The organism is Achromobacter arsenitoxydans SY8 (assembly GCF_000236785.1).
In the GTDB taxonomy this organism is placed as follows: Bacteria; Pseudomonadota; Gammaproteobacteria; order Burkholderiales; family Burkholderiaceae_B; genus Achromobacter; species Achromobacter arsenitoxydans.
Window position 1 is genome coordinate 57,372 of the sequence record NZ_AGUF01000010.1, and the last position, 56,338, is coordinate 113,709.

Annotated in this window: 53 protein-coding genes and 1 pseudogene (1 of these 54 running past the window's edge); 27 read left to right on the forward strand and 27 right to left on the reverse strand. The window is 65.3% G+C overall.

Annotated features, from left to right (window positions below):
* From KYC_RS02115 to KYC_RS02140, 6 genes are all read right to left on the reverse strand, one after another.
* Positions 1-847, reverse strand: the beginning of a protein-coding gene (locus tag KYC_RS02115) for a helicase C-terminal domain-containing protein (RefSeq protein WP_008158367.1). The gene continues 1,424 nt to the left of window position 1, outside the view; only the first 847 of its 2,271 coding nucleotides appear in the window; its start codon is at positions 845-847; the stop codon falls past the left edge of the window.
* Entirely contained in the window at positions 844-2,490 is a 1,647-nt protein-coding gene (locus KYC_RS02120; protein ID WP_008158369.1) for a VRR-NUC domain-containing protein, read from the reverse strand. The genes KYC_RS02115 and KYC_RS02120 overlap by 4 nt, the downstream gene beginning before the upstream one ends.
* Before the next feature lie 35 nt (positions 2,491-2,525).
* Positions 2,526-3,080, reverse strand: a complete 555-nt coding sequence (locus KYC_RS02125; protein WP_008158370.1) for a P-loop nucleotide/nucleoside kinase family protein — start codon at positions 3,078-3,080, stop codon at positions 2,526-2,528.
* 289 nt (positions 3,081-3,369) lie between these two features.
* Positions 3,370-4,689 carry a c-type cytochrome gene (locus tag KYC_RS02130; RefSeq protein ID WP_008158371.1) on the reverse strand — a complete coding sequence of 440 codons (1,320 nt, stop codon included), beginning with the start codon at positions 4,687-4,689 and terminating at the stop codon, positions 3,370-3,372.
* A 12-nt stretch (positions 4,690-4,701) separates the two neighbouring features.
* On the reverse strand, positions 4,702-6,477 hold the full coding sequence (locus KYC_RS02135; protein ID WP_008158372.1) for a GMC family oxidoreductase: 1,776 nt from the start codon (positions 6,475-6,477) through the stop codon (positions 4,702-4,704).
* 3 nt (positions 6,478-6,480) lie between these two features.
* The gene (locus KYC_RS02140) at positions 6,481-7,194 is read right to left on the reverse strand and encodes a gluconate 2-dehydrogenase subunit 3 family protein (RefSeq protein WP_043517322.1); all 714 of its coding nucleotides are present in this window, start codon (positions 7,192-7,194) and stop codon (positions 6,481-6,483) included.
* A 374-nt stretch (positions 7,195-7,568) separates the two neighbouring features.
* Here KYC_RS02140 and KYC_RS02145 point away from each other — a divergent pair, with 374 nt between their 5' ends.
* Positions 7,569-8,153, forward strand: coding sequence for a hypothetical protein (locus tag KYC_RS02145; protein ID WP_008158374.1), 585 nt, complete (start codon positions 7,569-7,571; stop codon positions 8,151-8,153).
* 57 nt (positions 8,154-8,210) lie between these two features.
* Here the strand turns inward: KYC_RS02145 and KYC_RS02150 are convergent, their stop codons facing one another.
* Genes KYC_RS02150 through KYC_RS02180 form a run of 7 tightly spaced genes read right to left on the reverse strand, consistent with a single transcriptional unit; the run spans position 8,211 to position 14,907 of the window.
* Positions 8,211-8,984: an enoyl-CoA hydratase/isomerase family protein gene (locus KYC_RS02150; RefSeq protein ID WP_008158376.1), complete on the reverse strand. Its 774-nt coding sequence runs from the start codon at positions 8,982-8,984 to the stop codon at positions 8,211-8,213.
* The gene (locus tag KYC_RS02155) at positions 8,984-10,213 is read right to left on the reverse strand and encodes a CaiB/BaiF CoA transferase family protein (protein ID WP_008158377.1); all 1,230 of its coding nucleotides are present in this window, start codon (positions 10,211-10,213) and stop codon (positions 8,984-8,986) included. Before KYC_RS02155 ends, KYC_RS02150 begins: the two co-directional genes overlap by 1 nt.
* Positions 10,213-10,971: an ABC transporter ATP-binding protein gene (locus tag KYC_RS02160; protein ID WP_100148242.1), complete on the reverse strand. Its 759-nt coding sequence runs from the start codon at positions 10,969-10,971 to the stop codon at positions 10,213-10,215. The genes KYC_RS02155 and KYC_RS02160 overlap by 1 nt, the downstream gene beginning before the upstream one ends.
* Positions 10,968-11,723: an ABC transporter ATP-binding protein gene (locus KYC_RS02165; protein ID WP_043517324.1), complete on the reverse strand. Its 756-nt coding sequence runs from the start codon at positions 11,721-11,723 to the stop codon at positions 10,968-10,970. Before KYC_RS02165 ends, KYC_RS02160 begins: the two co-directional genes overlap by 4 nt.
* Positions 11,720-12,676 (reverse strand): branched-chain amino acid ABC transporter permease, encoded by a 957-nt coding sequence (locus tag KYC_RS02170; protein ID WP_008158380.1) that lies wholly within the window; start codon positions 12,674-12,676, stop codon positions 11,720-11,722. Before KYC_RS02170 ends, KYC_RS02165 begins: the two co-directional genes overlap by 4 nt.
* Positions 12,676-13,581, reverse strand: coding sequence for a branched-chain amino acid ABC transporter permease (locus KYC_RS02175; RefSeq protein ID WP_008158381.1), 906 nt, complete (start codon positions 13,579-13,581; stop codon positions 12,676-12,678). Before KYC_RS02175 ends, KYC_RS02170 begins: the two co-directional genes overlap by 1 nt.
* Before the next feature lie 24 nt (positions 13,582-13,605).
* Positions 13,606-14,907 (reverse strand): ABC transporter substrate-binding protein, encoded by a 1,302-nt coding sequence (locus KYC_RS02180; RefSeq protein WP_008158382.1) that lies wholly within the window; start codon positions 14,905-14,907, stop codon positions 13,606-13,608.
* 187 nt (positions 14,908-15,094) lie between these two features.
* On the opposite strand from KYC_RS02180, the gene KYC_RS02185 reads away from it, so the two are divergent.
* Positions 15,095-17,101, forward strand: coding sequence for a helix-turn-helix domain-containing protein (locus KYC_RS02185; protein WP_043517327.1), 2,007 nt, complete (start codon positions 15,095-15,097; stop codon positions 17,099-17,101).
* 17 nt (positions 17,102-17,118) lie between these two features.
* On the opposite strand, the gene KYC_RS02190 is transcribed toward KYC_RS02185, so the two are convergent.
* Positions 17,119-17,763: a TetR/AcrR family transcriptional regulator gene (locus KYC_RS02190; RefSeq protein ID WP_008158384.1), complete on the reverse strand. Its 645-nt coding sequence runs from the start codon at positions 17,761-17,763 to the stop codon at positions 17,119-17,121.
* Positions 17,764-17,843: 80 nt separating this feature from the next.
* On the opposite strand from KYC_RS02190, the gene KYC_RS02195 reads away from it, so the two are divergent.
* Positions 17,844-18,926 carry an MBL fold metallo-hydrolase gene (locus KYC_RS02195; protein WP_008158386.1) on the forward strand — a complete coding sequence of 361 codons (1,083 nt, stop codon included), beginning with the start codon at positions 17,844-17,846 and terminating at the stop codon, positions 18,924-18,926.
* A 116-nt stretch (positions 18,927-19,042) separates the two neighbouring features.
* The gene (locus KYC_RS02200; protein WP_008158389.1) at positions 19,043-20,656 is read left to right on the forward strand and encodes an NAD(P)/FAD-dependent oxidoreductase; all 1,614 of its coding nucleotides are present in this window, start codon (positions 19,043-19,045) and stop codon (positions 20,654-20,656) included.
* 31 nt (positions 20,657-20,687) lie between these two features.
* Here KYC_RS02200 and KYC_RS02205 read toward each other — a convergent pair whose 3' ends face one another.
* The 3 genes from KYC_RS02205 to KYC_RS02215 all read right to left on the reverse strand — a co-directional run bounded on the left by KYC_RS02205 (position 20,688) and on the right by KYC_RS02215 (position 23,756).
* A complete protein-coding gene (locus KYC_RS02205) occupies positions 20,688-21,500 on the reverse strand; it encodes an SDR family NAD(P)-dependent oxidoreductase (protein WP_008158390.1) in 813 nt (270 codons plus the stop codon).
* A gap of 9 nt (positions 21,501-21,509) precedes the next feature.
* Positions 21,510-22,646: a hypothetical protein gene (locus KYC_RS02210; protein WP_043517329.1), complete on the reverse strand. Its 1,137-nt coding sequence runs from the start codon at positions 22,644-22,646 to the stop codon at positions 21,510-21,512.
* Between the two features lie 210 nt (positions 22,647-22,856).
* Positions 22,857-23,756, reverse strand: coding sequence for a LysR family transcriptional regulator (locus tag KYC_RS02215; RefSeq protein WP_008158394.1), 900 nt, complete (start codon positions 23,754-23,756; stop codon positions 22,857-22,859).
* 216 nt (positions 23,757-23,972) lie between these two features.
* Here KYC_RS02215 and msuE point away from each other — a divergent pair, with 216 nt between their 5' ends.
* From msuE to KYC_RS02230, 3 genes are all read left to right on the forward strand, one after another.
* A complete protein-coding gene (gene msuE / locus KYC_RS02220) occupies positions 23,973-24,554 on the forward strand; it encodes an FMN reductase (protein WP_008158396.1) in 582 nt (193 codons plus the stop codon).
* A 152-nt stretch (positions 24,555-24,706) separates the two neighbouring features.
* Positions 24,707-25,690: a DUF1852 domain-containing protein gene (locus KYC_RS02225; RefSeq protein WP_008158398.1), complete on the forward strand. Its 984-nt coding sequence runs from the start codon at positions 24,707-24,709 to the stop codon at positions 25,688-25,690.
* A 27-nt stretch (positions 25,691-25,717) separates the two neighbouring features.
* A complete protein-coding gene (locus KYC_RS02230; protein WP_008158400.1) occupies positions 25,718-26,746 on the forward strand; it encodes a methionine synthase in 1,029 nt (342 codons plus the stop codon).
* A 178-nt stretch (positions 26,747-26,924) separates the two neighbouring features.
* On the opposite strand, the gene KYC_RS02235 is transcribed toward KYC_RS02230, so the two are convergent.
* The 5 genes from KYC_RS02235 to KYC_RS02255 form a co-directional block, all read right to left on the reverse strand.
* Positions 26,925-27,908 carry a Bug family tripartite tricarboxylate transporter substrate binding protein gene (locus KYC_RS02235; protein WP_008158402.1) on the reverse strand — a complete coding sequence of 328 codons (984 nt, stop codon included), beginning with the start codon at positions 27,906-27,908 and terminating at the stop codon, positions 26,925-26,927.
* 308 nt (positions 27,909-28,216) lie between these two features.
* The gene (locus tag KYC_RS02240) at positions 28,217-28,558 is read right to left on the reverse strand and encodes a cyclophilin-like fold protein (RefSeq protein WP_008158404.1); all 342 of its coding nucleotides are present in this window, start codon (positions 28,556-28,558) and stop codon (positions 28,217-28,219) included.
* A 237-nt stretch (positions 28,559-28,795) separates the two neighbouring features.
* Complete coding sequence (locus KYC_RS02245) at positions 28,796-30,010, reverse strand: MFS transporter (RefSeq protein WP_008158406.1); 1,215 nt, start codon at positions 30,008-30,010, stop codon at positions 28,796-28,798.
* Positions 30,011-30,214: 204 nt separating this feature from the next.
* Positions 30,215-31,324 (reverse strand): alpha/beta hydrolase, encoded by a 1,110-nt coding sequence (locus KYC_RS02250; protein ID WP_008158408.1) that lies wholly within the window; start codon positions 31,322-31,324, stop codon positions 30,215-30,217.
* 50 nt (positions 31,325-31,374) lie between these two features.
* A complete protein-coding gene (locus tag KYC_RS02255) occupies positions 31,375-31,596 on the reverse strand; it encodes an SDR family NAD(P)-dependent oxidoreductase (protein WP_008158410.1) in 222 nt (73 codons plus the stop codon).
* Between the two features lie 203 nt (positions 31,597-31,799).
* Between KYC_RS02255 and KYC_RS02260 the strand changes: the two genes are divergently transcribed.
* Both KYC_RS02260 and KYC_RS02265 read left to right on the forward strand, forming a co-directional pair.
* Positions 31,800-32,714, forward strand: a complete 915-nt coding sequence (locus tag KYC_RS02260; RefSeq protein ID WP_008158412.1) for a LysR family transcriptional regulator — start codon at positions 31,800-31,802, stop codon at positions 32,712-32,714.
* A 33-nt stretch (positions 32,715-32,747) separates the two neighbouring features.
* Positions 32,748-34,367: a PQQ-dependent sugar dehydrogenase gene (locus KYC_RS02265; protein ID WP_008158414.1), complete on the forward strand. Its 1,620-nt coding sequence runs from the start codon at positions 32,748-32,750 to the stop codon at positions 34,365-34,367.
* A gap of 75 nt (positions 34,368-34,442) precedes the next feature.
* On the opposite strand, the pseudogene KYC_RS29190 reads toward KYC_RS02265, so the two are convergent.
* The 3 genes and pseudogenes from KYC_RS29190 to guaB form a co-directional block, all read right to left on the reverse strand.
* Positions 34,443-34,655 (reverse strand): annotated as a pseudogene (locus KYC_RS29190) (DUF3363 domain-containing protein); the annotation flags it as partial.
* 476 nt (positions 34,656-35,131) lie between these two features.
* Complete coding sequence (guaA, locus tag KYC_RS02275; protein WP_008158418.1) at positions 35,132-36,724, reverse strand: glutamine-hydrolyzing GMP synthase; 1,593 nt, start codon at positions 36,722-36,724, stop codon at positions 35,132-35,134.
* Between the two features lie 100 nt (positions 36,725-36,824).
* Positions 36,825-38,285: an IMP dehydrogenase gene (guaB, locus tag KYC_RS02280; RefSeq protein ID WP_008158424.1), complete on the reverse strand. Its 1,461-nt coding sequence runs from the start codon at positions 38,283-38,285 to the stop codon at positions 36,825-36,827.
* Between the two features lie 203 nt (positions 38,286-38,488).
* Between guaB and KYC_RS02285 the strand changes: the two genes are divergently transcribed.
* The 5 genes from KYC_RS02285 to KYC_RS02305 all read left to right on the forward strand — a co-directional run bounded on the left by KYC_RS02285 (position 38,489) and on the right by KYC_RS02305 (position 41,308).
* Positions 38,489-39,115, forward strand: coding sequence for a DUF2239 family protein (locus tag KYC_RS02285; RefSeq protein ID WP_008158426.1), 627 nt, complete (start codon positions 38,489-38,491; stop codon positions 39,113-39,115).
* Positions 39,116-39,292: 177 nt separating this feature from the next.
* Entirely contained in the window at positions 39,293-39,502 is a 210-nt protein-coding gene (locus KYC_RS02290) for a hypothetical protein (protein WP_050814824.1), read from the forward strand.
* A gap of 169 nt (positions 39,503-39,671) precedes the next feature.
* Positions 39,672-40,049: a DCC1-like thiol-disulfide oxidoreductase family protein gene (locus KYC_RS02295; RefSeq protein ID WP_008158429.1), complete on the forward strand. Its 378-nt coding sequence runs from the start codon at positions 39,672-39,674 to the stop codon at positions 40,047-40,049.
* 12 nt (positions 40,050-40,061) lie between these two features.
* Positions 40,062-40,700: a hypothetical protein gene (locus KYC_RS02300; RefSeq protein WP_139026489.1), complete on the forward strand. Its 639-nt coding sequence runs from the start codon at positions 40,062-40,064 to the stop codon at positions 40,698-40,700.
* A 65-nt stretch (positions 40,701-40,765) separates the two neighbouring features.
* Entirely contained in the window at positions 40,766-41,308 is a 543-nt protein-coding gene (locus KYC_RS02305) for a DUF4189 domain-containing protein (RefSeq protein ID WP_167310230.1), read from the forward strand.
* Positions 41,309-41,320: 12 nt separating this feature from the next.
* Here KYC_RS02305 and KYC_RS02310 read toward each other — a convergent pair whose 3' ends face one another.
* Complete coding sequence (locus KYC_RS02310) at positions 41,321-42,232, reverse strand: LysR family transcriptional regulator (RefSeq protein WP_008158434.1); 912 nt, start codon at positions 42,230-42,232, stop codon at positions 41,321-41,323.
* 175 nt (positions 42,233-42,407) lie between these two features.
* Here KYC_RS02310 and KYC_RS02315 point away from each other — a divergent pair, with 175 nt between their 5' ends.
* Complete coding sequence (locus tag KYC_RS02315) at positions 42,408-43,403, forward strand: Bug family tripartite tricarboxylate transporter substrate binding protein (RefSeq protein ID WP_008158435.1); 996 nt, start codon at positions 42,408-42,410, stop codon at positions 43,401-43,403.
* A 61-nt stretch (positions 43,404-43,464) separates the two neighbouring features.
* Positions 43,465-44,430: a 2-hydroxyacid dehydrogenase gene (locus KYC_RS02320; RefSeq protein ID WP_008158437.1), complete on the forward strand. Its 966-nt coding sequence runs from the start codon at positions 43,465-43,467 to the stop codon at positions 44,428-44,430.
* A gap of 46 nt (positions 44,431-44,476) precedes the next feature.
* Here KYC_RS02320 and KYC_RS02325 read toward each other — a convergent pair whose 3' ends face one another.
* Positions 44,477-44,740 carry a hypothetical protein gene (locus KYC_RS02325; RefSeq protein ID WP_008158438.1) on the reverse strand — a complete coding sequence of 88 codons (264 nt, stop codon included), beginning with the start codon at positions 44,738-44,740 and terminating at the stop codon, positions 44,477-44,479.
* Between the two features lie 187 nt (positions 44,741-44,927).
* On the opposite strand from KYC_RS02325, the gene KYC_RS02330 reads away from it, so the two are divergent.
* The 11 genes from KYC_RS02330 (at position 44,928) to KYC_RS28545 (ending at position 56,275) form a co-directional block, all read left to right on the forward strand.
* Complete coding sequence (locus tag KYC_RS02330) at positions 44,928-45,221, forward strand: hypothetical protein (RefSeq protein ID WP_043517355.1); 294 nt, start codon at positions 44,928-44,930, stop codon at positions 45,219-45,221.
* 68 nt (positions 45,222-45,289) lie between these two features.
* Entirely contained in the window at positions 45,290-45,553 is a 264-nt protein-coding gene (locus KYC_RS02335; RefSeq protein WP_238531876.1) for a hypothetical protein, read from the forward strand.
* A gap of 211 nt (positions 45,554-45,764) precedes the next feature.
* Positions 45,765-46,742 (forward strand): LysR family transcriptional regulator, encoded by a 978-nt coding sequence (locus KYC_RS02340; RefSeq protein ID WP_008158443.1) that lies wholly within the window; start codon positions 45,765-45,767, stop codon positions 46,740-46,742.
* Positions 46,739-48,202, forward strand: coding sequence for a flavin-containing monooxygenase (locus tag KYC_RS02345; protein ID WP_008158445.1), 1,464 nt, complete (start codon positions 46,739-46,741; stop codon positions 48,200-48,202). The genes KYC_RS02340 and KYC_RS02345 overlap by 4 nt, the downstream gene beginning before the upstream one ends.
* Positions 48,199-49,173 (forward strand): ABC transporter permease, encoded by a 975-nt coding sequence (locus KYC_RS02350; protein WP_008158447.1) that lies wholly within the window; start codon positions 48,199-48,201, stop codon positions 49,171-49,173. Before KYC_RS02345 ends, KYC_RS02350 begins: the two co-directional genes overlap by 4 nt.
* Positions 49,170-50,087, forward strand: a complete 918-nt coding sequence (locus tag KYC_RS02355) for an ABC transporter permease (RefSeq protein ID WP_008158449.1) — start codon at positions 49,170-49,172, stop codon at positions 50,085-50,087. Before KYC_RS02350 ends, KYC_RS02355 begins: the two co-directional genes overlap by 4 nt.
* Positions 50,084-51,097 carry an ABC transporter ATP-binding protein gene (locus KYC_RS02360; RefSeq protein ID WP_008158451.1) on the forward strand — a complete coding sequence of 338 codons (1,014 nt, stop codon included), beginning with the start codon at positions 50,084-50,086 and terminating at the stop codon, positions 51,095-51,097. The genes KYC_RS02355 and KYC_RS02360 overlap by 4 nt, the downstream gene beginning before the upstream one ends.
* On the forward strand, positions 51,094-52,113 hold the full coding sequence (locus KYC_RS02365; protein ID WP_008158453.1) for an ABC transporter ATP-binding protein: 1,020 nt from the start codon (positions 51,094-51,096) through the stop codon (positions 52,111-52,113). Before KYC_RS02360 ends, KYC_RS02365 begins: the two co-directional genes overlap by 4 nt.
* Positions 52,114-52,187: 74 nt before the next feature.
* Positions 52,188-53,759, forward strand: coding sequence for an ABC transporter substrate-binding protein (locus KYC_RS02370; RefSeq protein WP_008158455.1), 1,572 nt, complete (start codon positions 52,188-52,190; stop codon positions 53,757-53,759).
* Positions 53,760-53,761: 2 nt separating this feature from the next.
* A complete protein-coding gene (locus KYC_RS02375) occupies positions 53,762-55,075 on the forward strand; it encodes an acyl-CoA thioesterase/bile acid-CoA:amino acid N-acyltransferase family protein (protein WP_008158457.1) in 1,314 nt (437 codons plus the stop codon).
* A gap of 24 nt (positions 55,076-55,099) precedes the next feature.
* A complete protein-coding gene (locus tag KYC_RS28545) occupies positions 55,100-56,275 on the forward strand; it encodes a CMD domain protein (protein ID WP_008158458.1) in 1,176 nt (391 codons plus the stop codon).
* The last annotated feature ends 63 nt before the right edge of the window (positions 56,276-56,338 follow it).

Genomic DNA, 56,338 nt, shown 5'->3' on the forward strand with positions numbered 1-56,338 from the left:
GGCAGGCCAGATCCGGATGCACGCAGGCCTTGTCGCGGGCCTGCAGGTCCAGCACCCGCAAGCCGGGCGCCGCGGGCTGGGCGTTGACCGTCTCCAGCGCCTGCAACGCCAGGCCGCGTCCGGAACCCTTGGCCGCCAGGAAGAACATCTTGTCCAGTCCCGCGCCCGGACTGGCCTTGAGCAGCGGAAAGACCGTGCCCAGCGTCTTGCCGATGCCGGTGGGCGCCTGCGCCATCAGGCAGCCGCCATCGCGCGCCGTGCGATAGGCCGCCACCGCCAGCTCACGCTGGCCGGCGCGGAACTCGCCGTGCGGGAACGCCAGCTTTTCCAGCGCGTCGTCGCGCGCCTGGCGATGGGCCAGCTCGGTCTTGGCCCAGGCCAGGAAACGCCCGCACTGTTCCTGGAAAAAAGCGGCAAGGTCGGCGGCCTGGTGCGTTTCCACCAGCACGGTCTCTTCTTCCGTGGCCACATTGAAGTACACCAGCGCCACCCGCAGGCTGGGCAGCCCGCGGGCCTGGCACAGCAAATGGCCGTATACCCGCGCCTGCGCCCAATGCACCACGCGGTGATTTTCGCGCACGCTGTCGATCTGCCCGCGATATGTCTTGATCTCTTCGAGCTGGTTGGCGGCCGGGTCGTAGCCGTCGGCGCGGCCCCGCACCAGCAGGCCTTCGAAGGCGCCAGACAAGGGGACCTCGGTTTCGTAGTCGGACCCGCGCCGGCCCGTCACGACCGCGTGGCCCGCCATGCCCTCCAGCCCGCTGGGCGCGGGCGTGAAGCGCAGGTCCAGATCGCCCGCCCGGGCCGTGAATTCGCACAGCGCGCGCACCGCCACCGCGTAGCTCATGCCGCGCCCTCCAGCCAGCTGACGTGACAGACGCGCACCGGCATGCCATGCGCGACGCAATACTGCAGCCAGCGGATCTGGTTGTCCTGCAGCTTGTCGCCCGGCCCCTTTACTTCGATCAGTTCATAGCGGCGTTCGGCGGGCCAGAAGCGCACGAGATCCGGCAGCCCGGTCCGATTGGCCTTGACGTCGCGCAGCAGCCGGGCGAAGAACAGCTTCAGGTGCGCGGCCGGCAGGCAATCCAGCGCCTGCGCCAGCAGCGGTTCGGACAAGGCGCCCCAGAACACGAACGGCGACTGCACGCCAAACTTTTCGGCATAGCGGCGCAGGATGACGTCGCGATAGGCGGACGTATCCAGCTGGGCCAGGCAGTCCTCGAAATGCGCCTGGCGCCGCGCGTAGAAGTCCGGCGCGTCCAGGTCGGCCGGGCCGCGCTGGAACGGATGAAAGAACGCGCCCGGCAGCGGCGCAAACACCGCGGGCCAGCACAGCAGCCCGAACAGCGAATTGATCAGCGCGTTTTCGACGTAATGCACCGGCGCATCGTCGTCATGCAGGTGATCCCGCGCGACGTATTCCACGGACAAAGGCTGCCCCGGGCGCGCCAGCGCCAGGTCGGTGCGCGGCACGACCGGCGCAGCGGCTCGCGCCGGCGCGCCCTGCCCCAGCCCGCGCCGCAGCCGCGGCATCATGCGGGCCACGCGCTGGCTTTCTTCTTCGCTTTCGGGCGCGCTTGCCGACTGCAAGGCCAGCGCCATCGCGTCTTCGAACCGCTGCATCCGTTCATACACGCGGATGCGGCGGTGCCGGGCGCCCGGATAATCGCAACAGGCGTACACGCGCTGCGCGGCCTCCCAGTCCTGGGCCCGCTCGCAGGCCTGCCCGATCCGCAACAGCACCTTGGCGCGGCGCTTTTCCAGCCAGGCGTTGCCGCTGGCGCAATCCTGCGCGGCCCGCAGCAAGACGTCGACATCGGCGCCTTGGTCCAGCGCCTGCCGGCACGCGTGCAGCGCCAGATAGCAGTCCACGTCGGCACGCGTCTGAAAGGCGCGCGACGCGCCGTCGAACGGCACGGCTTCGTACTGGAACACGCCCAGGTCCGCCAGCACGAATTCCGACCAGTCCTGGTGCAGGTTGCCGAAGAACATCAGGCGCAGGCGTTCGCAGCGGTCCCCCACCGTCACGCGCCAGACGGCTTCGATCGAATCCGGATTCCAGCCTCGGTAGGGGCGCGCGTCGGCATACACGGGGCGCAGCGTCTCGAGCAGTTCGGCCTTGCGCGCGGCGGGCTTTGCCGCCGCCGGAAGCAAGGCCAGGCGGACGAGTTCGGGCTTGGTCAGCAATCCGAACAATTCGTCCAGCGTCATCGGCGCTGCCGCGTCCAGCCAGCCCAACGCCAGCAGCGGCGCGGCGGCCGCTTCGATGGCCGGAATCTCTTCGTAGACCAGCCGGCTGGACCGGAACCAGGGGCCCCGGCGCATCAGCATGCGCACCATCAGCGCCTGCGACGCCTGCGGCAGCGCCGCGAAATCCGCCAGGAAGCGGCGGTCGGCGTCGTCCAGGAGATCGGCGTAGCGGTCAAAGACCCACGCCAGCGCGCGCTGGAAATTGTGCAGGTAGTAGTAACGGTGCGGGGGGAGCATCGGCGGCGCCGGATAGCTGTTTATTTATCCAGTAATCATAGCAGCCCGCCCGCCGCCGCGTCCTGGCCGTCCTCCTGCCATGCATGCTTGACGATGCGCAGCCCTTCGCTCTCGTCGGGCTCGACGAAATACGCCGTGATCGCGTCATACTCGGCATCGCTGGTCTGGAAAGGATGCTCGCCCGCGGCATTGCGGGCGCGCAGCCGCGCCTTGCAGACCGGGTCCGGCACGTCCAGATAATGCAACTGGTGCGCGCACCCCGCCTCAACCGCCACCGCGCGCAGCCATTCGCGGCTGCGCCGCGTATTGGCGGGAAAATCCAGCACCACCGACAGCCCCGCCGCCGCCAGCGCCGCAACATGGCTGCCCATGGCGTTGCGCAACCGGCTGGCGCAGCGCCCGTAGTCCGTCACGTCCACGATCTCGCCCGGATACAGCGCCGCCAGCCAGCGGTCTTCGCTGAGCAGCAGCGTCCGGGGACGCGCCGCCAGCCGGGCGGCCAGCGTGGACTTGCCCGCGCCGATCTTGCCGCACAGGAAGTGCAGCGTGGGCGTGGCGGCGTCGAAGGTCGAAGATTCGGTGGAAGACATGCGGGGCTCCTGTAAGACGGCGATTCCAGGAGGCGGAAAACAAAAAACCCGCCTCTTGGCGGGTTTGTGTAGCGATGTCCGACTGCGCGCTAGCCCACCATCTGTCCGATGGTGGTAATAATCAAAGCGAACGGGGCGCGGGTCTTGGACATAAGGTGCAGCTTGCGCCCTTGCCCGCCGCCTGTCAAATCGCACCATGAAAAACGGCGCCGGAATGCCTGGGCTTTCCGGCGCCGTCTGCCGCCCCGGCGACGATGCGCCGGGACGGCCGATCAAGTCGCTATCGGCTTTACTGCGCGCGCACCGGCTGCGGCGCCGCGCCGATCTCCTTGCGCACCTTGGCCACATCCGAGGCGCTGACAGCCGCCCCCTTGTTGCCCCAGCTCGACCGCACGAAACTCACCACGTCGGCGACTTCCTTGTCGGTCATGCGCCAATCGAAGCCCGGCATCGCGTACGCCGTCGGCGCCGACGCCGTGCCCGGCATCTGCGCGCCCTTGAGCACGATGTGGATCAGCGAGGCCGGATCGGCCGAGTTCACCGTCGAGCTCAGCGCCAGCTGCGGGAAGGTTTCCGAGTAGCCCTTGCCGGTGCTGCGGTGGCAGGCCGCGCAGTTGTTCAGGAAGGCCATGGCGCCGTCGCCCTTGTCCTTGCCGGTGCGCAGCGCTTGCGCCACGGACTCGTCATAGGCCAGCGGCTTGGTGGCGTCCTTGTTCACCGGAGGCAGGCTCTTCAGGTACACCGCGATGGCGTTCAGGTCGTCGTCGGTCAGGTGCTGCGTGCTTTCCTCGACCACCTGGGCCATGCCGCCAAAGGCCGCGGAATGGCCGTTGCGGCCGGACTTCAGGAAGGTCGTGATGTCTTCCTTGCTCCAGCTGCCCAGGCCGTCGGTGACGTCGCCGCGCAGGTTCTTGGCCAGCCAGCCTTCCACCACGCCGCCCGACAGGAAGGCCGAGCCGTCCGCGTCCGTCAGCGCCTTTTCCTGCAACGCCACGCCGCGCGGCGTGTGGCAGGTGCTGCAATGGCCCAGACCTTCGACCAGGTACTGGCCGCGCAGCAACGCCTGCTTGTCGGCGCCGCTCAGGTCCGCCGTGACGGGAGCCGTCGCGACGTCCGGCGCAAACATCCAGCGCCACACGGTCAGCGGCCAGCGCATCGACATCGGCCAGATGATGTCGGTGTCCTTGTTCTCCTGCTTCACCGGCTCGACGCCGTGCATGAAGTAGGCGTACAGGGCCTTCACATCGTCGGGCGTGACCTTGGCGTAGGCCGTGTACGGCATGGCCGGGTACAGCGAATGTCCGTCCTTGGCCACGCCGTGGCGCACGGCCCGGTCGAAGTCCTCGTACGAATAATTGCCGATGCCCGTTTCCTTGTCCGGCGTGATGTTGGTGGAATAGATCATGCCCAGCGGCGAATCTATCCCCAGGCCGCCGGCAAAGGGCTTGCCGCCCTTGGCCGTGTGGCAGGCAATACAGTCGCCGGCGCGCGACAGGTACTCGCCCTGCTTGATCATCTGCGCATCGGTCGAAGCCGGCGTGCCGTCCGCGGCAAACGCGGCGCTGGCGACCAGGGCCGAGAAGGCCGCAACAATGGTCTGCTTAATCATTGTTCCGTCTCCTTAAGCCTGGACCAGCGGGCCGGGGTTCTTCAGGTACTGATCGCGGATGGCCTGCGCGGCCCAGTACGCCAGCGCGCCCACCAGCCCGGTCGGGTTGTAGCCCATGTTCTGCGGGAACACGCAGGCGCCCATCACGAACACGTTCGGCACGTCCCAGCTCTGCAGGTACTTGTTGACCACGCTTTCCTTGGGAGTGGTGCCCATGATGGCGCCGCCCGTGTTGTGCGTGCTCTGGTAGACGCGCGTGTCGTAGCGCGCGCCCTTCTTGCGCACCGCCACAAAGTGCTTCTCGGGATTCATGGCCTTGGCCACGGTCTCCATCCGCTTGCCCATGTAGCCCAGCATGTCGAACTCGTTGTCGTGCCAGTCGAACGTCATGCGCAGCAGCGGCTGGCCATAGGCGTCCTTATAGGTCGGATCAAGCGACAGGTAGGCGTCGCGGTACGACATCACCGAACCGGAAATGCCGATCGTCATGAAGCGCTGGTAAGCGTCCTGCACGCCGGCCTTCCAGGCCGTGCCCCAGGTCGGGGTACCCGGCGTCGTCGGCGTCTGCTTGATGGGACGGCCGCCGTAGCGCACGTGGCGGATGCTGGCGCCGCCCACGAAGCCCAGCGGGCCGTGGTCGAACTGGTCGCCGTTCAGGTCGTCCATGCCCACGCCGCCCGCGCCGGTGCCGACGAAGGGGTTGAGCTGGGTGCCCTTGGGCAACAGCACGTTGACCGCGCCGTTCATCTGGTACGCGTAGTTCTTGCCGACCACGCCTTCGTTGGTCTTCGGGTCATACGGCTTGCCAATGCCCGACAGCAGCAGCAGGCGCACGTTGTGCATCTGGTAGGCCGACAGGATCACCAGGTCGGCGGGCTGCTCGATCTCGCGGCCCTGCGCGTCGATGTAGGTCACGCCCACGGCCTTCTTGCCGGTCGAATCCAGGTTGACCTTGATCACCTGCGCTTGCGTGCGCAGTTCGAAGTTGGGCTTCTTCAGCAGCACCGGCAGAATGGTGGTCTGCGGCGAGGCCTTCGAATACATGTAGCAGCCGTAGTTCTCGCAGAAGCCGCAGAAATTACAGGGCCCCAGGCGCACGCCGTACGGATTGGTGTAGGGGCCGGAGGCATTGGCGGCCGGCGTGGGATACGGATTGAAGCCCACTTCGCGTGCCGCCTTGTCAAACAGCGACGCGCCGTAGGTCGTGGCCAGCGGGGGCAGCGGGAATTCCTTGCTGCGCTTGCCTTCCAGCGGGTTGCCGCCTTCCACGATCTTGCCGTTCAGGTTGCCGGCCTTGCCCGACGTGCCGCAGACATACTCGAACTTGCTGAAGTACGGCTCCAGTTCGTCATAGGTCACGCCGAAGTCCTGGATGGTCATGCCTTCCGGGATGAAATTCTTGCCGTAGCGGGTCTCGTAGCGGGTGCGCAGTTCCAGCTCTTCGGGCAGCACGCGGTAGTGCATGCCGTTCCAGTGAAAGCCCGCGCCGCCCACGCCCGTACCCAACAGGAACGAGCCATTCTGGCGGTACGGCACGGCCACGTCGTCCACGCCGTGGCGGATCGTCACGGTTTCCTTGGACAGATCCTGGAACAGGTATCCGCGCACCGAGTACTTCAGTTCGTCGATCACCTTGGGGTATTCGGCGTCCTTGGGCGTGTCCTGCATGCCGCCGCGCTCCAGCGCCAGCACCTGCAGGCCCGCTTCGGTCAGCTCCTGGCCCAGGATCGCACCGGTCCAGCCGAACCCGACCAGCACCGCATCAACTTTATCTTTCTTGATCGCCATGATTTAACCCTTCTCCCCAGAGATAGACACGGGGCCATAGGGGTACTTCACATTGGGCTGGTCGACCCAGTCCATAAAGTCGGCGCGCGCGCCGGGAAAGCCCACCATCTTCCAGCCCACCATGTTCTTGTTGCCGCCGTAGATCGGATCGGCAAAGAACCCTTCCTTGGTGTTGGAAAGCAGGAAGCTGAAGAAAGTCTTGGACGGCACGGACTCGAACACGATCTTGCCAGCCTGCAGGTCTTTCAGGATCTGCTCCTGCAGCGACTTGTCGAGTTCGGCGTACACCTTGCCGTGCGTCTTCACGCACCAGGCGTCACAGGCCTCGATGCCGTGGCGGTAGACCTCGCGCGGATTCTGGTTGATCTGGTAGCCCAGTTCCGGCACCTGGTCCGGATGGAACGGACCCTGCATGTACCAGAGCTTGCCGTGGCCGAAAGGCGTTTCCATCTGGCGGTCGATGAACTCGGGCACGCCGGCCGCGATCGCGCCCGGGCCGTACTCGTCGGCGGGAATCAGGTGATCCACCGCGGCAACGATAAAGGCCCATTCGGCCTTGGTGAAATAGGTGGGCTCGTAGGGCTTGGCCGCCTGCGCGGCCTTGCCGTCGGCGGCGTTGGTACAGCCGGCGGTCAGGCCGCCTACCGCCAGCGTCGATGCTGGCACAATGGCCATCGCCTGCAGAAACCGCCGGCGCGGCTTTGCGTCATCTGTCATGGACATCTCCGTGAATACTCCAAGTTGTCCTAGCGCGCTACCGAACATGAAACCTGGAAACACGAACTGCCGAGCTAGAGACAACACGCTCTTTTCTTGCTGAAGATCAAACCTGGTCTTGGAAAAGGGACGTAAGAGCAGGTGCCCGAATTATGCGCTTTTAAACGCGTCTGATCTGCTCAAACGACCATATCAGTTCGATTTTGTTGACATGGAAAAGTCTTTTGCATTAAGGACAACGTAAGAAGCCCGAAAATGCGGGCTTTTCTGACAGCAAGGTGAACGGATTCGGTATATTTGCGCGGCACGGCGCGTCGATTCAGCCGCGCCGGCACTCATGATTGCCCACACGCAAAACACGAACCCATCGCACGATGAACGACAACACCAAGACCTGGCGCAGTTCGACGACCACGCGTAGCTGGAGCTCCACCACGGACCTCACCCCCGAACAACGCAAGAACATCGAAGCGCTGCTGGAAGGCGGGATTGACGGCGCGACGATCAGCGAGCAATGGAGCTATTCGGGCACTGAAAACGGCAAAACCTACACCGTCGAGATCAACGACGGCGCCGTAACGCTCAACGGCCGCCGCTACGACAGCCTGGACGAAGTCCCGCGCGCCGATCGCGAACGCATCGAGGCACTGCGCAACGGCCAGGGCATGGAAGGCTTGTGGGACATGCTCAGGAACGCGGGCGTGGACTCCCATAATCTGGCCAATGCATTGCCCGGCCACCAGGCGAAACCCGCCTTTACGATCGAGACCGAAGGCCCCGATGCCGGCCCGGCGAGCGCCGCGTCGTCGTCGGACGCCCAGCGCGCCGCCAGCCAGCAAACGCAGACAGGCCTCGCGCCGGGCGCAGTCCCTTCCGGCGGCGGCCTGCGCAGGACCCTGCTGATCGGCATCGCCATCGGCCTGGGGCTGTGGGTGGCTCGGGCGCTGAACCTGTTCTAAGCCGCAGGCGGCCAGGGGTTCTGGCCACGCGCCCCGCCCCTTGCCAAACGCATCGACTCAACCCGGCTTGGGCCGGACAGCCCGATCGCGGGACAGGAATCGCCGCAGGCCGTCTTTCGCTTCATCGCTGGTGAACGCGCGCTGCCCCAGAATCGCCTCGCGGCGGAACGCCTCGTCCAGCGAAAGATGCCCCAGCGTCAACGCCGCTTCCTTGATGACTGACACCGCCACCCGCCCCTTGCGGGCAATCGCGCGGGCATACTCCAGCGCAACGGACTCGAGTTCATCGGGCGCGACCACACGGTTCAGCAGGCCCATTTCGGCCAGCCGGGCGGCCGGAAAGCGCTCGGCGGTCAGCATCAGCTCCATGGCCAGCGCGAACGGAATCTGCCGCACCAGCCGCACCAGGGTGCCGCCTGCCGGCACGAAACCCAGTGACGCTTCGGGCAGCGCGAAGACGGCGGTGTCTGCGGCAATGCGGATATCGGCGGCCAGCATGATCTCGAAACCGCCGCCCAGGCACAGGCCATTGACCGCCGCCACCACGGGCTTATGGAAGCCGGCCTGCTTGATATGCGCGCCGTCCCATTCCGATATGTCGAAGCGCCCTTCGGCCAGCGCCGGAATGGACTCGCCCAGGTCCGCGCCCACGCAAAAGGCCCGATCGCCGCTGCCGCCAAGCAGGATGACGCGCACGTCGGGGTCGTCCTGCGCGCGCACGAAGGCCTCGCCCAGCGCGTCATACATGGCAAGCGTCAGCGCGTTCAGTTTTTCAGGGCGGTTGAAGCTGATGTGCGCGATCGCCTCGCTGACCGAATAAGTGATGCCCATCACACGACTCCTTCGGCCACGTAGCGGTCATAGTCGGCGGCGTCCACGCCCAGCCAGCCCTTCAGGACGATCTCGTTGTGCTCGCCGAAACCCGGCGCCGAACCTCGCGCCCGCACGGGCGTGCGGGACAATTTCATGGGGCTGCCGAAGGCCTGGACCTTCGCGCCGTCGATTTCCACCGGCACGAACATGTCTCGGGCCTTCAGGTGGGGATCGTCCACCACCTCGGCGATGGTCTTGATGGGCGTCACCGGAATGATGTCGCCGGCAAGCGCCTCCAGCTCGGCTTTCGTGCGCGCGCCGCACCACCGGGAAACAATGGGCAGCACCCGCCGCGCGTAGATCTCCGGATCGAAACGCTGGGCCATGGTCGCGATCTCCGGATCGGCGACCAGTTCCGGCTCTCCGAACAGCCGGCACGCTTCGCTCCAGAATTTGTCCGTGTACGCGCCGAAAAAAACGAAGCCGTCCTTGCAGGCATATTGGCCATAGGGCTTGACGAAAGGATGGTCGTTGCCCAGGGGTTCGCCGATGATGCCGTCGACGGTGTAGTTGACGATCGCGTGCTCCGTCAGCGTGACGACCGAATCCTGCTGGGCCACGTCCACCAATTGGCCCTTGCCGGAGCTGCGCATGTCGATGACGGCAGCCAGCGCGGCGATGGCCGCATAGAACGAGGCCGACAGGTCGCCAATGATGGTGCCCACGCGCAGCGGCGCCTTGCCCTGCTCGCCGTTGAGCGACCACAGCCCGCCCGTCGCCTGGGCGCTGTTGTCATAGGCCGGCCGCCGGGCATTGGGCCCAGTCTGGCCAAAGCCGCTGATCGAGACGTAAATCAGCCGAGGATTGCTTTCCTTCAGCGACTCGTAGTCCAGCCCCATGCGCGCCATGGTCCCCGGGCGGAAATTCTCCACGAGCAGATCCGCCTTGGCGACAAGCTCGCGCAGCAGCGACCGGCCGTCCTCGGATTTCAGGTCCAGGCTCACGCCCAGCTTGTGGCGGTTGTACTGGCCGAAGAACGCGCTGGCCTGCCCATGCGCTCCCGCGACAAACGGCGGGAACGTCCGCACATAGTCCGGCTCGGCCGGATTCTCGATCTTGATCACCGTGGCCCCCAGATCGGCGAGCATCATCGTGCAGTACGGACCTGCCACGACCCGCGTCACATCGATCACCACCAGCCCCTTCAGCGGACCCTCTCCCAACGGCAGACGCGCCAGATCATCCATCACTTTGTTTCCTCCGATGCTGCGCCCATGGACATTGGCTCCATGGGCTCGAATTCAGGGGCCGGGACGACGTGGCCGCCGCGGCAATCGTCCCCGGGCTGCGCATTCGCGACATGCCCGCGCTCGATGTAGAGCGTCCTGCTCTGCACGTCCTCCAGCAAGGAAGCGTTCGACTCGGTCACCACCACGCAGAGATGCGGATGCGTGGCCCGCAGCGCACGCAGCGAATCGCCGTACTGGCGCGCCAGCGCCGGCGCAAGGCCCTGAAATGGTTCGTCCAGCAGCACGAAGCGCGTACCGACCATCAGCGCGCGGGCAAGCGCCACGATCTTTCCCTGACCGCCCGACAAGGCCGCACCCGAACGCGGCAGCAGCGCCTTCAACTGCGGCACGCCCCCCAGCACGGCGTCCAGACGCTGCCGGATCTCGCGGGCAGGCACCTTCAGCACCTCGCACGGCAGCGTGATGTTCTGTTCGACCGTCAGCGTGGGCAGAATCACGCGGTCCTCGGGCGCATAGCCGAAACCCAGCGACGCCCGGCGCGAGGCCGGCCGTTGCGCGATATCCTCGCCGTCCAGCAGCAGCCGGCCGGACCGGGGCCTCACCAAGCCCATGATGCCGCGCAGCAGCGTCGTCTTGCCGGCGCCGTTCCTGCCCACCACCGCCACCGTCTGCCCCGCCTCGAGGCGGACATCGACGCCCCGCAGCACGGCATGGCCTGCCAGGTCCACATTCATTGCCTGGATATGCAGAGTCATCGCACCCCCAGCACTTCACGGCGGACCACCGGGTCCGCGAAAACCGCTTTCGGCTCGCTATCGGCGGCGATGCGGCCGTCGATCCAGGCCGCCACGCGCGTCGCGTACTTCAGGACGATGTCCACGTCATGCTCGACGAACCAGCTGGTGACCTTGCGCAGCGTCAGCGCCCGCATCAGCGTCTGCATGACGCCATGCTTGTCCTCGGAAGCGACGCCGCTGGTGGGTTCGTCCATGATGACCAGCTTGGGTTCGAGCATCAGGGCGATCGCGACGTCGAGCAGCTTGCGGTGGCCTTCCGGCAGCACCGTCGTCGGATAGGCCGAATACCGCGCCAGTTCCACCAGTTCCAGCATTTCGGCAACCGCCTTCTGGTCGGCCGAGCGGGACAGCGCGGTCCAGCGGGACAGCCGGCCCTGCCGGCTGGCGGAAGCGAGCTCCAGGCATTGCCGCACCGTATGGTCCTGGAACAGCTGGGGCAACTGGAACGAGCGGCCCACGCCCAGCCTTGCTATCTGCCTGGGGCCATGGCGCGTGATGTCGGTCCCTTCCAGGAACACCCTGCCGCTCGACGGCTTCAGATAGCCGGTGCAGATATTGATGAACGTGGTCTTCCCGGCGCCATTGGCGCCGATGACCGCCAGGTGCTCGCCGTGGTTCAGCGCGAAGTCGATCTGGTCGGCCGCATTTACGCCGCCAAAGCGCAGGGTCAACCCTTCGGTGCGCAACAGTTCAGTACGGTCGGCTCTCATCGGGCGCCTCCGGCGGCAATGCGGGTCCGGGCCTGCACCAGCCACCCGACCATGCCCGTCGGGGCGAAGAAAATAACGGCGATCAGCGTCAATCCAAGCAGCATCTGCCAGGCATTCGTGAAGTACACCGCCGCAGCCAGCTTGATGGTCTCGAAAACGGCCGCCCCAAAGAACGCGCCGATAGCGTGACCGGACCCGCCCAGAATTGCGATAAACACATACTCGCCCGATCGTATCCAGTAGCCGCTTTCGGGCGTCACCAATCCCTGCTCCACGCTGAGTAGCGCGCCGGCAAGCCCGACCAGCGCCGCCGACAGGACATAGCCCTGCGCCAGCGTTGCCCGCGCCGACACGCCGATGTATTCCAGCCGGGTTTCGTTGGTCCGGATAGCAAGCATCACCTGGCCGGCCGTCGAATCGAAGTAGCGCTGCACGATCACGCCCAGCGCCACCGCCAGCGTCAGGGCGAGCGCAAGCACCCCGAATTCGAATTCGCCGCGATCCAGCGTCAGGCCCAGCAGCGTTGGACGCTCGAAGCGCAGGCCGTCCGTGCCGCCCGTCCAGGCATACAGCTTGCCGGCCAGCGCGAACAACACCATGGAAATGCCCAGGTTGAGCATCCCGAAGAAGATGCCGCGGTAGCGCGACACGAACGCCGCGGCGATCGCGCCGGCGCATACGCTGGCCAGCACGCCGGCGCCCACAACGACAAGGGTGTCCGCGCCCGGGAAGTTCCGGGCCGTAAATGCGGCCGCATAGCCGCCGATGGCCGCATACATCGCATGGCCGAAAGACACCTGGCCCGCCCGCAACAGCACCGTCAAGCCCAGGGCAGCCAGGCCCGCACACAGGAAGCCGGTGACTGGCACGCGCAACCCCGGCCAAAACCAGCACACCGCAAGCGCCAGCAAGAACGCCGACGCCGCCGCCGCTCGAACAATGAAGTTCAGCATCAGATCCTCCGGGCCGTGGCGGCGGAAAAAAGGCCATGCGGGCGCACAAGCAGCACCGCGACCATCATGAGGTAAGGCATCACAACCTCCAGCTCGGGAAACGTGTAAACGGCCATCGCGCGGGCTAGGCCGATCAGCAGCGCGGCCACCAGCGCGCCGGTGATCTGCCCCAGGCCCGCCGTCGCGATCACTGCAAAGGACGTCACGATCATTTCGGCGCCCAGGCCTGGCACAAACGACGTCAATGGCACCGACAGGGCGCCGCCCAGCGCGCCGAGCGCGCCGGCCAGCCCGAAGGTAAGCATGCCGACGCGTGCCGCATTGATGCCCAGCGCCGTGGCGACCTCACGGTGATGGATGACCGCCACGATCTGCCGGCCCGCGATCGAATGCTTCAGCAGGAACTGCAGCCCCGCGTAGGCGGCGAGCGCTACGGCCGGCACGAACAGCAGCTGATAGTTCATGAAGGTCACGCCGGCCAGTTCTGTCGTCCCCATGCGCGCGGCCAGCTCGCCCGCGTTGACGGGAGTGGCTCCCCAAATCATGCGCTGCACGTCTTCCAGCACCATGAACGCCGCGAAGGTCACCAGCAGTTGCAGCACGGGATCGCGATCCTGGAAATGGCGCAGGAGTCCCCGCTCCAGAAGCATGCCGAGCGATCCGCCGATCAGCGCCGCCGCCACGAAGAGCGAGGCCGCCATCAGCGGCGTAGAGGTGCTGTGCGGAGCCAGCCAGGCCAGCAGCGTGGCGGCGCTGTAGCCGCCAAAGGCATACAGGCTGCCGTGCGCCACGTTGATCACGCCGAACACGCCGCAGATCAGCGTCAATCCCAGCGAGATCAGAAAAAGCAGGCTCGCGTAGGACACGCCGTCCACGCTCGCCAGCAAGAGCAGATTGAAATCCATGACAGATAGGGCCGCTGTGGGATTTCAGTTGCCAACGCGCTGGATCTGGCTGTTCCGCAGCAGATCGGGCTTGAGCGTCTTGACCCAGTCGACCGACTTCTGACCGACCGGCGGCGCCACGATATCCGCCGGATAGAACGCCAGTTCGCCCACGACCGGGAAGCCCTGCGAGGCGTCCTTACGCGTGACGCCATAGAGCTGGCCCTGCAGCGCCTGCCCGTCCTCGCGCATGCGGATGGGACGCGACAGCCCGCGGTATTCCAGCGTACGCAGGCTGGCTGCCAGCTGATCCGCCGTCGGCCAGGCGCCGCCGTTGTCCGCCAGCGCCTTCTTGTACGCGCCCGTCGCGGCCTTCAGGGCCTGGATCATGTGATAGACGGCAAAGTTGGGGTAAGCGCCGGTGCGCTGCTTGAACTTCTGCACGAAGGCGCGCACTTCGGGATCACCCGCGAACTGCGGGTCCGCGAAGTAGCCATCCCCCACGAAGCCCACGATAACGCCGGGCGGCACGGCGTCGCCCAGCCGCTCCAGCGACGAATCGGCCAGCGGCAGCACGAACTGCGAACTCTTCAGCAGCCCGCGCTGGGATGCCTGCCGCAGGAACGTATCCAGGTCGCCGCCCCAGGCCGTCGACAGCACTACGTCCGGACGCAGGGCCTGCAGGCGCGTCACCTCGCTGGAGAAGTCCGGGGCGCCGAACTTCGGAAACAGCTCGGCCACGATCTTGACGTCGGGCTTGAGCGCCTGCAGGGTGTGACGAAACACCTCCCACGAATCGCGGCCCCAGGCGTAGTCCTGGTTCACCACGGCCAGCGTCTTGAAGTCCGGCTTGGTTCTCAGCAGATGCAGCACCGCCGCCACCATTTCCATGGTGCCGTTCGGCCCGGTGCGGAACACATAGCGATAGCGCCGCTCCTCCAGCACCTTTTCGCTGGAGCATTCCCACAGGATATTGACGACCTTCAGGTCCTCAGCCACCGGCGCCAGCGCGTTGCAGTAGCCGCTGGAAATCGCCGAGAGCATCAGCTTTTCGCCCGGCTCCTGCGCCAGGCGCCGGTATTCAGCCAGGAATTTCTCCGCGCCCTGCCCTTCGTCGATCCAGGTCTGCTTGAGCTTGACACCGTCGATGCCGCCAGCGGCGTTGAACTCCTCAATCCACATGTCCGCGGCCACCTTCGCCGGCGCGCCCAGCACCGAGGCCGAGCCCGTCATGAAAGTGCTCATGCCCAGCTTGAGTTCGGCGGGACGGGTTTGCTGCGCGATCGACGTCGCGGACAGCGCAAGCAGGGCGGCGCCCACGCCCAGGATTCTGGCTAGCGATTTCATCGGTTTGTCTCCTCAGCCTTCAGACTGATAATGTGTTTTAGTAAGTGAATAATGAAGTCTGGAGAGGCGAAGAACCATGTACGAAGTACACATGATCTGGACATTCTTATGTCCTATAAACACAAGCGGCCGTCTACGAAGCAGGTTCACCCAGGGTTTTCACTGAACTTTTCCAAGGAAGATCCTCATGCGGGAACTCCCCATGCCGGCAACGCGGGACGCCATGGCGATCCAAGCCGAACTGCTGTCCATGCTGGAACGAAGCGCCAGCGCCCGGGACTACGACCAGATGCTGGAACGCGCCGAAGCCAGCGTCGGCGACCCCGCCCTGCGGACGATGCTGGCGAGCAGCATTCGCGCGGCCGCCGCGATATGCGAGCAGCAGAACCAGCAGCAGCGTCGGGAGAAAAGCCTGCTGGTAGTGCTGGAAAGCGTCAATGACCTGACTGCCATCCGCGACCTGGAGCTGGTGTTGGGCGCCATCGTCAGGCGCGCCCGCCAGATCTTCGCGTCGGACATCGGCTATCTCACCAACTTCGACCGTGTCCGGAACGACTTCTACATCCGGGCGACCGACGGCGCGATCTCCGAACGCTTCAAGAACGTCCGGGTGCCGCCCGACCACGGCATTTGCGGGCACGTCCTCAAGCACAAGACGCCGTACCACTGCAGCAACTACCTCACGGACGCCGGGTTTGCGCATGACAACGGCATCGACCTTGCGATCAAAGACGAAGGCGTGCAATCCCTGCTAGGCGCGCCCCTCATGGTGGGCAACCATTGCATCGGCGTACTGTGCATCTGTGACAGGGAGCCGCGCCATCATGCCCCCTGGGAGATCGCCATGCTGTCCACACTGGCCGCGCAGGCAGCCATCGCCATGGAAAACGCGCGCCTGTTCCAAGAGGCTCAGGTCGCCCTGCAACGCGCCAGCGAAGCCAATGCCTCACTGCATCGCCAAGCCACGGAAATCGAGGCCGCCGCGCAAGCGCAGGAGCAGATGACCAAGCTGGTCGCCAGCGGCTGCTCCGTGCTGGATCTCCTGAACATGGTGGCCGCGCGGCTCGGCGGCCATATCGCCCTGCTGGACGAAGCCGAACGCCCCATCCTGCGCACCGCGGCGTGCGACCGGCTGGACTCGCTGTTGCAGGACACCCGCGTGCAGGATGCTGTCCACCAGGCCCTGTCCGCATGCCGCCGCACAGGCAGATCGCACGAGGTCGATTGCGCCGCCGATATCCACGTCCGCGCCACCGCACTCATGGGCGCGGACCGACTGCTGGGCGCGCTCCTGATCGCTTCCGACGGCCCCATGACGCCCACGCAGGTCCGCACCTTTGAACGCAGCGGGCTGGTTGCCGGCGTCGTCCTGCTGTCGCAAGAGCGCAGCGAACTGGCGGCCAGCTCCGCGTCGGCCGCCACCATCCGCGCACTGGTGAGCTGGCAACAGGAAAGCCTGTCCGTGCTCCAGTCCAGGGCCAGCCCCCTCGGGCTGAACCTGTCCGAGCCGCTGCGCATGGCGGTCATGAGCGTCGAAGAACGGAACATCGAATACGCCCTGCGCCGGGTGCGCGCGCACATTCCGCGCGGCGCCCTTCTTGAGAACGTCGAAGGCTTCCTTGTCGCCATTTGCGCCGACAGCGCCTTCGAATCGCTGGAGCGCACGCTTCACGAGACGCTGCTCGCGGACGAACGCCTGACGGCGCTGGGCGTGGCCTCCGCCACGCTGCCCCGGGCGGATGCGCTGCCGAACTGCTTCAAGTCGCTCAAGCGTGGCATCGACATCCTGAAAGCGCTGGGCCGGACCCGCGAACTGGCGGCCGAAGCGGGACTATCGATGTATTCGCTGCTGTTCGAACAACGCCAGGTGGCGGACGTGTCCGGGTTCATCGACGCCGCCGTCGGCAAACTCGTCGCCCACGACCGCCGCCGCAACACGGGCCTGGCCGAGACGTTGCTGGCCTACCTGGAACACGCCCAGAACGCCAAGTCCACCGCCGACCACCTGCAGATACACGTCAACACCTTGCGGCAACGGCTGGAAACGGTCGACGGCATGCTGAGCGGGTGGCGCGAGGAAGGACGGTTCCTGGAGCTGCACGTGGCGCTGCGCCTGCACCGGCTGCGCCGGGGCCTGCCCGGATCAACGGCTGACGGGAACGCGAAGGAAGCGAACGGCGCGGATGCGGGATAAGCCGCGCCCGATAGAGTTCAGTCGCCTCGGCCGTAAAACCCCAGGAACATCCCCACGGCGGAATCCGCCACCCGTTCACGCTCCGCCTTCGCCAGCGGCGGCTGCGCCAGCGTGACCTGCGGCCAGAACGCAAAGCTCTTCACCAGCCCTTCAAGCTGATGGCCCGCGAAAGCGGGATCCACCTCGACGAGGCGCCCATCGTCGATGGCCGCCCGTATCCAGGCCGTCACCCCACTGCCCTTCTCGTCCATGCGGCAAACGATGTCCTGGGCGCGGTCCGGCGCGTGGATGATCTCGGCCATGGCGACCCGCGCAAGATCAATGAAACTCGCATCGCCCAGCAGCTCCAGCTTCTGCATCAGGAGCTGCCGCAACTGCTGCGCCAGCGGCAGATCCGCCCGATAAGCCACATCGACGCTGGCCGCGCTGCTGGCCCATAGCTGTTCCAGCATCAGCGAGAACAGCGCTTCCTTGCTGGGGAAATGGTTGTAGACCGTGCGTTTGGAAACACCTGCCGCCAGCGCAATGCGATCCATGCTGGTCGCCTCGTAGCCCGCGGTCCGGAACTCCTCCACCGCAGCGCGCACGATGTCCTCGCGCTTGCGGTCGGTCAGGCGCTTGGGGGGACGGGCAACGGCGGTAGTTGGGGCTTTGGACGACATGGAATGAAATTTTACACCGGGGAGTGTACTTTTTTTAAATTGAAAACTACACTGTGTAGTGTAATTTTTGACCGGCCCACATGAAGCGCCTGCTCCTGCCCACCCTGCTTGGAATTCTTGCCGTGACCGCCATCGCCACCTGCCACCGCGCCGCCCTGCCCGACCACCCGGAATCCCCGCACCATCGCGACGGGCGCTTCCACAACCCGCTCCCTCGCCCCGCCCTGGGATTCTGGCAAGGCGTGAAGCTGACCTGGACCTTCTTTTTCGCCAAGCCCAGCGGCACGGTTCCGGACATTCCCATTCCGGTGCGCCCCCTGGACCACGCCCAACTCGAAGCCGCTCCCGACCGCAGCCTCTACCGGCTGGGCCACTCCACCATCCTGATGAAGCTGCGCGGCCGCTACTGGCTGACGGATCCCGTCTTCTCCGAGCGCGCCTCCCCCGTGCAATGGGCCGGCCCCGCGCGGTTTCACGCGCCGCCCATCAGCATCGAAGACCTGCCCCCGATAGCGGGCGTCATCCTTTCCCACAACCACTATGATCACCTGGACCGCGCCGCCGTCGCCAAACTGGACGCCAAAACCGCCCGGTTCATCGCCCCGCTCGGCGTCGGCGACCAGTTGATCGCCTGGGGCATCGCCCCCGACAAGGTCGAACAGCTGGACTGGTGGCAGTCCACCGAAGCCGATGGCCTGCGCCTGACCGCCACGCCCGCCCAGCACTTCTCAGGCCGCGGCCTGACCGACGGCGACCGCAGCCTGTGGGCCTCGTGGGTCATCCAGGACGGCGACCTGCGCGTCTTCTTCAGCGGCGACAGCGGCTACTTCGACGGCTTCAAGGCCATCGGAGACGCCTACGGCCCCTTCGACCTGACCCTCATGGAAACCGGCGCCTACGACAAGCGCTGGGCCTTCGTGCACATGCAGCCCGAAGAGACCCTGCAGGCGCACCTGGACCTGCGCGGGCGCTGGCTGCTGCCGATCCACAACGGCACCTTCGACCTGGCCCTGCATCCCTGGGAACAGCCGTTCGAACGCATCGTCGCGCTGGCGCAGGAACATGAGGTGAATCTGGCCACGCCAGTGATGGGACAGCGCGTGGACATAGCCGCGCCGGAGGCGGGAACGTTGTGGTGGCGGAACGGGGACGCGGGACGCTAGCGGCACGGCCCACTCCGGGCGCCCCTGGCCCTTGATCGGGCGGGGGAATCGCCCCTTCGGTCCAGTACAATTCGCGTTTGGCGACGTTGTGATCGCCCATCTGTCTGGACCAAAGCATGTTGCGACTGTCTGAAATCAAGCTGCCGTTGAACCACACGCCCGAGGAATTGCCCGCCGCAATCCTGAAGAAACTGGGCATCCCGGCCAGCGACCTGAACGGCTACACCATCTTTTTGCGCAGCTACGACGCGCGCAAAAAGCACAGTATCCTGCTCATCTACACGCTGGATATCGACGTCGCAAACGAAGCCGCGCTGCTCAAGCGCTTTCACGACGACCGCAACGTCAAACCGTCCCCCGACACCGAATACAAATTCGTCGCCCAGGCGCCCGCCACGCTTGCCAAGCGCCCCATCGTCATCGGCACCGGCCCCTGTGGCCTGTTCGCCGGGCTGGTCCTGGCGCAGATGGGCTTCAAACCCATCATCCTGGAACGCGGCAAGGCCGTGCGCGAGCGCACCAAAGACACCTGGGGTCTCTGGCGCAAACGCATCCTGAACCCGGACTCCAACGTCCAGTTCGGCGAAGGCGGCGCAGGCACCTTCTCCGACGGCAAGCTCTATAGCCAGATCAAGGATCCCAAGCACTACGGCGAAAAAGTGCTCAAGGAATTCGTCCTGGCTGGCGCGCCGGAAGAAATCCTGTACGTCAGCAAGCCGCACATCGGCACCTTCCGCCTGGTCGGCATGGTCGAAGTCATGCGCGACACCATCACCAAGCTGGGCGGCGAAGTCCGCTTCTCCAGCAGGGTCGAAACGCTGCACCGCGAAAACGGCAAGGTCACCGGCGTCACCCTGTCCAATGGCGAACACATCGAGGCCGATCACGTCGTCCTGGCCATCGGCCACAGCGCGCGCGACACCTTCCAGATGCTGCACGACCAGGGCGTGTTCATGGAAGCCAAGCCCTTCTCAATCGGCTTTCGCATCGAACACCCGCAATCGCTCATCGACCGCGCGCGATTCGGCCCGAACGCCGGCCACCCCATCCTGGGCGCCGCCGACTACAAGCTGGTGCACCACGCCAGCAACGGGCGCTCCGTCTACAGCTTCTGCATGTGCCCCGGCGGCACGGTCGTGGCGGCAACGTCCGAACCCGACCGCGTCGTCACCAACGGCATGAGCCAGTACTCGCGCAACGAACGCAACGCCAACGCCGGCATCGTGGTGGGCATCTCGCCCGAGGTCGACTACCCCGAACGCGTCCTGGCGGGCGTCGACTTCCAGCGCAAATGGGAATCCCAGGCCTTCGAATTGGGCGGCCGCAACTACAGCGCGCCGGGCCAGCTGGTGGGCGACTTCCTGGAAGGCCGGGCCTCGACCGAATTCGGCGCCGTCCAACCCTCATACACCCCGGGCGTGCACCTGACCGACCTGGCCACGGCCCTGCCCGACTTCGCCATCACCGCCATCCGCGAAGCCCTGCCGGCCTTCGACAAGACCATCAAGGGCTTCAACATGCCCGACGCCGTGCTGACCGGCGTGGAAACGCGCACCTCATCGCCAATCCGCATCAAGCGCGACAACGACACGCTGCAGAGCATCAATACGCAGGGCCTGTTCCCCGCGGGCGAAGGCGCGGGCTATGCGGGCGGGATTCTGTCGGCGGGCGTGGATGGGATCAAGATTGCCGAGGCGGTTGCGCTGAGCATCATGGGGCGGCAGGCCTAAGCGCCGCCGCAGCGCCCCCTTTTCGCACCGCCTATTCCGACGGACGCGTCTGCGTCAAGCCCGTAGGCGGCCCGTCGATGGCCGTCCACCCGGCGTCCACCGCCAGGCTGCTGCCCGATATATAACTGGCGGCATCCGACGCCAGAAACGCCACGGCGGCGCCTACCTCGGACGGCTGGCCCCAGCGATTCAGCACGGTATGGCCGGCATAGGTGTTGTAGATCTCGGGGCGTTCCTTCAGCGGCTCGGTCAGGCGTGTTTCGATGATGCTGGGCATGACCGCATTGACGCGCACGCCGTAACCGCCGGCCTCCGCCGCGAACGCCTTGACCATCTGCTCGATGCCAGCCTTGGTGGCCGCATAGATGCCCAGCCCGGGCTCGATCGTCACGGCGCGCATCGACGAGCACAGGATCATGCTGCCCGCGCCCTGCTTCATCATCGGCCGGCCGAAGTGGCGCATGAAGTGAAACGCGCCGCGCAGGTTCAGGCTCACGACCTGATCGAACTCTTCTTCCGTGTAATCGACGATCAATTTGCGGATGTTCAGCGCGGGCGTCGCGACCGCGACGTCTACCCTGCCCTGCTCGTCCAGCACCTTGGCGGCCAACGCCGCGATGGCCTCGCCGCTGGCGGCATCGGTCTGCGCCCAGCCGGCCGAACCGCCGCCGTCGATGATCTGCTGGGCAGTGGCCTGCGCGCCGTCTTCGTCGCGGTCCGCGCACATGACATACGCGCCCATCGCGCCCAGCGCATGGGCCGAAGCCTGGCCGATGCCGGAGGCGGCGCCCAGCACGACCGCAATCCTGCCCTGCAGGCTGAAGAGTTGGGGATAGTTGGTCATGGGAAGCGCTTATTGCGACGAGCCGATCTGCAGAACTGTAAAGTCGCGCTGCATATAACGGTTCATGATCTGGGCCAGAATCGGGTTTCCGGCATTCTCCGCCTTCGGCGCAGTCATGCTGATGACCGCCGCGCACAACTTGCCCGCCTGGACGGTACGCCCTTGCACGTCGGCTTGCACCGCACCGGCCATGGTTTGCTTCCATGCGGCGCCGACGCCATCAACCGCCTGCTTGGCGGCGGCGCAATCCGCGTAAGCCAGGGAAAAAACAACCGCAGGCGCATTCCTGGTCTGCACGTCCGCGATGACGCCCGCGAAGTAAGGCGGAATTCCGCGCCCGCTGGTTTCCGCAAGCGCACGGAGCTTCTGCTTTGCGCTTTCCATATCGTCAGGCGTAGCGGGCAACAGCTTTGCCGGGTCGGCGGCCTGAAGGCCGAGAACAGGCGAAATAATGGCTGCTTGCACGATCTGGCCGCCATCCGATGGCACGGCTTCCTTCAGCCCCGCCACGGCAGCGCTGACAATCTCGCTGTCCGCAACGGAAGGCGTGGGCTGAGCCAGGACTTTCATTCCCGTTGGCGTCGACGCCTGAACCAGCGCCGCATCAAGCGGGAGAACAAAGGTTGGCATGCCCATCGTGCCGCGCCACGGATCTTGTCCGCTGGCTTTGGTCATATCCGGCTTATTGGCCTCGCCATTTGCCATCAGGCCGGCCACATCGCCATTCACGGGCTTGAAATCGGCCTGCTTCAGACGATCCGCCAACTTCGCGGCGGATTCCCGGTCCTTCAGGCCCCAGTAGGCGACATTGCCGGGCGGCTGACCAAACCCGGCGAAATAGGACAGTTCATTGAAAGAGATATGTGCGGCATCGGCCCACTTGTCCAGGCCGTACCCGATGGATTGAAGCGGGCTGATCGCTTGCCCGATGGACAGTCTGCGCATGGCGTCGGCGGATGGACCGGCTTTTTCCAGGCCTCGCCAGGCTTGCACGTCGAGAAAGAAGAATTGCATCGCTTCAGGGGCGCTCAACACCGCCTGGGGCACTTGCTTCAAGGCTTGCTGGAATGCCTGAGTACTGTCCTGGGCGGCGAACGAAGTGCCGCATAGTGCGAACAAGCCGAGTGCAACAGCCGTTAAACGCATCCAATATCTCCCGGTGGGTTTTCCTTCAATTCGACCGGGGAGTATATCAATGGTCGGTCACCATTAAAAAGCCTGCAGATACGCGAACTTGAAAGGAATTCGACATCAATAAGCTGCCGGATCGAGTGCACCAAGCGCAATCAGCCGCTCGCGCCGGCCGCTTCGGCTGCGGCGGCCAAGGCATCGAAGGGTCTCATCCGGCGAAGGGTTTTATCCGGACACAGTGGCGGCCGGCTGACGCGCCAGTTCAATAAACGCCCGCACATAGTCGATGGCCGTGTCGGCCTCCCGCGCGCCCAGGAAGATCTGTTTCGCGATGCCGCGCGCGCCCAGCCGCACGGGCACCACGTCCATCCTGGCCGCGTACTCCTCGACCAGCCAACGCGGCAAAGCGGCCACGCCGCGTCCGCTGGCCACCATCTGCACCATGATGTCGGTGGTTTCGATGGCTTTGTGGCGCTTGGGCGTGACGCCGGCCGGCAACAGGAACTGGTTGTAGATGTCCAGGCGCTCGATATCCACGGGGTAGCTGATCAGCACTTCCTGGGTCAACTGCTGGGGCTTCACGTACGCCGCCGAAGCCAGCGCATGCCCCTTGGGCACGACCAGCACCTGTTCGTAGTCGAACACGGGCTCGAATTTCAGGCCCGGCTTGAACAGCGGATCAGGCGTGACCAGCAGGTCTATCTCGTAGCCGAAGAGCGCGCCGATCCCGCCGAACTGGAACTTCTGCTTGACGTCCACATCGACGTCCGGCCAGGCGGCCAGGTAAGGGGAAACCACCTTGAGCAGCCACTGATAGCAAGGGTGGCATTCCATCCCGATGCGCAGCGCCCCGCGCTCGCCCTGCGCGAACTGGCCCAGGCGCTCTTCGGCCAGGTCCAACTGCGGCAGCACGCGGTTGGCCACCGCCAGCAAGTATTGGCCCGCCTGCGTCAGGCGCAGGCTTCGGCCTTCGCGCAGCCAGACATCGGTGCCCAGCTGCTGTTCCAGCTTCCTGATGCTGTGACTCAGGGCCGATTGGGTCAGGCTCAGCACGCCTGCCGCAGCCGTCAAAGACCCTTGCTTCTCGACCTGCTGGACGATGCTGAGATGGATGCGCTCAAGCATTCAGATGATTTCCGCTCATGGATTCGTGAAATAAAACCATTTTACTTCATCACTCCCCTCCCCTAGTATCCGCTCTCATTGATCATTCGCATGCCTGCAAGCGGCTTTTGCCATTAATCAAGATTTGAATGCGCAAAACCCTGCGCAGCGTCCGGCGGCGCATCCGCATATAGCGATGCCGCAGCGGGGCGTTGATCCATCATCATGAAATCCAGAATGACACACCCACTCCGTCTAGTAGCCGTTTCCGGCGGACTGCAACGCCCCTCCAAATCTGCTGCGCTGGCAAAACACCTGCTGGACCTGATCGCCGGTGAAGTCCCGTGTGAACAACGCCTGGTCGAACTGGGCCAGCTTGCACCGCAACTTGCCGGCGCGGTCTGGCGCTCCCACCTGCCCGACTCGGTGGAGCAAGAACTTGACGCGGTCGAGCAAGCCGACATCCTGGTCGTGACAACCCCGGTCTTTCGCGGTTCGTACACGGGCCTGTTCAAGCACTTCTTCGACTTCATCCATCAGGACGCCTTGATCGACAAGCCCGTCTTGCTTGCGGCCACAGGCGGCAGCGAACGCCATGCCCTGATGATCGACCACCAGTTGCGGCCGCTGTTCAGCTTCTTCCAGGCGCGCACATTGCCGCTGGGCGTCTACGCGACCGACAAGGATTTCGCCGACTACCGCCTGCAGGACGAGGCCCTGATCGAGCGGGCCAGACTGGCCGTCGAACGGGCATTGCCGCTGGTCGAATTGACGCGCCTTCTCAGCACTGCCGCCGCGGAGGACGCGGTCGCAGCCTGAAGCAAGACTTGGCCCGGGTGGCCGGCCAGATGGCCGCTACAGGGTCTTCCAACCCGACATACGCCCTCTGAACGCCTCGCGCGTCGCGCGCGTTCAAGAGCCGGCTTTAACTCCCTGCAATCCTTTTCGCGAAATCAGCGCACCAATCCACCATGAGCAACGCGTTCACCTTCACCATCAAGAGCCTTCGTTTCGACGAGAATTACCAGCCGTCGGACAATACGCGCATCACGACCAACTTCGCCAATCTGGCCCGGGGAGCTAGCCGCCAGGAGAATCTGCGCAACACCTTGAGGATGATCGACAGCCGCTTCAATAGCCTGGCGCATTGGGACAACCCGACGGGGGATCGCTACGAGGTCGAACTCGACATCATTTCCGTTGAGATGAACCTTGGCGCCGAAGGCGGCAGCAGCGTTTTTCCGCTGATCGAAATACTGCAAACCAACATCGTCGACAAGAAAAACAACGAACGCATTGAAGGCATTGCAGGCAACAACTTCTCTTCTTACGTGCGCGACTACGACTTCAGCGTGCTGCTGCCCGAACACAACAACAATCAACCCACGTTCAGCACCCCCGACAATTTCGGCGATCTGCACGGCAAGCTGTTCAAGCACTTCCTGAATTCAAGCGCCTACAAGGAGCGGTTCAGCAAGCCGCCTGTCATCTGCATCAGCGCGTCCAGCAGCAAGACCTACCAGCGGACTGAAAACCAGCATCCCATCCTGGGGGTCGAGTATCGGCAAGATGAATTCTCTTCCACCGATCAGTACTTCGAAAAAATGGGCTTGCAGGTTCGCTATTTCATGCCCCCGGGCAGCGCCGCGCCCTTGGCCTTTTACTTCCAGGGCGACCTGCTTGGCCGCTACTCCAATCTTGAGCTGATCAGCCTGATCAGCACGATGGAAACCTTCCAGAAGATCTACCGCCCCGAGATCTACAACGCCAATTCCGCGGCCGGCAAGCTCTATCGGCCGAGCCTGAAGAATCAGGACTACTCCCTGACGCAGATCGTCTATGACCGGGAAGAGCGCAGCCAACTGGCCGTCAAGCAAGGCAAGTTCACGGAAGAGCACTTCATCAAGCCCTACAAGAAAGTGCTGGACACCTGGGCCGCCAATTCCGCTCTCTAATCACTCGCAACACACGGAACACTGATCATGAAGAAACTACTGCCCACTTCGACGGCTGGCAGTCTGCCGAAACCTTCCTGGCTGGCTCAGCCCGAAAAACTCTGGTCGCCCTGGAAACTGCAGGACGAGGAGCTGGTCGAGGGCAAACAAGACGCCTTGCGCCTGGCGCTGCAGGAACAGCAACACGCCGGCATTGATATCGTCAGCGACGGCGAGCAGACCCGCCAGCATTTCGTCACCACGTTCATCGAGCACCTCAGCGGCGTCGATTTCGAAAAGCGCGAAACCGTCCGGATCCGCGATCGCTACGATGCAAGCGTGCCGACCGTAGTAAGCGCCGTCAGCCGCCAAAAGCCGGTGTTCGTCGAAGACGCCAAGTTCCTGCGCCAGCAAACCAAGCAACCCATCAAATGGGCCCTACCGGGTCCCATGACGATGATCGACACGCTGTACGACGCCCACTACAAGAGCCGCGAAAAGCTGGCCTGGGAGTTCGCCAAGATCCTCAACCAGGAAGCCCGCGAACTGGAAGCCGCCGGCGTCGACATCATCCAGTTCGATGAGCCGGCATTCAACGTCTTCTTCGACGAAGTGAACGACTGGGGCATCGCCACCCTGGAACGGGCGATCGAAGGCCTCAAATGCGAAACCGCCGTGCATATCTGCTATGGCTACGGCATCAAGGCCAACACCGACTGGAAGAAAACGCTGGGGTCCGAGTGGCGCCAGTACGAAGAATCCTTCCCCAAGCTGCAGCAGTCCAATATCGACATCATCTCGCTGGAATGCCACAACTCGCATGTTCCGATCGACCTGATCGAACTGATTCGCGGCAAGAAGGTGATGGTCGGCGCCATTGACGTGGCTAGCGACATCATTGAAACGCCCGAGGAAGTGGCCAATACGCTGCGCAAGGCGCTTAAGTTCGTGGATGCCGACAAGCTCTATCCGTGCACGAACTGCGGCATGGCGCCGTTGTCTCGTCGCGTCGCGAACGGCAAGCTGAGCGCGCTGAGCGCCGGCGCGGAAATCGTCCGCAAGGAAATCTCGGGCTGATTCGGATCTGAAGCCGCAGGCTTGCGGCGAGCTGCCAGCCCATCGTCAATCGACGATGGGCAGCGGCTCTGGATCCTCAAACGCGGACTGCACGGCCTCGACGACACGTAAGGCTCTCGCCTTGTCGTCGAGCATTGGGTAATCCGCCACCCGCGCTCCTTGATCGAGCGGATTCCGTCTACTGCTCCTTCAGCCCCAACGACTTCATCAACGGGGCGAACAGTTTCTTCTCGTCCTGCACGCGCGCGGCATAGTCGGCCACGCGCAGCGGCAGCGCCTCGGCGCCGGCATCCAGAAAGCGCGCCTGAATATCCGGCCGTGCGAGCACCTTGTTGATCTCGGCGTTCATACGATCAACCACATCATCGCGGGTCCCGGCCGCGGCATACACGCCAAACAGGCTGTCCGCGAAAACGCCGTCGATGCCCACTTCAGAAAACGTTCGTATGTCGGGCGCCACGGCAGCCCGTTGCCGGCTAGCCACCGCCAACACCTTCAGCTTGCCCGCTTGCACCATAGGAAAGACCGTAGCCGGTCCAAACGCGAAGTCGATCTGCCCCGCGGCCAGGTCTTGTATCGCCGGCGCCACGCCGCGATATGGCGCATGGGTGGCCTGCATGCCGGTAGCCTGCTTGAGCAGCTCGCCAGCCAGATGCGGCGTCGTGCCATTACCGGCCGAACCGTAATTGAGCGGATCGGGCCGCTTGCGCGCGTATTCGACAAACGCTTCAAGCGTATCGACGCCCAACGAAGACCGCACGAACAGGAACAACTGGCTATTGGCCAACAAGGCGACCGGCCGCAGGTCCTTCTGCGGGTCGAACGGCATGCTGGCGAACATCAGCGGGTTCACCGATTCGGTCGTCGACGGATTGAGCAAGAAGGTATGGTTATCTCCGCCGTTGCGCGCGACCTCGGCGCCCGCCACATTACCGCCAGCGCCGCCCCGATTCTCCACGATAACGGTCTGCTTCAAGGCCTCGGCCAAATGCGGCTGCACAGTGCGCGTCAACACGTCCACCAGCCCGCCAGGGGCCAGCCCCACGACCATACGCACCGGCTTGGCGGGCCAGGCCTGCGACGGCGTTTGCGCATGACTGCCCGTCGCCCCCCCCGTCAGCGCCAGCATCATCATGGCCAGGCAATGTCTACGCAGCGGCATGCGATTCTCCTAATAGGGCCCCACCGCGCGATCCTGCGTACGGTGCGTCAGGTGCCGCACCCCGGTGAACCGCCCCGATGCCTCATCGCGGCGGCAGCCCTGCATAGCCGCTCATTCTTCACAAAAGTTTAAGCATAAAGAATCCCGGATAACCCTAGCTTGTTGGGGACGGCGGGAGGGGCTTGGCCGGTCAGTGGAAGCGTAGTACATCGGCGCCTTGGCGTCCGCCACGAACTCGCCCTCGGGCTCCGGCGCAGCCGATTCATCCACGTCGGACTTGCGGTAGAACGTGTTGTCGTCGTCGGCGGCTAGTTCTTGGACAACACCACCCGCACATCGCCGCGTCCAAGCGCCTGAGCCAGCCCGGCCGGATCATCCACGCGGCCGAGACGAGTGTATGAGTAGGGTGAATCGAAGGTCGTGTAGAAGACGACCACGGTGCGCGAGCCCCACAGCAGGAGGTCGCCGGTGCGGATGGTTTCCGGCTGGAACGTGGCGGCAGGCAGCGCCTGGGGCAGTTCCTTCTTCTTCTCGTTGCCGTTGAGTTCTTCCATGTCCAGCGTCAGCGGCAATCGGGCGGCCAATGCGCGGGCGGCCTCGGTGTCGGCCAGGGTGATGGCGAAGCGGCGCTCGCCGACGGTCATCCACATGCGTGATTCCTCCGAATTGCTAGTGGCCTGTGTGGCGTCCGGCGCAGCAGGACCGGCCGCCTGGGCGGTATGGCCGCCACTCAGTGCAAGGAGAAGCAGCGGCAGCCCGAGCAGCCACGTGGTCCGCGCGCGCCAGGAATGGCGACGGCTTGCCGCTCCCATCGCAACACTCATGCGGCCTGCATCAGCATCAAAGGTTCTGGTAGCCATGGGTTCTCCTTGCAACACGGACAGGGATCAGGCCCCTTGCCGCGCCTGCGCGCGCGAGGTCTGAAAAGTCAGGAAGGCGGCAAGCAGCAACACCACCGCGCTGGCGATGAACGTGCTCTGATAACCGCTGGCATCGAACAGCACGCCGCCGACGGTCGAACCCAGCGCGATGGAAAACTGGATGACCGCCACCATCAGGCCGCCGCCGGCCTCGGCGTCGTGCGGCATGGCCTGCGCAATCCAGCTCCACCAGCCCACTGGCGTGGCCGTCGCCATCAGGCCCCACAGGCCCAGCAGCACAGCCACGGGAAGCACCCAGGCACCCGCCGGGATCAGCGCCACGGCGATCACCGCCATGAGGGTCGGGATGGTGATGAGCGGGCCGTACAGGCCCCGCTTGAGGATCGTGCCGATGACCGCGGTGCCGATGAAGCCCGCCACGCCGATCACCAGCAGCAGCAGCGACAGCGTGGACACGCTGACGTGCGTCACCGTTTCGAGGAAGGGGCGCAGGTAGGTGAACAGCGCGAACTGGCCCATGAAGAAGGCCCCGCACCCGGCCATGCCGTAGGCGACGGTGCGGCTCTTGAGCACCTTGAAGACGTTGCCGGAGCCGGGAGCGCGTGCTTGCGTCTTCATGGCGGGCAAGGCGAACCATTGCCAGGCCAATGTGATCAGCGCCACGGGCACCAGCGCGAAGAACGCACCGCGCCATCCGATGATGGCCCCCAACCAGGCGCCCAGCGGCGCGGCGATCACCGTCGCCAGCGCGTTGCCGCCATTGAAGATCGCCAGGGCCTTGGGTACGTCACGGGAGGGCACCAGGCGGATCGCAATGGCCGCCGACATCGACCAGAAGCCGCCGATCACCACTCCGATGAGCGCGCGCCCGATCATGTAGATCAGGTAGTTCGGCGCCATCGCGACGATGGCGCCGGAAACGCCCATCAGGACGGTCAGAGCCAGCAGCAGCTTCTTGCGGTCCATGGTGCCGGCCAGGGACGAGATCGACAGGCTGGTCAGTACCGCGAAGGCGCCGGAGATGGCGATGCCCTGGCCGGCCATCCCTTCGGTGATGCGCAGGTCGCCGGCGATCGGCGTCAGCAGGCTCACGGGCATGAATTCGGAGGCCACGAGTGCGAACACGCACAGGGACAAGGCGAAGACGCCGCTCCAGTAGGCGGGCTGGTCTTCAGTTTCGGTTTGTGCCCCGACCGGAGCGTCAGATGTGTTGGGCGTCATGAATTCTTTGTTCTGTCCCGAGGCTCATAGGAAATCGCCACGCGCATCCGTTGGACGGGCATGGCGACGTAAATAGCAGTCGCTAGTCAAAGGGCCGGTCGCCCTCCGGTCCTTGCCGTGGGATTGCGGCAGCCGCCTTCCCACGGAGGCCGATGGCGCACCATCCGCCTCGTCCTTGATGATTCAACCGGCCAAGCGGTGCGCTCAGGCCAGGTGCTGCTTGAAGAACGCCGTCAGCTTGTCGAACGGGATCTTGTCCATCTGGTCGTACAGATCGACGTGGCTGGCACCCGGGATGATCATGAGTTCCTTCGGCTCGGCCGCCGCCGCGTAGGCGGTTTCGCTGAAGTAGCGCGAGTGCGCCTTCTCGCCGTGGACGAACAGGACCGGGCGCGGCGAGATTTCCCTGATATAGCTCAGAATCGGCGCGTTCATGAACGACAGCGGATTGGTCTGCGTCCACGCATTGCCGGAATTGACTGCACGAGGGTGATAGCCCCGCGGAGTCATGTAGTAGTCGTGGTAGTCCACCATAAACTGAGGAGCACTGTCGGGAAGATCTTTGTTGTAGGGTGGCTGGTAAGCAGGCTTGCCATTTTCCGCATCCTGCCAACGCTGACGGCTCAGTTGTTCCAGCGTTTTCGTGCGCTGCTCAAGGGTCACACTGTCGTTGTAGCCTCGGGCACTGACGCGCGAGATGTCGTACATGGTGCTGGCCATCACCGCCTTGATGCGCTTGTCTGCGGCAGCGGCATTCAGAACGAACCCGCCCCAGCCGCAGATGCCGATGGCGCCGATGCGTTCGCGGTCAACAATGGGCAACTGGCCTAGATAGTCTACCGCCGCACTGAAGTCCTCGGTGCTGATGTCCGGTGAGGTGACATTGCGTGGCTCGCCACTGCTTTCGCCTGTATAAGACGGATCGAAAGCCAGCGTGAGGAAGCCGCGTTCGGCCATCGTTTGCGCGTACAGGCCAGATGATTGCTCTTTTACTGCCCCGAACGGGCCCCCGACGGCCAGCGCCGCGAGCTTGCCGGTAGAGCCCTTGGGTTGATACAGGTCGCCCGCCAGGGTGATGCCGTAGCGGTTCTTGAAGGTGACCTTCTTGTGATCCACCTTGTCGCTCTTAGGGAAGGTCTTGTCCCACTTTTCGGTGAGGGTCAGGCGCGTCCGCGCGGCGGCCGGGCCTGTGGCGACTGCTCCCACGCCGAGGGCGGCGATCCCGGTGGCCGTCATCTTCAGCACGTTGCGGCGGCCGACGTTGGCGGTGTATTTCTGGGCGATAGTGGCACCAACTTCATTGTTCTTCTCCATGGTGAAAATCCTTTCCTGCGAATTGGGTTGATTGAGCGTGATTGAAGGCGTCACACGGATTGCCCGCCATCGACGACGAGGTTGGAGCCGATCGAGAATGCGCCCCCCTCCGAGCACTGCCAGAGCACCGTCGCGGCCAGTTCCTTGGGGCTGCCCACCACGGCGACGTTGGCGCCGGCCTTGGCAAAGGCAAGTGCGGCGGCGCAGCCGATGCCCGTTCCGCCGCCAATGACGAAGGCGACCTTGCGCGAGAAATCGAATTGAATCGCCATGCGAACTCCTTCAGTCTTGGTCGAAAGACGTGGAAGGAGAGCGCTTCAACTCGTGCAGGTGCCAGTGAGCGCGGATGCCCTCGGCACAGACCGTCCATCGGTATGTGGCAAATTTTCCCGCCTCTCGCGCGCCGCGACTAGCTAATTAATACTTAAAAGGGCTATTAGTTGCACTAATAAAAAAGCCGTGCGAAACTGAAAATATGGTCAGAAGAAACCTCAACGATCTGCTCTCGTTTGTCACGATCGCGCGTGAAGGCAGCTTCACGCGCGCCGCCGCGCTGCTGGGCGTGACGCAATCGGCGCTGAGCCAGGCCATCAGTGGTCTGGAAGCACGGCTGGAAATTCGCCTGCTCACGCGGACCACGCGCAGCGTGTCGCCTACGGCGGCCGGGGAACGGCTGCTACAGGCGATCGGGCACCGCTTCGATGAGATCGAGGCGGAACTGGACGAGTTGTCGGAGCTGCGCGACAAGCCAACCGGCACGGTACGGATTACCTGTGGCGACCATGTGCTCAAGACCACGCTACTGCCGAAGGTCGCGCCACTGCTGCACAAGTACCCGGACGTCAAGGTGGAGTTCGACGTGAACTACGGGTTCCGGGACATCGTGGCCGACCGCTTCGATGCGGGCGTGCGCTTGGGCGACACCATCGACAAGGACATGATCGCGGTGCCGATCGGCCCGAAACTGCGCATGGCGGCGGTCGCCGCGCCGGACTACTTCGCCAAGCGTCCGAAGCCCAAGAGGCCGGAGGACCTGACGAAGCACAGTTGCATCAACCTGCGCTTTCCCACGCATGGCGGGCTATACGTCTGGGAGTTCGGACGCAAGGGCAAGGAGCTGAACGTCCGGGTCGAGGGACAGGTCACGCTCAACAGCACCCCGCACATCGTGCAGGCGGCGCTGGAGGGACTGGGCATTGCCTTTCTCCCGGAGCTGGAATTCACCCCCCACATCGAGGAAGGGCGGCTCGTGCGCGTGCTGGACGACTGGTGCGCGCCATTCGAGGGCTACTACCTCTATTACCCGAGCCGGCGACAACCATCACCCGCGTTCGCTTTGGTGCTCGACGCGCTGCGCTCGCAGGAGGCAACCGTAAAGAAGCGGCGATAGCGCCGGCCCATTTTCTGAAACAGAAGGAACCGGATGAAGTTCTCTGCTCGATACATCGCAGCCTTTCTTGCTGCCGTCGTGGCGACTGGTGCCATTGTCAGCCTTGTCCAGACTCAAATCGTCCTCGGCCAGCTCGTCGAGTTCGACGCCCCGGTGACTGCCTCGCTCCGCGCCTGGACCACGCTGGAAGACCTGGCGAGATTCGGGCCGGTCATGGTCGCCATCGCGATCGCCGCGCTGTTGCCTGCGGTCTTGGTGGGGCATGGGGCTATGCGGGCGGTGCCGCCTGCCTGGCGCGCGGCGATCTTCGCCGCCGCGTCCGTTGGCGGCCTGTGGATTGCGTTCTGGCTGATGCGCTCGGTGATTCCCATGCCCGCGATCCCTGGCACACGGGGACCACTCGGCCATTTGCTGATGTCGCTGACAGGGATCGTCGGTGGCCTGCTCTATACCCGCCTGACCTCGCCGGCACACCGAGAGCAACAAGCTGAGGCTCGCCTTTCATGGCGTTATGCCACGATGGCAGCGGCACTCGTTATTGTCCCCGCGGTGAGCTTTTTCGCCATGGCGCCGGGGGCTGGCGACAAGCCCGATGGCGTCGATCCTGCCAGTTACACGGTCCAGACCGTCTTCACCGGATTGAACCGGCCCTGGTCCATGGCGTTCCTGCCGGACGGCCGCACGCTGGTCACCGAAATGGGGGGACGCCTGCGCGCCATCGCGGCCGATGGCACGTCCTTGGATATTGCACTGGAAGGGCTCCCGCCCATCTTTCAGCAAGGCGGCGTCATCGGGCTGATGGAAGTCGCGCTGGACCCGCAGTTCGAGCAGAACGGTTGGCTCTACCTGACGATGGGTTACGGCGAAGCGGGCGCGAACGGCACGCGCTTGGTGCGGGTCAGGCTTGCGGGCGACAAGATCGAGGACGTGCGCGTGCTGTTCAGTTCGACGTTGAAGCCGCGCGCGGGCAACAACGGAGGACGCATCGCGTTTCTCGGCGACGGCACGCTGGTCCTCTCACTGGGAGACGGCAGCGCGCGGCGCGAGGAAGCGCAGAACCCCGCGAACCACCTGGGCACCGTGGTGCGGCTGGACCGCGAGGGTAAGCCGCCGGCGGACAACCCATTCATGCAGCAGCCCGGCACCGCTCCCGAGATCTACAGCCTGGGGCACCGCAACGCACAGGGCATCGCGGTCGATCCGACAACGGGCGACCTGCTGGTCACCGAGCACGGCGCGCGCGGGGGCGATGAGATCAACCGCATCGTGCCGGGCGGCAACTACGGATGGCCGGTCGTCACCGGCGGCATAGACTACCCATTCGCGCGCGTGACACCGTTCCACCGACTGGAGGGGTATCAGGACGCGGTGCTGGAATGGACGCCTTCGATCGCGCCGGCCGGCCTGGCGGTCTATGACGGCGCGCTGTTTCCCGAGTGGCGTGGCGATCTGCTCGTACCGGCGCTCAAGGAGCGCGCGGTGCGCCGGGTGCTGCGTGATGGGCGGCGGATCGTGGGTCAGCAATTGCTGCTGGCGGACTTGAACGAGCGGATGCGAGACCTCAAGGTGGCCCCCGACGGCTCTATCTACATTCTCACCGATGGGATCGACGCCAAGCTCCTGCGGCTGACGCCGCCCTCCCGGAACGGTTGAAGGAATGGCGCTGGTTGGGCCATGGGCGATAGTGATCTGCGTCTCGCTCGCCCCTGGCTAGAGCGGGTGTCAAGTCTAGATGCTCTCTAGCCAAATGGATGCCCCCCGCTGCCGCCCGACCTCCCATGAAACCGCACTGCCGCGTACCGTTGCTGCAATCTGCTGCCCCAGCCTTTGTTCGATCACTGGCTTCCAGGGCACCAGGCTGAACCCCATGCCGTCATCGAGCATCGCATAGCGCCCGATGGCGAGCATGACGCTGCGGCGGCAAATGCCGGCCACGCGCTCCACGATGCAGGTCCGGCGCAGAGCTTCCAGACGCCGGACGTGAGCCGCCACAACTTCTTGCGGGTCGCGGCACGGCACGGCCTGACCCCGAGCCACGACCACGTACATGCCGTCACGGTCTGAAGCCTTTATCTTGGACTTAGGCTTGAGATTGCGCAGTCGGTGTCGGTAAGCATGGAGGTTCTTCTCCTGTTTCGTGACGGCCTTTATCGTCAGGGGCCAGGAGACCTGCTGATGCCGGGAAAGCCGCATAAAACAAGCTTTCCCGAGGAGACCTTTACCGTCAAAGACGCTTTAGGTCTGGATAGTGAACGGGACGGTCTTAATCCGGCCCTCGGTTCTTACCGCCAATTCCACCGCCAACCTGTTCTGCTAGCCAACGATAGCCACCGATAGTCTTCGTGACGTATCTTTTTTAAATCAACACGTTACGTTAGATTTTCGATAGCCTGCGATAGTCCCCGAAGAACCTGATTTCACTCCCACTCAATCGTCGCCGGCGGCTTGCTCGACACGTCGTAAACCACCCGGTTGATCCCGCGGACCTCATTAATAATCCGCGACGACACCCGAGCCAGCAACGGATGCGGCAGCGGCGCCCAGTCGGCGGTCATGAAGTCGAACGTCTGCACGGCGCGCAGCGCCACGACGTATTCATAGGTGCGACCGTCGCCCATCACGCCGACCGACTTCACCGGCAGGAATACGGCGAACGCCTGCGAGGTCAGCTCGTACCAGGTCAGGCCGCTGGCCTCGTCCTTGGTGTTGCGCAGTTCTTCGATGAAGATCGCGTCGGCGCGGCGCAGCAGTTCGGCATATTCATGCTTCACTTCGCCCAGGATGCGCACGCCCAGGCCGGGGCCGGGGAACGGGTGGCGGTAGACCATCTGCGGCGGCAGGCCCAGGGCGACGCCCAGTTCGCGGACTTCGTCCTTGAAGAGTTCGCGCAGGGGTTCAAGCAGTTGCAGGTTCAGCGTGTCCGGCAGGCCGCCCACGTTGTGGTGCGACTTGATGGACGTGGCCTTGCCCGTCTTGGCGCCGGCGGATTCGATGACGTCGGGGTAGATGGTGCCCTGGGCCAGCCATTTGGCGCTTTGCTGCTTGCCGGCCTGTTCCTGGAACACTTCGACGAATTCGCGGCCAATGATCTTGCGCTTGGCTTCGGGGTCGGCGACGCCGGCCAGCTTGCCCATGAATTGCGCGGTAGCGTCGACGTGAATGATCTTCACGCCCATGTTTTCGGCGAAGGTCTGCATGACTTGCTTGCCTTCGTCCAGGCGCAGCAGGCCGTGGTCGACGAAGACGCAGGTGAGCTGGTCGCCGATGGCCTTGTGGATCAGCGCGGCAGCCACCGAGGAATCGACGCCGCCGGACAGGCCCAGGATGACTTCGTCGGTGCCGACCTGCTCGCGGATGCGGGCGACGGCTTCAGAGACGTAGTCGGGCATGTTCCAGTCGCCCGTGCATTCGCAGATTTCGTTCACGAAGCGGGCCAGCATGGCCTTGCCCTGGACGGTGTGCGTGACTTCGGGGTGGAACTGGACGGCGTAGAAGCGGCGGTCTTCGTCGGCCATGCCGGCGATGGGGCAGGACGGCGTGGACGCCATCAGCTTGAAGCCCGGGGGCAGTTCGGTGACCTTGTCGCCGTGGCTCATCCAGACCTTGAGCATGCCGTGGCCTTCGGGCGTGCTGAAGTCTTCCAGGCCTTCCAGCAGCTTGGTGTGGCCGTGGGCGCGGACCTCGGCGTAGCCGAATTCGCGGTGGTCGGAGAAGCTGACCACGCCGCCCAGCTGTTGCGCCATGGACTGCATGCCGTAGCAGATGCCCAGCACGGGCACGCCCAGCTCGAACACGGCGTGCGGGACGCGCATGGAGCCTTCTTCGTAGGCCGAGGCGTGGCTGCCGGACAGGATGATGCCCTTCAGGCCTTGCGCCATCTGTTCGCGCACGAAGGCGTCGTCGACGTCGCCAGGGTGGACTTCGGAATAGACGCCGGCCTCGCGGACGCGGCGGGCGATCAGCTGCGTGACTTGCGAACCGTAGTCAAGGATAAGAATGCGCTGGTGCATGGAGACTCTACCCGTTGTAAATAAAACCGCACCGGCAGACCCGCTGATCGTTGCGGTTCTGCCGGTGCGTGATGCATGACATTGTAGTTGACTGTGCGGATCAGTCGGCGCGGTAGTTGGGCGCTTCCTTGGTGATCTGCACGTCGTGCACGTGGGACTCGCGTACGCCCGCGGAGGTGATTTCCACGAATTCGGTCTTGGTGCGCATGTCGTCGATGGTGGCGGCGCCGCAGTAGCCCATGGAGGCGCGGATGCCGCCGACCAGTTGGTAAATGATGGCCAGCACGCTGCCCTTGTAGGGGACGCGGCCTTCGATGCCTTCGGGGACCAGCTTGTCGGCGTTGTTGGCCGGGTCCTGGAAGTAGCGGTCGGCCGAGCCTTCCGTCATGGCGCCCAGGCTGCCCATGCCACGGTACGACTTGTACGACCGGCCTTGGAACAGCACGACTTCGCCGGGTGCTTCTTCGGTGCCGGCGAACATGCCGCCCATCATGCACGCGAACGCGCCGGCGGCCAGCGCCTTGGCGACGTCGCCCGAGTAGCGGATGCCGCCGTCGGCGATGAGCGGAACGCCCGTGCCTTCCAGCGCCTTGGCGACTTCCGAGATGGCATGAATTTGCGGCACGCCCACGCCAGCCACGATGCGCGTGGTGCAGATGGAGCCGGGGCCGATGCCGACCTTCACGCCGTCTGCGCCGTATTCAACCAGCGCGCGCGCGGCGGCGGCGGTGGCGATGTTGCCGCCGATGACTTCAACCTTGGGGTAGTTCTGCTTGACCCAGCGCACGCCTTCCAGCACGCCCTTGGAATGGCCGTGCGCGGTGTCGACGATCAGGACGTCGACGCCTGCGGCGACCAGCTTTTCCACGCGCTCTTCGGTGTTGCCGCCCACGCCCACCGCCGCGCCAACGCGCAGCTGGCCTTGGGCGTCCTTGCTGGCCATCGGGTGTTCGGTGTTCTTAACGATGTCCTTGACGGTGGCCAGGCCACGCAGTTCAAAGCCGTCGTTCACGATCAGCACGCGCTCCAGGCGGTGCTTGTGCATCAGGGCCTGCGCTTCATCGAGCGTGGCGCCTTCCTTCATGGTGACCAGGCGTTCCTGCGGCGTCATGATGTTGCGCAGGGGCTGGTCCAGGTTCTCTTCGAAGCGCAGGTCGCGGTTGGTGACGATGCCAACCAGCTTGCGGCCTTCGACGACCGGCAGGCCCGAGATGCCATGCTGGCGCTGCAACGCAATGGCGTCGCGCACTTTCATCTGGGGGGTGACGGTGACCGGATCGATCACGATGCCGAATTCGTGGCGCTTGACGCGAGCCACTTCACGCGCTTGGGCGTCGGCGGAAAGATTCTTGTGGATGATCCCGATGCCGCCTTCCTGCGCCATGGCGATGGCCAGACGCGATTCGGTGACGGTGTCCATGGCGGCGGACACGAGGGGGATATTCAGGCTGATGTTGCGAGTCAGGCGCGTGGCCAGGGAGGTGTCGCGCGGCAACACCTCGGAATACGCAGGCACCAACAACACATCGTCGAAGGTGAGCGCTTTTTGAACGAGACGCATGGGTAACTCCGGGCGCAAAGCAAGATTATACGCCGTCAGCATGTTTTGACTAGGTGTTCACCCTAGGTTTAAGACGGATATTTATCGTCTCCACATCGTCGGCCTCGGACCCGAAATAATTTTACCCGGATCATATTGACAGAGATTTTTACCTGGATAATAATCCATTCGTGAAAATTACCCGGATATAAAAAGGAGCCATCATGACCTCCGCCCTTCCAACCGATCCCCACACCGCCTTTGAAGGCAACCGCATTCTGGCGGCGGGCCCGCTGGCCGACGTTGCGCTGGCGGTCAAGCACGCCATGGCGGCGCGTGGGGACGACACGATTATTGTGTTCCAGGATGCCTCCGGCAAGCAGGTGGACCTGGACCTGAGCGGCAACGAGGCGCAGATCATCGCGCGCCACGCGCCGGCGGACACCCCCGATTCCGTCGACCAGGACAAGGACACCGAACCGGCCGCCGCCCCCCGCGGCCGCGGCCGGCCGAAACTGGGCGTGGTGCCGCGCGAAGTGACCCTGCTGCCGCGCCACTGGGACTGGCTGGCCGCGCAGCCTGGCGGCGCGTCGGTGGCGCTGCGTAAGCTGGTGGAACAGGCGCGGCGCGACAACGAGGCGCAGGATGCGCGGCGCCAGCGCCAGGAAGCCGCCTACCGCTTCATGTCCAGCATGGCGGGCAACCTGCCGGGTTTCGAGGAAGCGACGCGCGCCCTCTACGCCGACGACCGCGAAGGCTACGCGCGGCAGGTCGCGCAGTGGCCGCAGGACGTGCGCGGGTACGCGATGAGCCTGGCGTGGGGTGCGGCGGGACAGTCCGACGCCGCGTGAGCCGGCTGGCCCGCCGCGAGCGCGCCTGCTTGCGGCGGGTTCCGTATGGCGCAGACATGGCGCCAATGAGCGCGCTAGCTGTTGCATTTGATCCCAATTGATCCCTGGAGAATCGTCGGGACCGGGCGTAACGTGAAAAACGCGGCATATGCCGCGTTGCCTTCGCAGGTACGCATCATGACGCCCAACACTCCCCGCACCGACCCTCGCCATGCGGCGCCCGCCTCCACGCCCGACACGCATGCGCCGCCGCATGCGGACAAAGAGCGCGCGAAATCCGATCATCAGCACGAAGAGGCCCGGCGCAAGGCGCTGGTGGGCTCGCAGCACAAGGAGAACACCCGCAGCGTGGCCGCGCCGCGCTATCACGGGCACCGGGGCGGCTGACGGCCCGTTTTCCACGCGCTTCCCGCGCGCAGTCCGCCCACGATTCCCTTCGGGTTCGACCGGTTTCGACCTTGAACCCGCGGGCGGACGCGGATGCCTGAAACGCCCGCGCGGACCGTCAAACCGGATTTATGAGGTATGTTCCTGAAACTACCGACGGATCCCCGTGATGCAGTCCGACGAAAACTACCTACTCTACGACGGCGATTGCCCCTTCTGCTCGAACTACGTGCGGATGATGCGCTTGCGCAAGGCGGCCGGCCCCATTGCCATGCTGAACATGCGCGACCATCCCGACCTGGCCGCCCGGCACAAGGCGCAGGGCTATGACCTGAACCAGGGCATGCTGCTGCACCTGGACGGACGGGATTACTGGGGCGCGGACTGCATCCATCGGCTGGCCCTGCTCAGCACCGGCAACGGTCTGTTCAACCGCGTGAACGCCGCCATCTTCAGCAGCGCCTGCCTGTCCGAGGCGCTGTACCCGTTCATGCGCACCGGCCGCAATCTGACGCTGACGCTGCTGGGCAAAAAGAAAATGCCCTGATGCGCGGCTCGCTTGGAGCGCGCGGCATGGGCCGGTCATGCGCCTGTTTTCCTTCAATCTGGAATTGACCTGATGATCTACATCGCTGGCGCCTTGCTGTTGGCGCTTATGTTGGGTGCTGTTGTCTATCGGCGCATGCAGCGCAGGGACGGCGACTCTGCCCGCGCCATCGGCCGCGACCTGCTCGCCGGGGCCGCCATCTTCGCGTTCGCGGGGCCGCCCGTGGCCATTCTTGTCATTGCCGTGAGCATGGCGATCGCCAGCTGGAGCGCGGACAGCCTGATGCTCGCCATCTTCGGGCTGCCCTGGTCTTACATCTTTGGCATCGTGCCGGCCCTGTTTTGCGGGATGACCGCCGGCGCCCTCAAACCGGTCGCGCCGTCCAGGTTGGCGGTGGCGCGCATGGGCGTCGTCGGCGCGGTCTATGCCTTTGCCTTCCTGCTGACGTTCGGCGGGCGCGACCTGACTTGGTCGTCGACGGTGTTTCCCCTGTACATGGGCGCCCTGCCCGGCGCCATCGCCGCGATGGTCTGCGCCCGGCTGCTGTATGGCAAAAAGGCGCAAGCGGGCACAAACGCCCCGGCTACGGCGCCGGCCGATTTGCAGGCGGGCGACGACGCGGCCGCAGCGGGTAAGCCGAACGAGCACTAGCGGGGCGGGCGCGGCCGCGCTACTGTCGTCCTGAACGCAGGGGGACCGACATGCAGGCCAAGCGCATGACCACACGCGATTTCGTGCCGTTGCCCCGCCGGATTCCGGGCCTGCCGGCATGGCTGTTGCTGCTTGCGGGCGCGGCCGCCTACGCCGACACGCCGCGCCCGATCCGGCCCGACCTGGCCCCCGCCGCCTCCGAATCGCCCGCGCAGCCGCGGGATTTGCACGGCGCCCTGATCGTGTCCTCGAACTACCGCTATTACGCGTCGATTCTGTACGGCTCGGAATCGGATGCGCGCCGCAGCGCGCTTGCCGCCTGCCGGGAAAGCGAGCCGGACGCCACGTGCAAGACCTACAGCAGCTTCAAGAACCGGTGCATTGCGGTGGCCGGGAATGGCCCGCACCATTTCGTGGCGACAGGCAAGGAAGGCTGGGACTTGCGGCAAACCCGGGATGTCAGCCTGCGGCTATGCAAGGAGAAGACCGGTTCGTCCTGCAAGCTGCTGATCAGCGCGTGCTCGACCCAGGCGCAAAAGGACGAAGACCAGAAGAGCAAAAACCTGCACGCCGGCGCGGTCCCGCGGGCGGCGGCACGCCGCCAATAGGCCGCCGGGTCTTCACGCCCGCTTGCCGGACACGGGAATGCCGGGCTCTCGCACCTTCGCCACGCGCTGCAGGAACGCATCCAGCGCCGGATTGTCATGTTGCGCATGCCAGGCCAGATACATGTCCGCGTAAAGATTGCGCTGGCCGATCGGCCGGAATTCCACCCCGTCAAAACGCAACTCGCGCGCCGAGTCCGGCACGATGCCCACGCCCAGGCCGGCGCGCACCAGGGCCAGCAGCGTATGCGTCTGGCCGGCGCGCTGCACGTACTGCGGCTGCACATCCGCCAGGCCGAAGGCGCCCACGATGCGGTCGTAGAAGTACTTGCCTTCCCTGGGCGAATACAGCACGAACGGCTGCCCTTGCAGCAAGCGCAGGGGCACCGTGGCGTGTTCGCACAATGGCGATCCGGCTGGCAGCGCCAGCACCAGCGGTTCCCGCTCGACCAGGCGCGACTCGATGCCGGCCTGCTGGGGCACGCTGCGCGCCAGGATGGCGTCCAGTTCGCGCGCCAGCAGCAGGCGGCTCAGGTCGGTGGTCACGGTTTCGCGCAGCTGGATCTCGACGCCCCCGAGCAATTTGCGCGCCTGCATGATCATCGACGGCATCAGACGGTATGCGGCCACGGCGGTGAATCCCAGCGTGATGTGCCCGGCTTCGCCCCCCGATGTGCGGCGCGCGGTGGCGGCGGCCTGCGCCGAAAATTCGAGCAGGTGCCGCGCATCGCGCAGGAAGCGCCGGCCCGCGGCGCTCAGCAGCACCTGCCGGCTGTTGCGCTCGAACAGGATCACGCCCAGGTCCTGTTCCAACAGCTGAATCTGGCGCGACAGCGGCGGCTGCGTCATGCACAGGCGTTCCGCGGCGCGGCCGAAATGCAGTTCTTCGGCCACTGCGATGAAACATTCAAGCTGGCGGAATTCCATCCATTCAATCCTTGAATTGATCAATGCTATTTATAGCTCGAACGGCTATCCATGGACAGGCCTCCCTATACTCGGATCAAAGGCCGGAAACTGGCCGGACCGCGCATCAGGAGATTTGCCCGCAGCACCTTTTTTCGCGGCTAGCGCCGCTTTCAACGCCAAAAAGAGAACATCCATGGAGACAAAGAAAACCGCCCGGATCCGCGTCCGGCTCATCGCCGCGGCGCTGGCCCTGACCGCCTCCGCGGCCTTGCCAGGCGCCGCCAGCGCCGCGGGATATCCGGAACGCCCGATCAATCTCATCGTCCCCTTCTCGCCAGGCGGAGGCACCGACATCTCGGCGCGCCTGCTGGCCGCGGCCTTGGGCGAAAAATTCTCGTCGTCGGTGGTGGTGGACAACCGGCCCGGTGCGGGCGGGCAGATCGCGGCCGACCTGGTGGCGCGCTCCCAACCCGACGGCTATACGCTGCTGTTCGCCAACTCCGGCATGCTGGCCATCAACCCGTGGATCTACAAGCTGCATTCGGACCCGGTCAAGGCCTTTGCGCCCGTCTCCCTGTTCTCGGACCTGCCGTTCGTCCTGGTGGTCCCGGCCAGCCTGCCCGCCAAGAACGTCGCGGAACTGGTCACGCTGACCAAGTCCCAGCCCGGCAAGCATACGTTTGCCAGCTCGGGCACCGGCGGCGCGCCGCACCTGTCCGGCGAGATCTTCCAGCAGGCCACCGGCGTGGATCTGGTGCATGTGCCCTACAAGGGCGGCGGCCCCGCCATGACCGACCTGATGGCGGGCCGCGTCGACATGCTGTTCGCGTCGGTGCTGGAAACCATGCCCTACGTCACGGCCGGCAAGCTGCGCGCGCTGGCGGTCACGGGCGCCACGCGCTCGCCCGCCATGCCGGACGTGCCCACCATTGATGAAGCCGGTGTGAAAAACGCGCAGAGCGGGTCGTGGACGGCCGTCCTGGCCCCCGCGGGCACGCCGCAGGCCGTGATCGACAAACTGTCGGAGGCGATCCGCGCGGTCGCGGCCGACCCCGCCGTCAAGGCCAAGCTGGAATCGCAGGGCGCGGTGGCGCATGGCTCCACGCCGAAAGAACTGCAGGATCTGGCCGCCAGCGAACGCGAACGCTATGGGCAGATAATCAAGTCGCGCAACATCCAGACCAACTGACCTCAGTCTTGGCCCGCCTTCGCGGGCCATTCCTTCTTTTCTTATTAGATAAGCCGTATCCATGACTGCATCCCTACCCGCTACCGCCGCCGACCTGCTGATGGTCGGCCCCCTGCTGCCCGAACTGGTGGCCGACCTGGAATCGCGCTATCGCGTCCACCGCCTGTGGGAGGCCCAGGACCCGGCGGCGCTGCTGCGCGAACACGGCGCCGCCATCCGCGGCATCGCCACCAGCGGCCGCTTCGGCGCGGACAAGGAATTGATCAATGCCCTGCCCGCCCTGGAAGGCATCTTCAGTTTTGGCGTGGGGTACGACACCATCGACGTGGCCGCCGCCAAGGCGCGCAATGTCGTGGTCACCAACACGCCGGGCGTGCTGGACGCCTGCGTGGCCGACACCGCGCTGGCGCTGATGCTTGCCGTGTCCCGCCGAATCGCCGAAGCCGACCGCTTCGTGCGCGCGGGCCGCTGGCCCGGCGAAGGATTCGGCCTGGGCACACGCATGAGCGGCAAGCGCTGCGGCATCGTCGGCCTGGGCAACATCGGCCTGCAGATCGCCCGGCGCGCCCAGGCGTTCGACATGGACATCCTGTACACCAACCGCAAGCCCCGCCCCGACGCGCCGGCGGATTACCGCTATTGCCCGGACATCGTGGACCTGGCCCGGCAATGCGATTACCTGGTGCTGGCCGTGCCGGGCGGCAGCGCCACGCGGCACATGGTGAATGCGCAGGTGTTGGACGCGCTGGGTCCCGACGGCTGGCTGATCAATATCGCGCGCGGCACGGTCGTGGACGAAACGGCGCTGGTCGCGGCCTTGCAGCACAAGCGCATTGCCGGCGCGGGCCTGGACGTGTTCGAACACGAGCCCGCCACGCCCCCCGAACTGAATGACATGGAAAACGTGGTGATGCTGCCGCACATCGCCAGCGGCACTCACGAAACGCGTCGGGCCATGGCGGATCTGGTGCGCGAGAACCTGGACGGCTGGTTCAGCCAGGGGCAGGTGCGCACCCGCGTGGTGTGACCTGCGCCGCTGATGCCGGGCTGCGCGATCTTGCGCAGGGGCGCCGTCAGGCCGCCCGCTCGCCCTTGTCCGTGGATGGCGCAGCCGCCGGGGTGCTGCGGTCGCAGCGCGTCCATCCCGCAGTTGGGTCGCGCTTGTCCCGCAGGTAATCCCAATTCGCGCCGCATTCAGCGCACGTAAAGACTTCATGCGTCGCGCGGCGGCGGGCCAAATGCAGGGCGCGCACCTCTCCCAGGCTGATCAGGTTGGCGTGCCCTGGCGCGCCGGCCTGATTCGGAACGATAGCCGCGCAGTCTTCGCATAGCGTCATGCCTCCTCCCTTTCATTTTGCTTTCGCACATGTTACGGAGGAAGCCGCGTTTGAAGCTCAACAATTCTCACATTAAGTAGTTTGGCGTTACTTTTAGCCGGGAGCGGCGGGCGACTTGGCGAAACTACTGATGCTCCCGCGCCGGACTTAACGGAATATACTGTATGAATAAACAGTGTTTTCCGCCATGCCGTTCAAAACTCCCCTCTCCCACGCCGACCTGCGCATCATCCGGGAACGCCAGCCCTGGAACGCCGATGTGATTTCCCTGCTCTGGGAGGTCAAGCGGCTGCGGTCCGTGCTGCTGCGCGCCTACCAGCTCTCTGGCGACTTCAAGCGTCCGGCCGGCATCACCGGTGAACTCTACGACCAGTTCATGCAAGACCTGCACGCCGAACCCTGCGTGCAGGAACGCGACGACATGACCGCGTCGCTGATGGAAACACCCGACAAGCTGCGCAAGGGCATGGCGCCCCGCTAGCGCTGGAACCTGGGCGCATCCGGGAGTATCGTCAAGACGCAGCCCTGGCCCGCAATCGGAGGCGTCCCATGCCTGATATGCCCAATATAGAAATAGAGGCCGGCTCGTCCCAGATGGGCAACCTGGTGCAATTCCTGCTGTGGATCGCGGCGCGGCCGCGCACCTATGCCGAAACCATGGAAGCGTGGCGGACCAACTGCCCGCGGCTTTCGGCGTGGGAAGACGCCACCGCCAACGGACTGATCGACATGACGCACAAGGACAGCAGCGTGCGCGGAGAAGCCGTCATCGTGCTGACGGCAAAAGGGCGGGCGTTGCTGGCGTCCAAATAGGAAAGCCGAATTTGCCGACCGGATCCATTCGCTGATCCCGACTGGCTTGCCACGCGCCGCATAAGCGCCCTTGATCTAAGCGCTTGAAATAACTCGAAGTTATGAATTTCCCTAAGGAAAACCCCATTAGGGAATTTGCTTATGCGCTTTAATTATTTGCAAAGCGCATACTTCGACAGCCAGAATTCGTCCTTGGCATAAATCAATACCAATGGAACTTCGTCAACTCGAGGCCTTTGCGGCCGTCATGTCCACGGGCAGCGTCACCGCTGCCGGACGGCTGCTTGGACGCTCGCAGCCCGCGATCAGCCGGTTGCTGCAGGAACTGGAGGCCGAGATCGGCTATCCCCTGTTCGCGCGCAGCGGCCCCCGCGTGACGCCCACCGAACAGGGCTTTTTGCTGTATGACGACGTTGAACGCGCGCTGACCAGCCTGCAGCAGATCCGCGGCCGCGCCGACGAGATCGCCCGCGGCCAGGCCCAGCCGCTGCTGATGGCCGCCACCTCCGCGCTCGCCGCCGGCCTGGTGCCGGACGCCCTCAAACGGATCGAAGACCGCATCGGCGCTGCGCGCGTACAGCTGCGCAGCGCATCGCCGGAACGCGTGGTGCATGCGGTGCTGTCCGGCGCCGCGCAACTGGGCGCGACCAGCCTGCCGCTGGAGCATCGCGGCCTGACGGTGCATTGGATCGGACAGGCCCCCTGTGTGGTCGCCCTGCCCGAAGACGATCCGGTGGCGCAACAAGCCGTGGTGCCGGTGTCGGCCCTGGCCGGACGCCGCCTCATCACCATGGCCAACCCCTACCGGTTGCGCCGCCGCCTGGACGCCGCGCTGGCGGCCAACGGCCAGACGCTGGGCACGCTGGAAACCAATTCGTCCATCAACGCCCTGGCCGCGGTCCGCGCCGGCCTGGGCGTGTCGGTGCTGGAACCCATCACGGCCTACGGCGCGCCGATGGCTGGCGTGGCGATCCGGCCCATCGACCTGGACATCCCCTTCTTTTTTGGGGTCATCACCCCGCAGTCGCAAACGCTGACGCCGGCCTGCCAGGCCATGGCGGACGCGCTGGCCGAAGCTGCCGCAGCCCTGCTGCCGACCTTCGCGCTGCACGACGCCTGCGAGCATTCGGCGCTATTGCAGTCGATCTACGGCGATGACGCCCCTGTTATGGAAACCCCCGCAATATGAATCAGCACTTAGCCACCCCGCCGCAAGGCCTGGCCGCCCTGGAAGCGCGCCTGCGGCAAGACCTGTCCTGGCTGGAAATCCCCGCCAAGAACTGGGTGACGCCCCGGCTGGTCGATGGCCGGCAGGTGCTGGACGTGGCCATCATCGGCGGCGGCATGGCGGGCCTGGCGGCCGCGGCTTCGTTGAAACACCTGGGCATCGAGGCGCCGATCTTTGATCAGGCGCCCGAAGGCTATGAAGGCCCCTGGGCCACCACGGCCCGCATGGAAACGCTGCGCTCGCCCAAGCAGTTGACGGGCCCCGCGCTCGGCCTGCCGGCGCTGACCTTCCGCGCCTGGTTCGAGGCGCAGTTCGGGTCCGAGGCCTGGGAAGCGCTGGATAAGATCCCGCGCCTGCAATGGATGGATTACCTGCGCTGGTACCGCCGCGTGCTGGACCTGGACGTGCGCAACGAACACCGCATCCTGTCCGTGCAGCCGCGCGCCGACCAGCTGGTGCAGCTGGACATCGAATCGCCCGCCGGCCGCAACACCGTGCTGGCCCGCCGCGTGGTGCTGGCCACCGGCCGCGACGGCCTGGGCGGCGCCTATGTGCCTGATTTTGCGAAGAAGCTGCCGCGCGACCGCTGGGCGCATTCGTCCGACGTGCTGGACTACAACACGCTGGCCGGCAAGCGCGTCGGCGTGGTCGGCGCGGGCGCATCCGCCATGGACAGCGCCGCAACCGCGCTGGAAGCCGGCGCCGCCAGCGTCGACCTGCTGATCCGCCGCAACGACATCCCCCGCATCAACAAGGGCAAGGGCGCCGGCAATCCCGGCCTGACCCACGGCCACCTGACCCTGCCCGACGAATGGAAGTGGAAGATCCGCCACTACATCAACGCCGCGCAGGTGCCGCCGCCGCGCGGCAGCACGCTGCGCGTGTCTCGCCATCCGAACGCCTTCTTCAACCTGGGCTGTGGCGTGCTGGACCTGGCGCTGGTCGGCGACGACATTCACGTCACCACGCCCAAGGGCGTGTTCGTGCTGGACTTCCTGATCTTCTCCACGGGTTTCCGCATCGACTGGACCGTGCGTCCGGAATTCGCGCCGCTGGCGCCCCACGTGCGCGCCTGGGGCGACCGCTACACGCCGGCCGCCGGCCAGGAAGACCAGGAACTGCATGACTCGCCCGACCTGGGCGCGGTGTTCGAACTGCAGGAAAAGGTCCCCGGCGCCTGCCCGGGCCTGGACCGCGTGCACTGCTTCTCGTACCCCGCCGCGCTGACGCAGGGCACGATCTCGGGCGACATCCCCGCCATCAGCGAAGGCGCCAAGCGCCTGGCGCAAGGCATCGCCGGCCTCTTCTACCGCGAAGACGTCCAGACGCATTACGCCAACATGGAAGCCTTTGCCGAACCCGAAGTGTTCGGCGACGAATGGACCCCGGCTCCGGCCCCGCAGGCGGAGACCGCGCAATGACCGCATGGCTGCTACGCCGCGTGGCGCAGGCCGCCGTGGTCGTGTTCCTGATGACGCTGATCGTCTTCGTGGGACTGCACGCCATCGGCAACCCCGTGGACATCCTGATCGGCCAGGACGTGGACCAGGTGGACCGCGCCCGCATCATCGCCGAACTCGGCCTGGACAAACCCCTGTGGCAACAGTACTTGGCCTTCCTGAACGGCGCCCTGCACGGCAACCTGGGCAACAGCTTCGTCTACAACATCCCCGCCGTGGAGCTGGTGATCCAGCGCCTGCCGGCCACGCTTGAACTGGCCATCACCGCCCTGACCTTCGCCGTCATCATCGGCTTGCCGCTGGGCCTGATCGCCGGGCTGTATCCCGACAGCCGCTTCTCCAAGATGATCATGGCGGGCAGCATCGTCGGCTTCTCGCTGCCCACCTTCTGGGTAGCACTGATGCTGATCATGACGTTCAGCGTGTCGCTGGGCTGGCTGCCAGCCAGCGGCCGCGGCCAGACGGTGGAATTCCTGGGCTTCCAGTGGTCGTGGCTGACGGCCGACGGCTGGCGCCACCTGATCCTGCCGGCGCTGAACCTGTCGCTCTTCAAGATCTCGCTGGTGATTCGCCTAACCCGCGCCGGCGTGCGCGACGTGATGCCGCTGGACTTCGTGAAGTTCGCGCGGGCCAAGGGCCTGTCGCCCTTCCGCGTGGTCTGCGTGCACGTGCTGCGCAACACCATGATCCCGCTGGTGACGGTGCTGGGCCTGGAACTGGGCTCGACCATCGCCTTCGCCGTCATCACCGAGAGCATCTTCGCCTGGCCCGGCGCCGGCAAGCTGATCCTGGACAGCCTGAACGCGCTGGACCGCCCCGTGATCGTGGCCTACCTGATCGTGGTCGTGTTCCTGTTCGTGACGCTGAACCTGATCGTCGACATTCTGTACAAAGTGCTGGACCCCCGGGTGCGGCTGGAGGCCACGGCATGAGTTCCGTATCCAATACCGCGCAGGCGCCCGTCCTGCGCCGCGAGTCGCCGTGGCGCCGCAACCTGGCCGAGTTCCTGTCTTCCAAGACGGCCGTACTGGGCCTGGTCGTGGCCACGCTGCTGATCCTGGCCGCCGTGCTGGCGCCGTGGATCTCGCCGCAGAACCCCTATGACCTGCTGCAGATCGACGTGCTGGACTCGCGCCTGCCGCCGGGCAGCATGAACGGCCTGGACACCTTCCACTACTGGCTGGGCACCGACGGCCAGGGCCGCGACCTGCTGTCGGGCATCCTGTACGGCTTGCGCATCAGCCTGATGGTGGGCGTGGGGTCGGCGCTGATCGCCGGCGTCATCGGCACGTTGCTGGGCCTGCTGGCCGCCTATGCCGGCGGCAAGGTCGACGCCTTCATCATGCGCCTGGTGGACCTGATCCTGTCGTTCCCGTCGATCCTGGTGGCCATGATGATCCTGGCCTACCTGGGCAAGGGCGTGGGCAACGTGGTGCTGACGCTGGTGATCCTGGAATGGGCCTACTACGCCCGCACCGCGCGCGGCCAGGCCCTGGTCGAACGCCGCCGCGAATACGTCGAAGCCGCCCGCTGCCTGGACATTCCCAACTGGCGGATCATGCTCAAGCACATCCTGCCCAACTGCCTGCCGCCGCTGATCGTCATCGGCACGCTGCAGATTGCGCGCGCCATCACGCTGGAAGCCACGCTGAGCTTCCTGGGCCTGGGCGTGCCCGTGACCGAGCCGTCGCTGGGCCTGCTGATCTCCAACGGCTTCCAATACATGCTGTCCGGCGAATACTGGATCAGCTTCTACCCCGGCATCGCGCTGCTCATCACCATCGTGGCGATCAACCTGGTGGGCGACCGCCTGCGCGACGTGCTGAACCCGAGGACCCACAAATGACCGACCGCTCCGCCTCGGCTGGCGCGCCGGCCACGCTAGAAGTGCGCAACCTGCGCACGCAGTTCCACACCCGCGCGGGCGTGCTGCCCGCCGTGGACGACGTTTCTTTCACGCTGGAACGCGGCAAGATCCTGGGTCTGGTCGGCGAGTCCGGCTCGGGCAAGTCCGTTACGGGCTTTTCCATCATGGGCCTGGTCGACGCGCCTGGCCGCATCGCCGGCGGCCAGGTCCTGTTCCAGGGCCGCGACCTGACCAAGCTCGCCCCGCGCGAACTGCGCCGCCTGCAGGGCAACCGCATCGCCATGATCTTCCAGGATCCGATGATGACGCTGAACCCCGTGCTGCGGGTGGATGTGCAGATGATCGAGACGGTGCGCGCCCACAACGGCATGAGCAAGGCTCAAGCCCGCATCCTGGCGCGCGACACCCTGGGCATGATGGGCATCCCCAGCCCCGAAGAGCGCCTGCTGGCCTATCCGCACCAGCTGTCCGGCGGCATGCGCCAGCGCGTGGCCATCGCCATCGCCATGCTGCACCGCCCCGACCTGATCATCGCCGACGAGCCCACCACCGCGCTGGACGTCACCATCCAGGCCCAGATCCTGTCCGAAGTGCAGAAGCTGGCCCAACAGCACGGCACCAGCCTGATCTGGATCACGCACGACCTGTCGGTGGTCGCCGGCCTGGCCGACGACGTGGCCGTCATGTACGCCGGCCGCATCGTCGAACACGGCAAGGTCGACGACGTGCTGGACCGCCCGCAGCATCCGTACACGGTGGGCCTGATCGACAGCCTGCCCAGCAACAATGCCCGCGGCCAGCGCCTGCGCCAGATTCCCGGCATGACGCCCAACCTGCTGCACCTGCCGGCCGGCTGTGCGTTCGCGGCGCGCTGCGCGCGCGCCACCGCCGCCTGCGGCCAGCAACCCGGCATCACCGAAGCCTTACCCGAACACAAAGTGCGCTGCTTCCATCCTTCCATCCAGATCCACAGCCAGGTGGCGGCATGAACGCCGCCGCCAACGCACCCACCCCGCTGATCGACCTGCGCCAGGTCAGCAAGCGCTTCGGCGAACGCAAGATCGGCGCCGCCGGCCGCGCCATGCAGTCGCTAGGCTTGTCCAAGCCGCCCGCTATCACGCGCGCCGTGGACCACGTGGACCTGATCGTGAACCCCGGCGAAGTCGTCGGCCTGGTCGGCGAATCCGGCTGCGGCAAGTCCACGCTGGGCCGCATCGCCGCGGGCCTGCTCACGCCCTCGGGCGGCGAAGTCCGTATCAACGGCGTGCGTCCGGGCGACATGAACGCCGCCCAGGCCCACGCCGCGCGCCTGAAAGTGCAAATGATCTTCCAGGACCCCTACGCCAGCCTCAACCCGCGCCTGCGCGTGGACGAGATCGTCGGAGAAGCGGCCCGCATCCACGGCCTGGTCGGCAACGGCGACTTCGACGACTACGTCAGCGCCCAGCTCGAACGCGCCGGCCTGGACCCGGCCCTGCGCCAGCGCTACCCCCACCAGTTCAGCGGCGGCCAGCGCCAGCGCATCGGCATCGCCCGCGCCCTGGCCGTGCAGCCGTCCATGCTGGTCTGCGACGAGGCCGTGGCCGCGCTGGACGTGTCGATCCAGGCGCAGATCCTGAACCTCTTCATGGACCTGCGCGAAGAACTGAACCTGACATACCTCTTCATCAGCCATGACCTGGGCGTGGTCGAACACCTGTCCGACCGCGTCGTCATCATGTACCTGGGCCGCGTGGTGGAAACGGCGACCGTGGAAGAAGTCTTCCAGCGCCCCAATCACCCCTACACGCAGGCGCTGCTGGCCGAGATCCCCACCCTGAAATCGCGCCACAAGACCTTCACCGCGATCAAGGGCGAGATTCCCAGCCCGCTCAACCCGCCCTCCGGCTGCCATTTCCATCCGCGATGTCCGCATGCGATGCCGCGCTGCAAGACCGAGGTTCCCACCCTGAAGGGAATCGCCATCAACCACCTGAGCGCCTGTCACCTGAACGACATGGCCTGACGATCACTGGCCGCGGCCCAACCGCCGCGGCCGCTGGATTAACTCCGTTCCCCCTCTACCCAAGGACCCCGGATATGAAACGCCTGATTCTCTCGACCCTGACCGCCGCCATCCTGGGCGCCGCCGCGGCCGCTTCCGCCGACAACCTGTCGATCGGCTTCGCCGACCCGCTGTCGTCCCTGGACCCGCAGCTGAACAACCACGCCGGCGACCGCTCGGTGGCCCTGCACTTCTGGGACCTGCTGATCGAGAACAAGTGGAACAAGCTGCAGCCCGGCCTGGCCGTGAGCTGGAAGCCCCTGGACGACACCACCTGGGAATTCAAGCTGCGTGAAGGCGTAAAGTGGCAGGACGGCACGCCGTTCACCGCCGACGACCTGATCTACTCCTACACCCGCGCCCGCGGCGTGCCGGGCAGCGTCGCCACCTACGCCGGCTACCTGCGCACCATCGACACGATGACCGCCAAGGACCCGCTGACGCTCATCATCAAGACCAAGGCTCCCAACCCCGACCTGCCCCTGAACCTGGCGTCCATCCACGTCGTCAGCAAGCACGTCGGCGAAAAGTCCTCGACCGAAGACTACAACTCGGGCAAGGCCATGATCGGCACGGGCCCCTACAAGTTCGTGTCCTACACCCCCGGCGACCGCGTCCTGATGGAACGCAACGACGCCTACTGGGGCGACAAGCAGATCTGGGAAAAGGTCAACTACCGCTACATCAACAACGCCGCCGCCCGCACCGCCGCCCTGCTGGCCGGCGACGTCGACGTGATCGACAAGGTCTCGGTGTCCGACCTGGCCAAGCTGCAGAAGGCCTCCAACATCTCGGTCTACCCGTACGACGGTCTGCGCGTCATGCTGCTGCAGCCCAGCTTCAACCCCGCGCCCAACCAGTACATCACCGACAACAACGGCAAGCCGCTGGACAAGAACCCGCTGCTGGACGTGCGCGTGCGCCAGGCCCTGAACCTGGCCATCAACCGCAAGGCCATCGCCGACCGCATCCTGCAAGGCGCCGCCACCGAAGCCAACCAGTGGATGCCCAAGGGCACCTTCGGCTACAACCCCGACGTCAAGGACATCCCCAACGACGTCGCGCAAGCCAAGAAGCTGCTGGCCGAAGCGGGCTTCCCCGACGGCTTCAAGCTGACCATGCACGTCCCCAACGACCGCTACCCGCAAGGCCCGGAAACGGCCCAGGCGGTCGCGCAGTTCTGGACCCGCGTCGGCGTCAAGACCCAGGTGGAAGTCGTGCCGTGGGCCGTGTACTCGGGCCGCGCCAACAAGAACGAATTCGCCGTCAGCATGCTGGCGTGGGGCAACGGCACGGGCGAAGCCAGCTACGCGCTGGTCAACATCCTGGCCACCGTCGACGCCAAGAAGGGCCTGGGTGCCTCCAACTGGGGCCACTACACCAACCCCAAGGTCGACGCCGCCCTGGAAAAATCCACGTCCGAATTCGACGTGGCCAAGCGTGAAGCCGTCCTGCGCGACTCCGTCAAGATCGTGTCCGACGACGTCGGCATCATCCCGCTGTTCCACTACAAGAACATCTGGGCCACCAAGAAGGGCCTGAAGGTCACCCCCATGACCAGCGACCGCACTGCCGCCATGATGGTCACCAAGGTCTCGGACAAGTAAGCATGACGCCGACCCTGACCATCACCCCCGCGGACGCGCTGATCGACGTTCCGCGCCTGATTCGCGTCGAACACGCCGCGCCGGGCGCGACCGTCGAGATCACCGCCCGCACGCGCCGCAACGGCGTGCTCTGGCAAAGCCAGGCCGCCTACACGGCGGGCGAGGACGGCGTCGTCGACCTGACCCGCGACGCGCCCGTCTCGGGCGACTACGCCGGCCTGGCCCCCATGGGCCTGGTCTGGTCGCAGTCCCCCGTGGACTCGAACAGCCGCGAACACTTCAACCACCCGGTGACCGAAGCGCTCGTCACCGACGTGGTCGCCCGCGTCCAGGGCGCCGAAGCGCAGGCCAGCTTCACGCAGCGCCTGGCGGCTGACGGCGTCACCCGCCACGAAGTCCGCGAGGAAGGCCTGGTCGGCACGCTCTACCTGCCGGCCGGCAGCGCACCCGGTTCGCATCCCGCCGTCATGATCCTGAACGGCTCGGGCGGCGGCATCAACGAACCGCGCGCGGCCCTGTACGCCTCGCGCGGCTACGCCGCCTTCGCGCTGGCGTACTTCAAGGCGCCCGGCCTGTCCGACTACATCTCCAACACCCCGCTGGAATACTTCCAGACTGGCCTGCGCTGGCTGCGCAAAAAGGTCCAGCCCAAGCACGACTTCGTCGCCATCAGCGGCCAGTCGCGCGGCGGCGAACTGGTGCTGCTGTTGGGCGCCACCTTCCCCAAGGAAGTGTCGGCCGTCGTGGCCTATGTGCCCGGCGCGGTGGTCCACAGCGGCCAGAACGCCTGCGACCCCAAGATCGGCCGCGAAGGCCCCACCTGGCTCTTGGGCGGCAAGCCCCTGCCCCACGTCTGGGAAAACAACCGCACGGCCACCTGGGCCCCGTTTGATGAAGGCCCCTCGCCGCACCGGCACGAGAAGGCCATTCTGACCGCGCTGCAAGACCCGGAAGCCGTGGCTCGCGCCCGTATCCGCGTCGAAGACATCGAAGGCCCGGTCATGCTGCTGTCCGCCACCGACGACGGTTCGTGGCCGTCCAGTCTTTACTCGAAGATGGTGCAGGACAAGCTGGCCGAAGTGAAACACCCGTACCCGGTGCAATGGCTGGACTACGAAAACGGCGGCCACTCCATCCTGTTCCCGTACGTGCCCACCACCCAGCTCGTCTACGCCCACCCCGTGTCCGGCAAGATCAGCACCAGCGGCGGCAACCCCAAAGACAACGCCCGCGCCGACCAGGAATCCTGGGAAGGCGTGAAGACGTTTTTGGATGCGGCAGTGAAGGCCAAAGGCTCGGCCTCCAGCGCCAGCTGAAAGACATACAAGGAGAACTCCTCAATGGCACAACAACCCATCGTGTACGACGTCACCAAGGACGTCGTAGACCAGCTCGTCGGCCTCGCGCCCGGCAGCCAGACCTTTGAAGTCCGCCACAAGCGCGACAAGGTCGCCGCCGCCACGCAAGGCAGCTACGACGCCCTCTTCGACCCGGCCCTGCCCGGCCTGTCGCTGGCCGACCGCCTGCTGGTCGCCCTGTACGCCACCCGCATCAGCCCGTCGCCGCTGCTCGCCTCGCACTACCGCGCCCGCCTGGCGGAAACGGACGCAGCCCCCGCCGACATCGCCGCCGCCGAATCCGGCAAGCCGTCCGACGCCTCCACCCCGCGCCTGGCCGCCGTTTTGGAATTCACGCGCAAGCTGATCGAAAACCCGGTCGAAGGCGACGAAGCCGCCCTGAAGACCCTGCCCGCCGCCGGCGTCTCCACGCCCGCCGTCGTCACCCTGTCGCAACTCATCGCCTTCCTGTCGTACCAGACCCGCCTGGTCGCCGGCCTGGTCGCGATGAAAGACCTGGAAGGCGAAGCGCCCCGCGCCGCCGCCGTCCCGCCCGCGCCCTTCGAACCCAACACCGCCGCCACCGCCCCGGGCGACGTCATCAAGGCCCACGGCTTCACCAACGAAGTCCTGGAGTGGAAGGCATGGCTAGACGTCGTCAACGTCGACACCGCCACCCCGGAACAAGTCGCCGTCCTGGAAGAAAGCCACCCCAAGGCCAAAGTCTCGGACTACTACCTGTTCCTGGTCCACCAACCGGAAATCCTGCGTCAGCGTTCGACGGCCTTCAACGCCATCATGTACGCCCCGGGCGGCCTGTCGCGCGCCGAACGCGAACTGGGCTCGACGGTGGTGTCCCGCGTAAACGGTTGCGTGTACTGCGCATCGGTCCACGCGCAGCGCTTCGAACAACTGGCCAAGCGCAATGAAGTGATCGCGCAAGTGTTTGAAGATCCCTACACCGCCGGCACCACGGCGCGTGAACTGGCGATCGGGCAGTTCTCGATCCAGATCACCGAAGCCCAGGCCGACGTGAACGCCAACAGCATCCAGGCATTGAAGAATGCCGGCTTGAGCGAAGGCGAAGTGCTGGACCTGCTGCACTCGGATGCGATCTTCGCCTGGGCGAATCGCTTGATGCTGAATCTGGGCGAGCCGGTTTTCACGACGGTGGGCTAAGGCAGACTTTTCCGCTGTACGAGAGGGCCACTGCAATCCAAGAGTGGCCCCGGGTGTCTGACA

Bases quoted from the DNA above. Each gene is read 5' to 3' on its own strand.
- KYC_RS02120 (WP_008158369.1), bottom strand. From the start codon at position 2,490: ATGCTCCCCCCGCACCGTTACTACTACCTGCACAATTTCCAGCGCGCG.
- KYC_RS02125 (WP_008158370.1), bottom strand. From the start codon at position 3,080: ATGTCTTCCACCGAATCTTCGACCTTCGACGCCGCCACGCCCACGCTG.
- KYC_RS02130 (WP_008158371.1), bottom strand. From the start codon at position 4,689: ATGATTAAGCAGACCATTGTTGCGGCCTTCTCGGCCCTGGTCGCCAGC.
- KYC_RS02135 (WP_008158372.1), bottom strand. From the start codon at position 6,477: ATGGCGATCAAGAAAGATAAAGTTGATGCGGTGCTGGTCGGGTTCGGC.
- KYC_RS02140 (WP_043517322.1), bottom strand. From the start codon at position 7,194: ATGACAGATGACGCAAAGCCGCGCCGGCGGTTTCTGCAGGCGATGGCC.
- KYC_RS02145 (WP_008158374.1), top strand. From the start codon at position 7,569: ATGAACGACAACACCAAGACCTGGCGCAGTTCGACGACCACGCGTAGC.
- KYC_RS02150 (WP_008158376.1), bottom strand. From the start codon at position 8,984: ATGGGCATCACTTATTCGGTCAGCGAGGCGATCGCGCACATCAGCTTC.
- KYC_RS02155 (WP_008158377.1), bottom strand. From the start codon at position 10,213: ATGGATGATCTGGCGCGTCTGCCGTTGGGAGAGGGTCCGCTGAAGGGG.
- KYC_RS02160 (WP_100148242.1), bottom strand. From the start codon at position 10,971: ATGACTCTGCATATCCAGGCAATGAATGTGGACCTGGCAGGCCATGCC.
- KYC_RS02165 (WP_043517324.1), bottom strand. From the start codon at position 11,723: ATGAGAGCCGACCGTACTGAACTGTTGCGCACCGAAGGGTTGACCCTG.
- KYC_RS02170 (WP_008158380.1), bottom strand. From the start codon at position 12,676: ATGCTGAACTTCATTGTTCGAGCGGCGGCGGCGTCGGCGTTCTTGCTG.
- KYC_RS02175 (WP_008158381.1), bottom strand. From the start codon at position 13,581: ATGGATTTCAATCTGCTCTTGCTGGCGAGCGTGGACGGCGTGTCCTAC.
- KYC_RS02180 (WP_008158382.1), bottom strand. From the start codon at position 14,907: ATGAAATCGCTAGCCAGAATCCTGGGCGTGGGCGCCGCCCTGCTTGCG.
- KYC_RS02185 (WP_043517327.1), top strand. From the start codon at position 15,095: ATGCGGGAACTCCCCATGCCGGCAACGCGGGACGCCATGGCGATCCAA.
- KYC_RS02190 (WP_008158384.1), bottom strand. From the start codon at position 17,763: ATGTCGTCCAAAGCCCCAACTACCGCCGTTGCCCGTCCCCCCAAGCGC.
- KYC_RS02195 (WP_008158386.1), top strand. From the start codon at position 17,844: ATGAAGCGCCTGCTCCTGCCCACCCTGCTTGGAATTCTTGCCGTGACC.
- KYC_RS02200 (WP_008158389.1), top strand. From the start codon at position 19,043: ATGTTGCGACTGTCTGAAATCAAGCTGCCGTTGAACCACACGCCCGAG.
- KYC_RS02205 (WP_008158390.1), bottom strand. From the start codon at position 21,500: ATGACCAACTATCCCCAACTCTTCAGCCTGCAGGGCAGGATTGCGGTC.
- KYC_RS02210 (WP_043517329.1), bottom strand. From the start codon at position 22,646: ATGCGTTTAACGGCTGTTGCACTCGGCTTGTTCGCACTATGCGGCACT.
- KYC_RS02215 (WP_008158394.1), bottom strand. From the start codon at position 23,756: ATGCTTGAGCGCATCCATCTCAGCATCGTCCAGCAGGTCGAGAAGCAA.
- msuE (WP_008158396.1), top strand. From the start codon at position 23,973: ATGACACACCCACTCCGTCTAGTAGCCGTTTCCGGCGGACTGCAACGC.
- KYC_RS02225 (WP_008158398.1), top strand. From the start codon at position 24,707: ATGAGCAACGCGTTCACCTTCACCATCAAGAGCCTTCGTTTCGACGAG.
- KYC_RS02230 (WP_008158400.1), top strand. From the start codon at position 25,718: ATGAAGAAACTACTGCCCACTTCGACGGCTGGCAGTCTGCCGAAACCT.
- KYC_RS02235 (WP_008158402.1), bottom strand. From the start codon at position 27,908: ATGCCGCTGCGTAGACATTGCCTGGCCATGATGATGCTGGCGCTGACG.
- KYC_RS02240 (WP_008158404.1), bottom strand. From the start codon at position 28,558: ATGTGGATGACCGTCGGCGAGCGCCGCTTCGCCATCACCCTGGCCGAC.
- KYC_RS02245 (WP_008158406.1), bottom strand. From the start codon at position 30,010: ATGACGCCCAACACATCTGACGCTCCGGTCGGGGCACAAACCGAAACT.
- KYC_RS02250 (WP_008158408.1), bottom strand. From the start codon at position 31,324: ATGGAGAAGAACAATGAAGTTGGTGCCACTATCGCCCAGAAATACACC.
- KYC_RS02255 (WP_008158410.1), bottom strand. From the start codon at position 31,596: ATGGCGATTCAATTCGATTTCTCGCGCAAGGTCGCCTTCGTCATTGGC.
- KYC_RS02260 (WP_008158412.1), top strand. From the start codon at position 31,800: ATGGTCAGAAGAAACCTCAACGATCTGCTCTCGTTTGTCACGATCGCG.
- KYC_RS02265 (WP_008158414.1), top strand. From the start codon at position 32,748: ATGAAGTTCTCTGCTCGATACATCGCAGCCTTTCTTGCTGCCGTCGTG.
- guaA (WP_008158418.1), bottom strand. From the start codon at position 36,724: ATGCACCAGCGCATTCTTATCCTTGACTACGGTTCGCAAGTCACGCAG.
- guaB (WP_008158424.1), bottom strand. From the start codon at position 38,285: ATGCGTCTCGTTCAAAAAGCGCTCACCTTCGACGATGTGTTGTTGGTG.
- KYC_RS02285 (WP_008158426.1), top strand. From the start codon at position 38,489: ATGACCTCCGCCCTTCCAACCGATCCCCACACCGCCTTTGAAGGCAAC.
- KYC_RS02290 (WP_050814824.1), top strand. From the start codon at position 39,293: ATGACGCCCAACACTCCCCGCACCGACCCTCGCCATGCGGCGCCCGCC.
- KYC_RS02295 (WP_008158429.1), top strand. From the start codon at position 39,672: ATGCAGTCCGACGAAAACTACCTACTCTACGACGGCGATTGCCCCTTC.
- KYC_RS02305 (WP_167310230.1), top strand. From the start codon at position 40,766: ATGACCACACGCGATTTCGTGCCGTTGCCCCGCCGGATTCCGGGCCTG.
- KYC_RS02310 (WP_008158434.1), bottom strand. From the start codon at position 42,232: ATGGAATTCCGCCAGCTTGAATGTTTCATCGCAGTGGCCGAAGAACTG.
- KYC_RS02315 (WP_008158435.1), top strand. From the start codon at position 42,408: ATGGAGACAAAGAAAACCGCCCGGATCCGCGTCCGGCTCATCGCCGCG.
- KYC_RS02320 (WP_008158437.1), top strand. From the start codon at position 43,465: ATGACTGCATCCCTACCCGCTACCGCCGCCGACCTGCTGATGGTCGGC.
- KYC_RS02325 (WP_008158438.1), bottom strand. From the start codon at position 44,740: ATGACGCTATGCGAAGACTGCGCGGCTATCGTTCCGAATCAGGCCGGC.
- KYC_RS02330 (WP_043517355.1), top strand. From the start codon at position 44,928: ATGCCGTTCAAAACTCCCCTCTCCCACGCCGACCTGCGCATCATCCGG.
- KYC_RS02335 (WP_238531876.1), top strand. From the start codon at position 45,290: ATGCCTGATATGCCCAATATAGAAATAGAGGCCGGCTCGTCCCAGATG.
- KYC_RS02340 (WP_008158443.1), top strand. From the start codon at position 45,765: ATGGAACTTCGTCAACTCGAGGCCTTTGCGGCCGTCATGTCCACGGGC.
- KYC_RS02345 (WP_008158445.1), top strand. From the start codon at position 46,739: ATGAATCAGCACTTAGCCACCCCGCCGCAAGGCCTGGCCGCCCTGGAA.
- KYC_RS02350 (WP_008158447.1), top strand. From the start codon at position 48,199: ATGACCGCATGGCTGCTACGCCGCGTGGCGCAGGCCGCCGTGGTCGTG.
- KYC_RS02355 (WP_008158449.1), top strand. From the start codon at position 49,170: ATGAGTTCCGTATCCAATACCGCGCAGGCGCCCGTCCTGCGCCGCGAG.
- KYC_RS02360 (WP_008158451.1), top strand. From the start codon at position 50,084: ATGACCGACCGCTCCGCCTCGGCTGGCGCGCCGGCCACGCTAGAAGTG.
- KYC_RS02365 (WP_008158453.1), top strand. From the start codon at position 51,094: ATGAACGCCGCCGCCAACGCACCCACCCCGCTGATCGACCTGCGCCAG.
- KYC_RS02370 (WP_008158455.1), top strand. From the start codon at position 52,188: ATGAAACGCCTGATTCTCTCGACCCTGACCGCCGCCATCCTGGGCGCC.
- KYC_RS02375 (WP_008158457.1), top strand. From the start codon at position 53,762: ATGACGCCGACCCTGACCATCACCCCCGCGGACGCGCTGATCGACGTT.
- KYC_RS28545 (WP_008158458.1), top strand. From the start codon at position 55,100: ATGGCACAACAACCCATCGTGTACGACGTCACCAAGGACGTCGTAGAC.